Here is a 57,671-nt window from a genome sequence, read left to right as displayed (position 1 = left end):
GCATGTGCATTTTCTGACCGTCCGCGTGGAGATTTCCTGTGGCAGAGCCCACCTTCCTGTGGCACGACTACGAGACCTTCGGCGCCGACCCGCGCCGCGATCGTCCATCGCAGTTTGCCGCCATTCGTACTGATGCGGAGCTCAACGAGATCGGTGAGCCGCTGACGCTCTTCTGCAAGCCCGCTGACGACTTCCTGCCTCATCCGATGGCGTGCCTGATCACGGGGATCACGCCCCAGCAGGCCGAGCGTCGCGGCCTGCCGGAGGCCGAGTTCGCCGGGCGCATCAACGACGAGATGAGCGTGCCGGGCACCTGCTCGGTGGGCTACAACAGCCTGCGTTTCGATGATGAAGTCAGCCGTCACCTGTTCTATCGCAACTTCCTCGACCCCTACGGGCGTGAGTGGCAGAACGGCAATTCGCGCTGGGACCTGATCGATGTGGTGCGCGCCTTCCATGCGCTGCGCCCCGAGGGGATCGAGTGGCCGCGGCGCGAGGACGGAGCCCCCAGCTTCCGTCTGGAAGATTTGACGGCCGCCAATGGCATCGAGCATGCCGGCGCGCACGATGCCCTGGTCGATGTGCGGGCCACCATCGCCCTGGCGCGTCTGCTCAAGTCACGCAATGCCCGGCTTTTCGAGTATCTGCTCAAGCTGCGCAACAAGCGTCATGTCGCCAGCCTGCTGGACATCGGTGCGCGCAAGCCGATGCTGCACATCTCACGTCGCTATCCGGCCTCGCGAGCATGCGGTGCGCTGGTGGTGCCGCTGGCGGAGCACCCCTCCAATGCCAATGGCGTCATCGTCTATGACCTGTCGGTGGACCCGGCACCGCTGATGGATCTCACTCCCGAGGAGATTCGGGCGCGGGTGTTCGCCAGTGCGGATGACCTGGCGGAAGGTGAGGAGCGCATCCCCCTCAAGGTCATTCATCTCAACAAGAGCCCGGTGCTGATGCCGGCGACGGCGCTCAAGGATGTCTCCGGCCCTCACCAGGGGGAATACGGCGAGATCGTCGCGCGCCTCAAGCTCGACCCTGCACGATGTCGTGAGCACTGGAAGTGGCTCAAGGACAATGCGGGGGTCGGCGTGAAGGTCGCCCAGGTGTTTGCCGAGACGCCGCCGGCCGGCCCGGCTGACCCGGACCTGATGCTCTATTCGGGAGGCTTCTTCTCGCCCGCGGACCGCAAGGAGATGGAGCGCGTGCGTGCCTCTCACCCCGAGGCACTGGATGACACGCCCTTCGCCTTCCAGGATGGGCGGCTCGAGGAGATGCTGTTCCGCTACCGCGCACGCAGCTACGGCTACACGCTTGATTCAGCCGAGCGGGAGCGCTGGGAGCAGTGGCGCTGGGAGCGCATGAATGACGAGCAGGTCGCCAGCCTGACCGTGAAGGGCTTCGTCAGCGAGATCCAGCGTCTGGCCCAGAACGAGCAGGATCCGGCGCGCGTGCAGATTCTGGAAGAACTGGCGATGTATGTGGAAGGCATCATGCCGCCACAGGCCTTTGGCTGATTCTCGAAATTCTCGCAGCCACAACGACACGACCCCGGCGAATTCGCCGGGGTCGTGTCGTTCATCTCTCGGAAAAAACTGACGCTCCACTCGTCTCTGATCTGCCCTTCACTTCACGGCTCCGTTCCTCACGGAAGCGTTCTGACTGACCCGCCTGGCCGTCGGGCATGCACGCGTGGCGCGATCAATGCTGGGCATTGCCCGCAGGTTGCGCCGAGGGAGCGGCGGTGGTGGCACCGTGCTCGGCACGTGGCGCCTCCGGCAGCAGGGGGAGCGCGAGCGTCGGCAGGCGCTGATCGAAGTCGCTGGGGATCTCGGGATCAAAGGCCAGTTCCAGCGGCGCCGCCTGAGTCACCTGCTGCCAGGCGTCACGGATATCCTGGACGCTGACCTGCTCCACGGCGTGGATCAGTTGCTGGCGGCGATCAAAGTCGGTCCAGCCGAAGCTCAGTTCGCTCCAGTTGCGTGATGCAAGCTCGGAGAGGCGGCGCGGCTTCTGCTCGAGACCATCGATCACTGCGCTGCGATAGCTGGCGAGCGTGGCCTCATCCAGCGCCGTGATGCGCTCATCGAAGGTCGTGAAGAAGGCATCCATGCGCGAGAACAGGGTCTTGCTGTCCTTGGAAGGCGACTGGACCAGCAGGCTCAGGCCCGGGGCATCCAGCATGGGGGAGTAGCTGGCCGAGACGATGTAGCCCAGTTGCTCATCGGTGCGCAGCCGGCTGTAGAACGGGGCTTCGATCAGCTGGCCCAGCACGGCCAGACTGGCCTGACTCTCGAGCGTGCGATCCTTGCCCTGCAGGTAGCGCAGTGCGCCGGCATCGCCGCGTGAGCTCTCCGGTCGCAACGCGAGGGGCTGGTCCACCCGGTGGATGGCAAGCTCCGGGATGCCGTCGCGCGTGACGCGGGGGGCCAGGCCATTGATCACCAGCTGACCGGTCTCGCGTGCCTGAGTGTCGCTCAGGTTGCCTGCCACCATGGCCTGGACATGCAGGCGTGCCAGGAAGCGCTTGCGGAAGGCGTCCAGACGTTCGCTGGTGACCTGCGCCAGCACGTCCTGCTGCTGCGAGACGGTGGTGGGCTGGCCGACCAGCGCTTCACTGAGACTGCGGCCCAGCTGCGTATACAGGGGCGCCTGGGCGCGATTGCTCAGGCTGCGTGTCATGCGCTGCGTGATGCGTGCCAGTCGTTGAGAGTCGATGTCACCATTGACCAGTTGATCCAGCACCTCGCGCATTTCCGGCTGCTGGCCGTCGCGCCAGCCACTGAACTGCAGCGTGATGCCGCGGCCATGGGCATAGGCCAGAGCATCCTGTCCGGCCAGACGTGCCGGGTACAGGCGGGCATTCAGGCTGTCGTTCAGCCACGCCGCCAATACGCGACTCATGACCTCATCCTCGACCGAGGCGCTCACGGCGGGGTTGAGCAGCCCGAAGCGCCACTCGGCCTTCGGGACCCCGAAACTGTCATCACCCTGATACCAGAGTTCGGCACCGGGCTCGTCGATCAGCTGACGTGGCGGCGCATCGGGCAGATTCAGGACCTGGAAGTCGCTGGCCAGATAAGGATTGGGGGCCGGAAGGGCAAGCCGGGCGGCCAGCGAGGGATCGTCTCCGGCACGGGCGACGGCATCGTCCGTGAGGCGCGTCAGGGTATAGGGCGCCTTGAACCATTTGCCCTGTTGCTCTCCCGTGACATCAGGGCCGGAGTAGACCTCCAGCAGGTTCTCTGGCGTCAGGCGATCAAGGGTCGACTCGATCAGCTCGGCGTCATAGTCCTGCATCAGGTAGGGCGCGGCCAGCACATCCTTGACCGGATAGCGCGTCATCATCATGGCCAGGCTGCTGGCCAGGTCCACGGGAGAGCTGCGCTGCTGGAAGCGGAATTCCTGCTCGCCCAGCGCCGCCTGCTCCTTGTAGCGCCACTCCTCCAGGCCCTGCTGGCGAATCAATGCCAGATAGTCGAACAGCGCGGCGCGGATTTCCGGCTGATGCCGGGCGCCTTCGGGCGTCAGGGTGACACTGATGCTGAGCAGGGCATTCTCGCCATCGCTGGGGCCGCCGCCGGCCGAGAGCCCATCCGCCCAGCCCTTGTCCTTGAGCACCGCCAGCAGGCTGCCTTCCCCTTCATGTCCGATGAGATTGGCAAGGTAGCTGACCGGTTTGACGCGATACTGCGCGACGGGGTCCTCGATGGGGAACATGAAGTCGAGCTCGCGCTCCTGCTTGAGTGCCTTGACCTCCACGCGTGCGGGCAGCTCATCGGCAGTGACCAGCGGCGCATCGATCTGTGGCCGTGAGAGCTCGCGATTCGGGACATCGGAGAAGTTGTGGCGCGTCAGTGACTCCAGTGTGTCCAGCGATTGGGGGCCGACCAGGGTGAGGCGCATCACGCCGGCGCCGTAATGCGCCTGATAGAAGTCCACCAGGCGTTGGCGCAGGCTGCCTGCCTCGCTGTCCTTGAGTGTCTCGAGGCTGCCGACGCTGAAGCGGTTGAAGGGGTGATCTGGATTGAGCGCCTGCTCGACAGCCTCATTCACGCGCCGCCCGTCATCCTGCAGGCGTGCCTGATATTCGGAATGTACGGCATGACGCTCGCGGTCGACGTAGTCGGCATTGAACTGTGGTGCGACGAAGAAGCGGGCAAAGCGCGGCAGGGCCTCGGCGAAGGCATCCGGTGCGATATCGAAGAAGTAGTTGGTGTCCTGGCTGGCGGTGAAGGCGTTGTGCTGTCCGCCGTGACGGGTGATGAATTCCTGATAGGCATCAGGCTCTGGATAACGATCGGTGCCGAGGAATAGCATATGCTCGAGGAAGTGAGCAAGTCCGGGAACGTCATCGGGGTCCTGGGCGCTGCCCACTTCCACGTCCATGGCAGCGGCAGCCTTGTCAGCCGCCGGGTCGCTCACCAGCAGCACCTTGAGGCCATTGTCGAGCGTCAGGCTGCGATAGTCGCGCTGGTCATTGGCGCTCTTGATCACCGGGCCTGCCTGGGTGATGGCAGAGGCCGAGGTGGCTGACGTCATGGAGGACGGTGCGGGGGGCGTGGAGGAATCGGCCAGGCTGACGCCGGGCGACAGGCCGGTGATGACGATGGCGGCGATGGCAGCGCTCAAAGCGAGCGGACGGAATCCTGATGGCAAGGACATCTTCTCTCCTGGTTCACGGCACCGATGACACTGGCATGGTGGTTCGATAAGGGCGATTCATGCGTCGCAAGCGCGCAGGTAGATCAGCAACGGCTCACGAGCAGCGCAGGTCCGAGGATGTGCTCCCCTCCTGGCGATACGCGTGTCTGACCGGCCTGGATTCAGCGTTCCCGATCTGAGCATGCTGTCCGGGCGCCGAGTGGCGTCTCTCAGCTCAGCATCGGGCCGGTGGGGTGCGCGACGCTCCATTCCTGGTGCGCGGGATCATTGACCCGGCGAGCGACGGGGAAGGCCGCGAGGCTGGCGTCCGGTGTCAGCATGGCACGTACCCTGTCCAGCGGGGTATCGGCGCTCAGCCATTCCCGCACCTGATGCGGGGCGATCACCGCCGGCATGCGGTCGGTCAGACGTGCGGTGACACCCGCGCACGCCACGCTGATCAAGGCGAAGCTGTCGCGCCCCTCGGGGGGCAGTCCTTCCATCAGCGGGGGGCTGAAGTGGCGGGTCCACAGCGCGGCGAGCAACAGCGGAGCGCGGGTGGCGTGCGTGACCAGAAAGGGCTGCTTCATGCGCGGCTGTTCCTTCCAGACATAGACCCCACCGACGGGAATCAGTGCCCGTTGACTGGTAAAGGATTCGCGGAACATGCGTCGCGTTTCCAGCGACTCGGCGCGCGCCACGTGGGGAGCGTGGTCCATGACCTCCAGCCAGCTGGGCGTCAGCCCCCAGAGCGCTGGCACCTGGCGAAGCCTCGGGCCTTCCAGGCGCAGCATCGAGACCGGCAGGCGTGGAGCGCGATTGGCGCTCACCAGGCGCTCCTCCCGCAGCTGACGCGTGAGGGCAGGCGTCGCGAGTGATCCGAACAGTTCACTGGGCGGCAGGTCTTCGGGAAACGGGGGAAGGTACAGGCGTCCGGCCACGGAAATCCTTTGAGATGAAGGGCAGGGGGGAACATGCAGGGCGACGCATTGCCCAATCATGAGCGCGAGAGCCCCGCTGCACGCGGCAGTCGCCAGCATGCCACACCTTGGTGGCGCTTGCGTTTGTGCTCAGTCTCGATATGCTGGACGGAAACACTGTTCGATTCAATGGCTGACACGGGGCGCTTCAGGAGCAGGATGCTCAGGTATCGTGACTCTCTCTGCCAACCCGCGCAGTCCGGACACACACCGCGCCAGATTCGCTGCGCGGTAACGCATCTCAGCACCAGAGGAATTCGATGGCCCGTCCACGTCAGCATGCACCGGAAGCGCTGCATGCGCGGGTAATGGAGACATGCGATGAATGGCTCAAGCAGCAGCCCGTTCACGCCTTGTCCTTGCGCAACCTGGCTCGCGAAGTCGGTTGCGCCCCCAGTACCCTGCTCAAGCTCTACGGCAGTTTTGGCAACCTGCTCCAGCACGTCAATCTGACGACCCTGGACCGTCTGCGCGATGCGATTGCCGGGCAGGAGACCCCGAGCCCCTCCCAGCGTCTCAAGGCATTGGCGCGAGCCTATTGGGGCTTTGCCCAGCGCGACCCCTATCGCTGGCAGCTGCTGTTCGATTTCCCGCTGGCCCAGGAAGGGGAGCTGGATCAGCGTCAGAACGCCATGATCGAAGGCTTGTTCGAGCGAGTGGAGCTGGCTCTGGTCGAGTACGCTCCCAAGGTGGAGTCAGTGGAAGCCAAGCGCATGGCGCGAACCCTGTGGGGCAGCGTGCATGGCCTGGTCCAGCTGGGCATGAATGAACGCCTGGGTCTGTGGCAAGGACAGCCGCTGGAAGTCACGGAACTGCTCGACCAGCTGCTGGATACCATGCTGGCGGGGCTCAAGGTGCGCAGCGAGGCTGCAGGCTCGGGGGATGCCACGGAAGCAGGGCGATGAGTCGAGACCTTCTGCGGCGGCCACGCTTTGCCCCCTTCTTCTGGACCCAGGCCCTCGGGGCCTTCAATGACAATCTCTTCAAGAACGCGCTGCTGCTGCTGCTGACCTTCGTGGTCATCGAGCAGCGCGGTTGGGACACCGGCGTCGTCAACAATCTGGCCGCCGGGTTGTTCATCCTGCCTTTTCTGCTGTTTTCCGCCTGGGGCGGCCTGCTGGCGGACCACCTCGACAAGCAGCGGCTGATCGTCAGGCTCAAGTGGCTGGAGCTTGCCACCATGAGCGTGGCGGCGGGTGCCTTGATCTTCGAGGCCTGGGAGCTCTTGCTGGCGCTGCTGTTCATGATGGGCACCCAGTCCGCGCTGTTCGGCCCGGTCAAGTACGCCATCCTGCCTCAGCATCTCAAGGCCGATGAGCTGGTCAGTGGCAACGCCTGGGTTGAACTGGGTACCTTCCTCGCCATTCTGGTCGGTACCTTGGCGGCTGCGGCCTTGATGGCGCTGGGCGGTGAGCTGGCGCGCTGGGCGCTGTCGGCATCGCTGGTGTCGCTGGCGGTGCTGGGCGTACTGGCTGCCATGCGCATTCCGCCGGCGCCTTCCGCTTCTCCGGGGCCGGTGCCCTGGCGGCCGCTGTCCGGCAGCGTGGCGGTGATGCGCGAGGGGCTGAGCAATCGTCGGCTACGCTGGGCGCTGCTCGGCATCAGTGCGTTCTGGTTCCTCGGTGCGAGCTATCTGACGCAATTGCCGGCGTATGCGCGGGATATCGTCCATGGGGCCGAAGGGGCGACATCGGCCCTGCTGGCGGCCTTTGCCATCGGCATTGGCCTGGGGTCGCTGGCCTGTGAGCGTGTCTCGCGTGGACGACTCGAGACAGGGCTTGTGCCCTTCGGGGCGCTGATCATCTTTGCCGGCGGGCTGGACCTTGCCTTGCGCCCGGCGCTGGCTGAGGCCCAGATGGCCACGCCGCTGATCGAGCTGCTGGGTATCGCCGGATTCTGGCGCATGTGGCTGGATCTCGGCGTCATCGGCTTCGGCGGCGGCCTGTATATCGTGCCGCTCTACACGCTGTTGCAGCTGCGCAGCCCCGAGGACCATCGCGCGCGCATGATCGCGGCCAACAATGTGCTCAATGCCTTGCTGATGGTGCTCTCGGCCGGTGCCGGCATTCTGGTGCTGGGCGTGATGGGGCGTGATATTCCGGACTTCCTGCTGCTGCTGTCCTTGATCAGTGGATTGATCGCGGTGATCTGCATGCTGCGTGACCCGCGGCCCTTCCTGCGGCTGATCATCTTCATCCTCATTCACCTGATGTATCGGCTGCACCTCAAGGGGCGCTGGCGGATACCGGCGGAAGGCGCGGCACTGGTGGTGTGCAACCACGTCAGCTTCATGGATGCGCTGATACTCGGCGGCGCCAGCCCGCGCCCATTGCGGTTTCTGATGGATGCCGAGATCTATCACTCTCCTTGGCTCAAGTGGTTCTTCCGCATTGCGGGGGCCATTCCGGTGGATTCCTCGCGCAAGGACCCCGCCGGTGTGCGTCGTTCACTGGAAGAGGTCGGCAAGGCGCTGCGCGAGGGCGAGGTGGTCATGATCTTCCCGGAAGGCAAGCTGACGCGAGATGGGGAAGTGGGACGCTTCCGGCGTGGGCTGGAGCTGATCCTCGCGCGTGATCCGGCGCCGGTGATCCCGATGGCTCTGGGGGGCTTGTGGGGGTCGTGGTTCTCCCACGGCGGCGGGCCGGCCTTTGCCAAGTGGCCGCGTCGTCTGCGTGGTCGGGTGGAGTTGTGCGTCGGTCGCACCTTCGCGCCGGAGAACGTCAAGGCTGCGGAGCTGGAAGAGGCCGTGCGCGATCTGCATCGCAAGGCGACACGCCTGGCGGACTGCCAATGACGGGGTGAAGCTGCTCTGGTCGAGGGTGGCTGCCCCCTCACGTGGTGAGCGCAAGAGCGTTCCCTGAAAAAAAGACGCCGTCCGTGGCTTCACGGGCGGCGTCTTTGCGTATGCGGTTCACGTTCTGCGGACAGTGATGGCGCTTACGCGGGGGCGCTGGAGCTGCTGCCGTGGGCGGCAGGCTGATTGGATGGCGCGGTGTGGCGGGTGACCCAGAAGCCGATGCCGCCCACCAGGCATGCGGCAAGCATGACCAGCGGTACCGGCAGCATGTTGGAGCCGTTCAGCCACAGGCTGGCAATCGCACCGTAGAGTCCGCCGCCTAGGAAGAGCGCGGTGCCCGAGATGGCGTTGGCGACCCCGTGGCCGCGGGTGAACAGCGACTGGTAGTCCGCCATCACGTTGGGGGTGATCATGGCGCCTGCGCCAAGTACCACCAGCATGCCGGGAATCAGGGTGGCGGCGCTGATCGTGCCAGTGAGGCCCAGCCCCAGCAGCCAGGTGATGCCGGTCAGCTGGACGCTCAATGCCAGCTTGACCAGCGTGCGCGTGCGCAGGTGCTTGAGGCCGAGGTGATTGAGACGGTTGCCGACGAACATCGCGACCACATTGGCGCCGAAGGCCAGCGCGAACTGCGGCGGTGTCATCCCGAGTAGCCCTTGATACAGGTAGCTGGCATTGGTGATGAAGGTGAACATGATGCCGGGCCCGCACAGGATCAGCATCAGGTGCCCCGGGACTCCCCGGGTGGTGAGGACGTCGCCATAGCTGCGCAGCACGTTGCGTGGTCTGAAGGGCGTGCGCTCGCTGGCGGGGTGGGTCTCCGGCAGCCAGCGATGGATGATCAGACCGACTATCAGCCCGTAGACTCCCAGCGTGAAAAAGATCGTCGTCCAGTGGCTCAGCGAGATCACCAGGGCGCCCAGGGACGGCGCTATCAGTGGCGCCGTCATCAGTACCATGGTCACGTTGGTCATCAGGCGCGCGGCGTCCTTGCCGGTCGCGACGTCTCTCACCACGGTGCGCGAGACACCGCCGGTCATGCCGGTGGCGATGCCCTGAAGCACTCGCCAGACCAGCAGCCAGTGGAAGTCTCGTGTCAGTGCGCAACCGAGTCCGGCGACGAGAAACAGCACGAAACCAGTCAGGGCGACGGGGCGGCGCCCGAGACTGTCGGACAGCGGGCCACCGCCCAGCTGACCCATCGCGTAGCCGAAGAAGAACATGGTGATGGTCAGGCCGATGCGATGCTCGTCCACACCGAAGTCGCCTGCCATGGAAGGCATGGCGGGTAGATAGGCGTCGGTCGCCAGAGGCGCGAGCGCCACCATCAGTGCCAGCATCAGCGTGAAGCGTGCGGGGTGGTGGTGCAGGACAGTCGTCGGGGAAGAGGCTTGGGTCATGAGGGCCATTTGCGGGTAGTGGGCAGTGCAGGAAAAGGTGGTCCGGCGATCCGGGCAGGCACAGGATAGCGTGTGTCTCCGGCATTGGCCGCCCCGTGGCGTGCAACACCGCATTGCAATGGACGTGAACGCGAAGGGCCCGCCAGATGGCGGGCCCTTCGCGCATGACGCTGCAACGTTACCCTGCAGGCGCTGGATCAGGTGCGCGTGGTGCGCGAGGCCTGCCAACAGCGTGCCGAGGTGATCTGGTTGTCCTTGACCTGCTGGATCTCGATGCGGGTCGTGCCGATGGCCAGACTGGCTGGCGCATCCGGGAAGGATTCCAGGTGCTCGAGGATCAGACCATTGAGCGTCTTGGGGCCATCGGTCGGCAGCTGCCAGCCGATGGCCTTGTTGATCTCGCGGATGTTGGCGGTACCCTCGATCACGTAGCTGCCGTTGTCCTGGGGATGGATTTCCTGATGAGTGCCGGCCACGTCGGTGGTGAACTCGCCGACGATCTCCTCGAGGATATCCTCCAAGGTCGCCAGCCCCTGCACATCGCCATACTCGTCGACCACGATGCCGATGCGGCGCTTCTGCTTCTGGAAATTGAGCAGCTGGGTATGCAGCGGGGTGGATTCCGGGATGAAGTAGGGCTCGCGGGCCTCCTGGATGATGGAGGCCTTGGTGACCTCGTCCAGTGACAGGAAACGGGCCGCATTGCGCAGGTGCAGGATGCCGATGATGTTGTTGATGTCACCCTTGTAGATCGGCACTCGTGTGTGCTGACTGGCGCGGATATGACTGAGAATGATGTCGAGATCATCATCGAGGTCGATACCGAAGATTTCCTGACGCGGCACCATGATGTCATCGACGGTAACGTTCTCGAGGTCGAGGATCGACAGCAGCATGCCCTGGTGACGGCGCGGGATCATGCTGCCAGCCTCGTGGACCACGGTGCGCAGCTCGTCACGGGTCAAGCTGTCGGCCCCGCCGCTGACATCGCGAACGCCGAACAGGCGCAGCAGGCCATTGGAAATGCCATTGACCAGCCAGACCAGCGGATAGAGCAGCTTGAGCATGGGTTCGAGAATCACCGACGCCGGGTAGGCGATACGCTCGGGATTCACGGCGGCCATGGTCTTGGGTGTCACTTCGGCGAAGATCAGCACCACGATGGTGAGGACGGCAGTGGAGATGGCAGGGCCGGAGACATCACCGAAGTAATGGATGGCAATGATGGTGGCCAGAGACGCTGCCAGATTGTTGACGAAGTTGTTGCCGATCAGGATGACGCCGATCAGACGGTCCGGGCGAGATAGCAGGCGGGTGACGCGCTTGGCGCCGCGCTCACCGCTCTTCTCGCGGTGGCTCAGGCGATAGCGGTTGATCGACATCATGCCGGTCTCGGAGCTCGAGAAGAAGGCAGACAGGAAGATCAGGATGACCAGCAGGCCGAACAGCAGCCCCAGCGGGGTGTCGTCGCTCAAGAGTGAAGGGTCCTCGGTGGCGGATTTACGCGCATGATACTGCTGCCGTGACGGCAATGCACCAGCTGCTGCGGGTGCTGCCCGTCACGACAGCGACGCTCAGTGGGAAAACACGACCTGCAGGGCGAACTTGGTGCCGAAGAAGGCCAGCGCCAGCACCAGGCAGCCGCCCAGCGTCCAGCGCGCCGCGCGCTGTCCGCGCCAGCCCAGGACATGATGGCCGAACAGCAGCACGGCGAAGATCACCCAGGCGCCGAAGCTCAGGACCGTCTTGTGCGCGAGGTGCTGGGCGAACAGGTTGTCGAGGTAGATCATGCCGCTGAGAATCGACACGCTGAGCAGGATCATTCCGGCCCAGATCAGCTCGAACAGTGCGCGCTCCATGCTGGTCAGCGCGGGCAGTACCTGGACGATGCCGCGGGTGTGACGCTTCTTCAGCGCATGTTGCTGCAATGACAGCAGACCGGCCTGCATGGCCGAGATGCTGAAGAAGGCCAGTGCCGCCACCGAGGTGAGGATGTGGGCGATGAGCCCCGCGGAAAGTGGATTCTCGGTATTGGCGCTGGGAAGATTCATCACGCCAAGGACGCAGATGGCCGCCACGGGGAAGAGGGCGGCACCGCCGGCAATCACCGGCTTGAACATGCTGGCCAGGATCAGCAGCAGGCTGATGGCCCAGCTGACCAGCGAGGCGCTCTCGAACAGTCCGAGGTGCAGCTCGCCGCCATGGCTGATGGTGAGCCAGACGATCACGGCATGGCAGGCGACGGCTACCAGTGCCAGGCCGCGTACCAGACGTGGTCTGGACGGTACCCGGCGGATGAGCGTCAGGCCCTGCCACAGGCCGGCGCCGAGATAGAAGATGATGGCCAGAAAGGCAAAGGGCAGAGCCTGCATGTGCTGTTGTCCAGGTGCCGAGGATGTACGAGGAGGCAGGTCCTGTACGAGACGCTGCCTATATGATGTGACTATACCGAATGCACTCATGTGATTGCATCCACGCCACGCGCTTTGAGGAGGCTGGCGGAGCCGTGTCGGGGAGAGAATTCCCGGCGAGAGAGGATTTGGTCGGCGCTTGAGTGTCCCCATCATGGAGACAGACCCGCCCTGTGCGTATAATGCGCCACAGGATGAACCATTCACGCGCTGGGGCGTCATGCCGTGACCCCCGGAATCGAGGACAGCACTGTCCTCGAGCCGCTGCGAGCGGCCCCCAGACGTCCCTAGCCGGAGAGGCCCATGTTTCAAAGTTTGAGTGATCGCCTGTCGCAGACGCTGAAGTCGATTACCGGCCAGGCCAAGCTGACGGAAGACAACATCAAGGACACGCTGCGTGAAGTGCGCCGTGCGTTGCTTGAGGCGGATGTCGCACTGCCGGTGGTCAAGGCCTTCATCGACCGCGTGCGCGAGCGTGCCGTCGGTCAGGAAGTGTCCAAGAGCCTGTCGCCGGGTCAGCAGTTCGTCAAGATCGTCCAGCAGGAGCTGGAGGCGATCATGGGCGAAGCCAATGAAGGTCTGGTGCTCAAGGGCAGCCCGGCCGTCATTCTGATGGCGGGTCTGCAGGGTGCGGGCAAGACGACCACCGTCGCCAAGCTGGCGCGTTATCTGCGTGAGCGCGAGAAGAAGAAGGTGCTGGTGGTCTCGGCGGACGTCTATCGTCCGGCCGCCATCGACCAGCTGGAAACGCTGGCCAGGGAAGTCGAGGTGGATTTCTTCCCCTCCGACTCCTCCCAGCAGCCTGTCGCCATCGCTGAAGCGGCGATGAAGCACGCGCGTATCCAGTTCCACGACGTGGTGCTGGTGGATACCGCCGGCCGTCTGCATGTCGATGCCGACATGATGGACGAGATCGCGGCGCTGCATCGCAGCGTCAATCCTGATGAGACGCTGTTCGTCGTCGATGCGATGACCGGTCAGGATGCCGCCAATACCGCCAAGGCCTTCCATGAAGCCCTGCCGCTGACCGGTGTCGTGCTGACCAAGGCCGATGGTGATGCGCGTGGTGGTGCGGCGCTGTCCGTTCGCCACATCACCGGCAAGCCGATCAAGTTCATGGGGATGGGGGAGAAGGTCGATGCCCTCGAGCCCTTCCACCCGGACCGCATCGCCTCGCGCATCCTCGGCATGGGCGACATGCTGTCGCTGATCGAGGAAGCCGAGCGCAGCGTCGACAAGACCAAGGCCGAGCAGCTGGCCAAGAAGGTCCAGAAAGGCTCGGGCTTCGATCTCGAGGACTTCCGCGATCAGCTTCAGCAGCTCAAGAACATGGGTGGCATGGGCAGCCTGATGTCCAAGCTGCCGGGCATGGGGCAGCTGGCGGAAGTCGCCCAGAGCCAGGCCAGCGAGAAGGAGCTGGGCAAGCTCGAGGCGATGATCAACTCCATGACACCCAAGGAGCGTCGCAACCCGGATCTCATCAATGGCTCGCGCAAGCGTCGCATCTGCATGGGCTCCGGTACCCAGGTGCCGGACCTCAATCGTCTGCTCAAGCAGCACAAGCAGATGGCCAAGATGATGAAGAAGGCCGGCAAGAAAGGTGGCATGCAGAAGATGATGCGTGGCATGTCCGGCATGATGGGCGGCGGCGGTCCCGGTGGCATGGGTGGCCCCGGCGGCATGGGCGGTCCCGGCGGGATGGGAGGCATGGGTGGCCCGGGCGGCGGACGCTTCCCGCGTCGCTGAGTCTCCGGCAAGGCTCTGAGGTTCTCGTCGACAGGATTTCGTGGCGTCAGAGTCACGAATCGCGCCCCGTGACACGGCTCGTGTCGCGGGGCGCGCGTATGGCCATGGAAAAAGGTTTCCAAGGCTTGGCATTTTCCGTAGAATGTCGCCTCTTCGTGTGGACCCTCCATGCGAAGCCGAGTTCTGTGGCACGATTTTCACTTCAACACGAAGGACAGATTACGCAATGGTTACCATTCGTCTGGCACGTGGTGGCGCCAAGAAGCGTCCCTTCTACCACCTGGCTGTAGCTGATTCCCGCACAGCCCGTGATGGCCGCTTCATCGAGCGCGTCGGCTTCTTCAACCCGGTCGCTCGCGGCCAGGAAGAGCGTCTGCGCATCGATCTCGAGCGTATCGCTCACTGGCAGCAGCAGGGCGCACAGGTCTCTGACCGTGTCGCTCAGCTGATCAAGGAAGCTGGCAAGCAGCAGGCTTGATTTCCAGGATGCCTACTCACTCGAACAACCCGCAGCCGACCGCACACACCTCGCATGGCGATGATGTGGTGGTCATGGGGAAGCTTACCAGCCCCTATGGCGTGAAAGGCTGGCTCAAGGTGTACTCCTACACCAGCCCGATCGATGGCATCTTCGACTACGCCGGCTGGATCCTGAAGCTTGACGGGAAGCAGATTCCCGCGCGACTTGCCCAGGCACGTCGTCATGGCAAGGGTCTGGTGGCGCAGCTGGAAGGTGTCGACGATCGCGAAGCGGCGCAGGCGCTGGCCGGGGCGGAGATTCTCCTGCCCAAGCAGCAACTGCCGCAGCTCGAGGTGGGTGAGTACTACTGGCATCAACTGGAAGGTCTCGAGGTGGTGACGCTGGATGGCCAGCGCCTCGGACAAGTGAACACCCTGATGGAAACCGGTGCCAACGACGTTCTGGTGATCAAGCCGAACGACGACAGCATCGATGAGAAGGAACGGCTCGTGCCGTACCTGCCCGATCAGGTGGTTCGCGATGTGGATCTCGTCAATGGACGCATGAGCGTCGATTGGGATCCCGAATTCTGATGAAAAGCACAGAGAGCTGACGCCTGTGTGGATTGGTGTAGTAAGTCTGTTTCCGGAAATGTTCACGGCGATCACCGCCAGTGGCGTGACCGGCCGAGCGGTCGACAAGGGTCTGCTCGAGGTCGATTTCTGGAACCCGCGTGACTACGCCACCGACAGGCACCGTACGGTCGATGATCGTCCCTACGGCGGTGGTCCCGGCATGTTGATGAAGGTCGAGACCCTGCGAGGCGCCATTCGTGACGCCCGTGCCGCTGGCGGTGACGACGCCCGCGTGATCTATCTCTCCCCGCAAGGCCGCAAGCTGGATCAGGCCGGTGCCCGCGAACTGGCGACGAATGAGCGCCTGATCGTGGTGGCCGGACGCTATGAAGGCATTGACGAACGCGTGGTGGAAGAGGAGATCGACGAGGAATGGTCGATCGGCGATTACGTCCTGTCTGGCGGTGAGCTGCCAGCCATGGTCCTGATCGATACGGTAGCGCGCCTGGTGCCGGGCGTACTCGGGCATGAAGCCAGTGCGGAGGAGGATTCCTTCACCGATGGCCTGCTCGATTGTCCGCACTACACTCGCCCCGAAGTCATCGACGGCAAGCGAGTGCCGGAAGTGCTGCTCAGTGGCAATCATGCCCTGATCAAGCGCTGGCGGTTGCAACAGTCTCTGGGACGTACCTGGCTCAGGCGTCCGGATCTGCTGGAGAGCCGCACGTTGACTCGTGAGGAGCGCAAGCTGCTCGACGAGTTCATCGCGCAGCACGCCCGGAAAGGCAAGGCCTGACCTTCGCGGACCTCGCGTTCGCTGTCAGGAGAAGGCCGCCACCGTGGCGGAGGTGCGGCACGGCCCGGAGTCATCTTGCGGGAGCCCCGTGGCGCGTCACACACAAGGTCGATCCCCGTGTTCAAGGCCGTTTGCGGTGCCGGGGTCATGACGAACATCAGCCTCAGGGTTGATGCTAACGAATTTGGAGCTAGCGATGAGCAGCAAGAACAAACTGATCCAGGCGATCGAAAACGAGCAGATGGCCAAGGAAATCCCGGCCTTTGCACCGGGCGACACCATCGTCGTCCAGGTCAAGGTCGTCGAAGGTACCCGCGAGCGTCTGCAGGCCTTCGAAGGCGTGGTGATCGGCAAGCGTAACCGCGGTCTGAACTCCGCCTTCACCGTCCGCAAGATCTCCCACGGTGTGGGCGTCGAGCGTACTTTCCAGACTTACAGCCCGCAGGTTGCTGCCATCGACGTCAAGCGTCGTGGTGACGTCCGTCAGGCCAAGCTGTACTACCTCCGTGAGCGTAGCGGCAAGTCTGCACGCATCAAGGAAAAGCTGGGCTAAGCGCTCCGCATTCCCTGACTGCAGAACTCGGCAGTACGGCGGAGGAGCGAATTGCCACTTGCTCCTCCGCCACACAAAGACCCCGCCATGCCTCGCATGGCGGGGTCTTTGTGTCTGTGGATGAGGGAAAGTTGCCGCAGTGACCGTCGGATTCATTTCAACGTCAGGGCGTCACGGTAGAATTCGGCAGTCGTCGCGCCGGAAGGTGTCGGTTGCGCGCATCGGGAAGGAGGAAGCAGGCATGAAGGATGACGAGACGCTGGTCGCGGCATTTCTCGATACGTTGTGGCTGGAGCGCGGCGCCAGTGACAACACGCTTGGTGCCTATCGAAGTGACCTCGAGAGCTGGCAGCGGTGGTTGCTGGAGCAGCAGGAGTCCGGAGGCGAAGCCACGCCATTGCTGGAGGCGACCCCTATGCAGGTGCAGGCATTCTGTGACTCACGACGTGAATCGCATGCGCTGCGCTCCACCGCGCGACTGTTGTCTGCGTTGCGGCGGTTCTATCGCTGGGCACTGGCCGAGGGCATGATCGAGGCGGATCCCGTGCATGAGGTGCGCCTTCCCCGCGTGATCCCCAGCCTGCCCGGCACGCTCGACGAGGAGGAAGTCGAGCGCCTGCTGGAGGCGCCGGATCTCGAGACGGCCATCGGCCTGCGCGACCGGACCATGCTGGAGGTGCTCTATGGCGCGGGATTGCGCATCAGTGAACTGGTCGGTCTGCGGGTCGATGCGCTCAATCTGCGCCAGGGTGTGGTCAGAGTGATCGGCAAGGGCGATCGCGAGCGTCTGGTGCCGTTGGGCGAGGAGGCCTGTGACTGGCTGTCACGCTGGCTGTCGGCTGGCCGACCTGCGATGATGGCCGACCAGACGCGCCCGGCGCTGTTTCCCGGTCGGCATGACAAGGCCATGACGCGGCAGACCTTCTGGCACCGCATCCGGCGCCACGCCGTCACGGCCGGTATCGACAAGCCCCTGTCACCGCATACCCTGCGCCACGCCTTTGCGACGCACCTGCTCAATCATGGTGCCAACCTGCGTGTCGTGCAGCTGTTGCTGGGTCATCGTGATCTATCCACGACCCAGATCTATACCCATGTGGCTCAGGCGCGTCTGGAACGCCTGCACGCCGAACATCATCCGCGTGGTTGATACCAGGCACTTCGCCCCGCGGACGCCAAGGAGAGTCTGATGAGCAAGTTCACCCGCCGCCCGCAGCGCCTGCCACAGGCGTTGCGTCTGTTGAGCGCTGCTACCCTGCTGAGCGTGATGGCACCGCTCGCCCAGGCTGACGCGCTGGATGACCTGCGTGACAAGCTGGTGGTCAATGGCCAGCCGTTGCCGGTGGAGTCGCTGGCTTCCAGTCCGATCGAGGGTCTCTTCGAGGTGAAGCTCACCAGCGGCGAGACCTTCTTCACCGATGCGACGGGCAAGCACCTGATCGTCGGGGAAATGTACCGCAACGACGGTGACAAGGGGCTGGTGAATCTCAGCGAGCAGAAGGCCAATGGCGAGCGCCAGAAGCTGCTGGCCGAGGTCAGTGAGGACGACATGGTCATCTTCCGTCCGGCGGGTGAGGTCAAGGCGGTGATCAGCGTCTTCACTGACACCACCTGCCCCTATTGCCGCAAGCTGCATGAGGAAGTCCCGGAGCTCAATGCGCGTGGTGTCGAAGTGCGTTATCTGGCCTTCCCGCGTGGCGGTCTGCGCTCGCAGGGCGCACGCGAGCTGGCTCAGGTATGGTGTGCCGAGAATCGCACCGAGGCGATGAACCAGATCAAGAATCAGAGGCAGGCACCCAAGCAGGAAGCCAGCTGTGATGCCCCGGTGGAAAGCCAGTATCAGCTCGGTACGCGCATGGGCGTGCAGGGCACACCGGCCATCGTGATGCCGGATGGCAAGATGGTGCCGGGTTATCTGCCGGTGGATCGCCTGACCACCATGTTGGGACTGGATGGCTGATGGTGTGACGCCTCAGAGTGGCTGCGCGTTGACAGGGCGTCCTGCCTTGCTACCGTGGTCACGAAAGACACAGACGCGAGCCGTCTGGATAATAGACCGACGACAGGTCGGCAAGGCCATGGCGCTCCGGCGCGGCCTCCAAGGCTGGATACCGTAACAAGAGAGGAAAGCGACGTTGAAACCGGTGAAAGTAGGAATCTGTGGTCTGGGTACCGTAGGCGGCGGCACGTTCAACGTGCTGGTACGCAATGCCGATGAGATTGCGCGTCGTGCTGGACGCCCGATTATCGTCGAACAGGTTGGCGCTCGTCGTGACAACCCTGACTGCGATATCACCGGCGTCAGCCGCACGCATGACATCTTCGAGGTCGCGCGCAACCCCGAGATCGATGTGCTGGTCGAACTGATCGGTGGCTATGACGTGGCCTATGAGTTGGTGATGGAAGCGATCGCCAACGGCAAGCATGTCGTGACCGCCAACAAGGCGCTGATCGCCGTGCACGGCAACGAGATCTTCCGCGCCGCGGCCGAGAAAGGGGTGATGGTGGCCTTCGAGGCAGCGGTCGCCGGTGGCATCCCGGTCATCAAGTCCCTGCGGGAAGGCCTGGGCGCCAACCGTATCCAGTGGCTGGCCGGCATCATCAACGGCACCGGCAACTTCATTCTCAGCGCGATGCGCGATGAAGGCCGCAGTTTCGATGACGTGCTGGCCGAGGCGCAGGCGCTGGGCTATGCCGAAGCGGACCCGACCTTCGACGTTGAAGGCATCGATGCTGCCCACAAGCTGACCATCCTGGCCTCCATTGCCTTCGGCGTGCCGCTGCAGTTCGACAAGGCCTACACCGAAGGCATCTCGCGCATCACGGCTGATGACATCGAGCAGGCCGACAACCTGGGCTATATCATCAAGCACCTGGGGATCACCCGCGCCACGGCCAAGGGCCTTGAGCTGCGCGTGCATCCGACGCTGATTCCCAAGGAGCGCCTGCTGGCCAACGTGCATGGTGTCAAGAATGCCATCGAGGTGATGGGCGATGCAGTGGGCCCCACCCTCTATTATGGTGCCGGCGCCGGTGCCGAGCCGACGGCCTCTGCCGTCGTGGCGGATCTGCTCGACGTGGCGCGCGATATCGCCACCGACCACCGCTACCGCGTGCCGTATCTGGCCTTCGCCGAGATCAATCAGCACGGCGACACCCTGCCGATCCTGCCGATGGAAGAGATCGAGACGGCCTGCTACCTGCGTCTGCATGCGGTGGATCGCCCGGGCGTGCTGGCGCGTGTCGCGTCGATTCTCTCCGAACAGGGCATCTCCATCGAGGCGATCATCCAGAAGGAGGCCACCGAAGGCGAGCTGGTGCCGATCATTCTGCTCACGCACCGCGCGCGCGAACTGCACATGAACGAAGCGATTCGCCAGCTGGAAGCGCTGGTGGATGTCGCCGGTTCCGTGGTGCGCATTCGCGTCGAGGATCTCGACGACAACGCCTGATCGCGGGCAAACGGTACCGGGTCATCGAGGTTGATGGCTCGGTACTGCTGGGCAGCCGGCGCAGGCCGGAAGAGCAAGAATCATAACGGTGGCGAACGCCACGGGAAGACACGACATGCGTTATATCTCCACGCGCGGCCAGGCGCCGGCGCTCGGTTTTGAAGATGTGGTCCTCACGGGGCTTGCCAGCGATGGTGGCCTGTATGTGCCGGAAACCCTGCCGCAGTTCAGTGCCGAGGAACTGACGGCGATGGCCGGTGAGTCCTACGCGGAAATCGCCTTCCGTGTCATGAAGCCCTTCGTCGATGGTGCCATCGATGACGAGACCTTCCGTGAACTCGTGCGCGAGACCTACGCGACCTTCAGTCACGATGCGGTCGTGCCGCTCAATCAGCTCGACAGCAACCATTACCTGCTGGAGCTGTTCCACGGCCCGACGCTGGCCTTCAAGGATGTCGCGCTGCAGCTGCTGGGTCGCCTGCTCGATCACTTCCTCGCCAAGCGTGGCGAGCGTGCGGTGATCATGGGCGCGACCTCCGGTGATACCGGTTCTGCCGCCATCGAGGGCTGCCGTGCCTGCGATCATGTGGATATCTTCATCCTGCATCCGCACAACCGCGTCTCCGAAGTGCAGCGCCGCCAGATGACTTCCGTGCTGGCGCCCAATGTCTTCAATGTCGCCATCGAAGGCAACTTCGACGATGCCCAGGCGATGGTGAAGGCCAGCTTCGCCGACCAGGATTTCCTGGATGGCACGCGTCTGGTCGCGGTCAACTCGATCAACTGGGCGCGCATCATGGCCCAAACCGTCTACTACGTGGCCGCCGGTGTGGCGCTGGGCGCTCCGGCGCGTCAGGTCAGCTTCACGGTGCCGTCGGCCAACTTCGGCAACATCTTTGCCGGCTATCTGGCCTCGCGCATGGGGCTGCCGGTCCGTCAGCTGGTGATCGCCACCAACGCCAACGACATCCTGCACCGCACCATCTCCTCCAACGACTTCTCGCGTCAGGAGCTGAAGGCGACGCTGGCACCGTCAATGGATATCGTGGTGTCCTCCAATTTCGAGCGTCTGCTGTTCGAAGCCTATGGCCGTGATGGTCAGGCGATCCGTGAACTGCTCGAGCACTTCTCGCGCGAACCGGCGGCGCTGGCAGATGCCCCGCTGGCCAGGCTGCGTGAGCTGTTCTCCAGCCACAGTGTCGACGACGAGACGATTCTCGAGGTCATCCGTGAAGCGCATCAGCGCACCGGCGAGATCCTCGATCCGCATACGGCGACAGGCTATCGCGCGGCAGAAGTCTGCCGGACGGATACCGCGACGCCGATGATCACGCTGGCGACGGCGCATCCGGCCAAGTTCGCCGAAGCGGTGGCGCGTGCTGGTTTCGCGGGTGTCGATCTGCCGCCACATCTGCATGACCTGCTGGAGCGCGAAGAGCGCTACAGCGTGCTGCCGGCCGAGCTGGCTGCCGTGCAGGACTTCGTGCGCGAGAATCGCCGCGGGTGATCGCATCAACGACGGCTCAGGCCTCCGGGGCTGAGCCGTCGTCCTTCTTTCATGGCCGTCATTTTCGCAGTCCGCTGTCGAAATGACGGCCATGTCGTTTGTCAGGAGTTCTTCATGTCTGTCACTCCCTCCTTGTCACCCTCCTTGGCACAAGGCACCGCATCGCGCCCTGATGAGCGTACGCTGGCGGCCAGCATCGCGAGGGTCATCCAGCCTCGCGTCAGAGATGAGCGCCTCTACCAGCAGGGGATCGCGACGGGGCTCAGCGAACTGCAGGCACGAGTACTGGCAGGGCGGTTGACGCTGGAGAGCTGCAAGGCGCCGCTGGAGGCGCTGGTCACGCCGGCGCTCCGGCATATCGAGCATCCCGAGCGGCTGGCGGATGGCCGGCGGGCGGCAGAGCGCATCGCGCGTGCTGTCGCCGTGGGTGAGCACATCGGCATCCTCACGGACTATGACGTGGACGGCATCACCTCGCATGTGGTGATGCTGCGCACGCTGACGGAGCTGTTCGATGTGCCCTACGACCGGGTGCACAGTCTGATCGGTCATCGCATCCACGATGGTTACGGCATCAGTCTGCCGCTGGTCGAGCGCATCATGACACTGTCGCCGCGCCCGAGCCTGATCGTCACCGCGGATTGTGGTTCCAGTGATGAGGCGCGCCTGGCGCTGCTCAAGGAAGCGGGGATAGAGGTCGTGGTGACGGATCACCATGCGCTGCCTCAGGAAGGGCCGCCGGCTTCCGCCTACGCGACCGTCAATCCGACACGTGACGATTGTGCATATCCGGATGCGACCATCGCCGGTTGCATGGTGGCCTGGTTGACCATGTCATTGACGCGCAATGTGCTGATCGAGCAAGGCAGATTGCCGGGGGATGCACCCAAGTTGTCGCCATGGCTGTCATATGTGGCGCTGGGGACGGTGGCGGACTGTGTGTCACTGGGGGGCAGTGCGATCAATCGTGCGGTGGTCAATCTGGGTCTGACGTTGATCAATCGCATGCAGGAGCCCTGCTGGCGAGCCATGGCAGAGCGGCTCGGTGCCGATAGCGTGCCCTTCGATGCCGAGACGCTGGCCTTCCAGATGGGGCCGCGCATCAATGCCCGCTCACGACTGGATGATCCTTACGCCGCACTGCATTTCATGCTGGCGCGTGAAGATGAGGCTGCTCAGCGCGCGCTGGAGGTGCTCGATCAGGACAATCAGTCGCGCAAGGCGATCGAAGCCGAGATGGTGGAGTCGGCGCGCGCCTTGGCGCTCGCCTCGTTGCGGGAAGGGCATCAGGTGATCGTGGTGCATCTGGAAGATGGTCACCCGGGAGTGCAGGGCATTGTCGCTTCACGTCTCGTGCAGCAGTTCGGGCGTCCGACCGTCGTGCTGACACCAGCCGCGGTGCCCGGCATGTTGACCGGGTCCGGGCGCTCCATCGAAGGATTGCATCTGCGGGATGCGTTGCAGCGAGCGCATGACCTGGCACCGCAGTGTCTGCCGCGTTTCGGTGGGCACAGAGGTGCGGCAGGGGTGGGCTTGCCCCTGGCGGAGAAGGATACCTTCACTCGTGCTCTGCAACAGGCGGCCGCGGAGCAGTTGGGGGAGAGGGCGCTCAATCCCTTGATTCTCAGCGATGGTGAACTGGTGGAAGGGCAGTTGAGTCTGGAGACGTTGGATGAGCTCGAGCGTCTGGCGCCCTTCGGGCGTGAGTTCGAGGCGCCTCTCTTCGAGGGCGGCTTCCTGGTCGAGAGCCTCAGGCCGGTCGGCGCCGATGGCACGCACCTCTCATTGGAACTCTCGCTCGGGCGTACACGCCTCAAGGCGATCTGGTTCCGTGCGTTGTCACCGGGGGAATCACCGGCATTCGGCGTGGGGGCCTCGCTGAAGTGTGCTTACAAGTTGTCGCGCAATCGCTGGCGGGGGAGGGAGTCACTGCAGTTGATGCTGGAACACGCAGTGCCTTTATGAGCTTGTTTGAATTGATAGCGATATCTGGCCAAAAAGCCCTTGCCATCAAGCCGATTCCTGCGTAAAGTACGCATCCGCTGCCGGGGACGCATGGCGTTACCAGCGGTGAAAGAGGTTTGCAGGTGATTGTTTTGTTTGATGTTTTTGAAGTCCGCTTCCAAATCATCGATTGACAATCCCGGGCGATTCGCTAGAATACGCCGCACTCCTTACGGGACAGGTGATCGAGCAACGCTCCTCACCGCTGGATGATGCTTAGAGGCAGTCGATTGACTCATCATCAAGTGCTTGACTTCTCAAGCGTTCCGGATAGAATATGCCTCCTCGCTTAACAGCGACGCTCTTTAAAAATTTGATCAGGTAATTCGTGTGAGCGCTTGCCGATGAGTGGTGACAAGGTCACCAAATATCGGAGCAAGCCTCTCACGAGAAGTTTGACTCTGAACCAAGTTTGGTCTGCTTAACAGACTATCAAGCTTTCAACTGAAGAGTTTGATCATGGCTCAGATTGAACGCTGGCGGCAGGCTTAACACATGCAAGTCGAGCGGAAACGATTCTAGCTTGCTAGAAGGCGTCGAGCGGCGGACGGGTGAGTAATGCATGGGAATCTGCCCGATAGTGGGGGACAACCTGGGGAAACTCAGGCTAATACCGCATACGTCCTACGGGAGAAAGCAGGGGATCTTCGGACCTTGCGCTATCGGATGAGCCCATGTCGGATTAGCTTGTTGGTGAGGTAACGGCTCACCAAGGCGACGATCCGTAGCTGGTCTGAGAGGATGATCAGCCACACTGGGACTGAGACACGGCCCAGACTCCTACGGGAGGCAGCAGTGGGGAATATTGGACAATGGGCGAAAGCCTGATCCAGCCATGCCGCGTGTGTGAAGAAGGCCTTCGGGTTGTAAAGCACTTTCAGCGAGGAAGAACGCTTCGGGATTAATACTCCCGAGGAAAGACATCACTCGCAGAAGAAGCACCGGCTAACTCCGTGCCAGCAGCCGCGGTAATACGGAGGGTGCAAGCGTTAATCGGAATTACTGGGCGTAAAGCGCGCGTAGGTGGCTAAGTCAGCCAGGTGTGAAAGCCCCGGGCTCAACCTGGGAACGGCATCTGGAACTGCTTGGCTAGAGTGCAGGAGAGGAAGGTAGAATTCCCGGTGTAGCGGTGAAATGCGTAGAGATCGGGAGGAATACCAGTGGCGAAGGCGGCCTTCTGGACTGACACTGACACTGAGGTGCGAAAGCGTGGGTAGCAAACAGGATTAGATACCCTGGTAGTCCACGCCGTAAACGATGTCAACTAGCCGTTGGGTCCCTTGAGGACTTAGTGGCGCAGCTAACGCAATAAGTTGACCGCCTGGGGAGTACGGCCGCAAGGTTAAAACTCAAATGAATTGACGGGGGCCCGCACAAGCGGTGGAGCATGTGGTTTAATTCGATGCAACGCGAAGAACCTTACCTACCCTTGACATCCAGAGGACTTTCCAGAGATGGATTGGTGCCTTCGGGAACTCTGAGACAGGTGCTGCATGGCTGTCGTCAGCTCGTGTTGTGAAATGTTGGGTTAAGTCCCGTAACGAGCGCAACCCCTATCCTTATTTGCCAGCGAGTAATGTCGGGAACTCTAAGGAGACTGCCGGTGACAAACCGGAGGAAGGTGGGGACGACGTCAAGTCATCATGGCCCTTACGGGTAGGGCTACACACGTGCTACAATGGCAAGTACAAAGGGTTGCAATACGGCGACGTGGAGCCAATCCCATAAAGCTTGCCTCAGTCCGGATTGGAGTCTGCAACTCGACTCCATGAAGTCGGAATCGCTAGTAATCGTGGATCAGAATGCCACGGTGAATACGTTCCCGGGCCTTGTACACACCGCCCGTCACACCATGGGAGTGGACTGCACCAGAAGTGGTTAGCCTAACCTTCGGGAGGGCGATCACCACGGTGTGGTTCATGACTGGGGTGAAGTCGTAACAAGGTAGCCCTAGGGGAACCTGGGGCTGGATCACCTCCTTATCGACACTGTCTACTGCTCGCGGCAAGTGCTCACAACGAATTACCTGATCTTATTGCTGGCTTAGCCGGCAGTGGCAAGCGTGCTCGACAGAGCGCGCTTCTCACTGTTCTCTGAACAGCCGCTCTTTAACAATGTGAATCATGCTGACGATGGAATGTGCGCCAAGCACATCTCCATCAAACGATATGTCGGAGAGGTCCGACAGATTCGTAATCCTTGACAGACCCCTTGGGGTTATATGGTCAAGCGATTAAGCGCATACGGTGGATGCCTTGGCAGCCAGAGGCGATGAAGGACGTGATAGCCTGCGATAAGCGTTGGCGAGGTGGCAAATACCCTGCGACCCAACGATTTCCGAATGGGGAAACCCACTCACCATCAGGTGAGTATCTATAGGCCAATACATAACCTATAGAGGCAAACCCGGGGAACTGAAACATCTAAGTACCCGGAGGAAAAGAAATCAACCGAGATTCCCCAAGTAGCGGCGAGCGAACGGGGACCAGCCCTTAAGCGATACAACTGACAGACGAACAAGCTGGGAAGCTTGACGATACAGGGTGATAGTCCCGTAGTCGAAGTCTGAGTATCGTGAAATCGAGTAGGTCGGGGCACGAGAAACCTTGACTGAACATGGGGGGACCATCCTCCAAGGCTAAATACTCCTGGCTGACCGATAGTGAACCAGTACCGTGAGGGAAAGGCGAAAAGAACCCCGGCGAGGGGAGTGAAATAGATCCTGAAACCGTATGCGTACAAGCAGTGGGAGCACCTTCGTGGTGTGACCGCGTACCTTTTGTATAATGGGTCAGCGACTTATATTCTGTGGCGAGCTTAACCGTATAGGGGAGGCGTAGCGAAAGCGAGTCTTAACTGGGCGACCAGTCGCAGGGTATAGACCCGAAACCGGGCGATCTATCCATGGCCAGGGTGAAGATTGAGTAACATCAATTGGAGGCCCGAACCCAAGTATGTTGAAAAATGCTGGGATGAGCTGTGGATCGGAGTGAAAGGCTAATCAAGCCCGGAGATAGCTGGTTCTCCTCGAAAGCTATTTAGGTAGCGCCTCACGTATCACCGCTGGGGGTAGAGCACTGTTTCGGCTAGGGGGTCATCCCGACTTACCAACCCGAGGCAAACTCCGAATACCAGTGAGTGCAGCGTGGGAGACACACAGCGGGTGCTAACGTCCGTTGTGAAAAGGGAAACAACCCAGACCGTCAGCTAAGGTCCCAAAATCCTGATTAAGTGGGAAACGATGTGGGAAGGCTCAGACAGCTAGGAGGTTGGCTTAGAAGCAGCCATCCTTTAAAGAAAGCGTAATAGCTCACTAGTCGAGTCGGCCTGCGCGGAAGATATAACGGGGCTAAATCAGGTACCGAAGCTACGGGTTCATCCTTATGGATGAGCGGTAGAGGAGCGTCGTGTAAGCCAATGAAGGTGGATTGAGAAGTCTGCTGGAGGTATCACGAGTGCGAATGCTGACATGAGTAACGATAAGGGGAGTGAAAAACTCCCCCGCCGGAAGACCAAGGTTTTCTGTTCTACGTTAATCGGAGCAGAGTGAGTCGGCCCCTAAGGCGAGGCGGAAACGCGTAGTCGATGGGAAACGGGTTAATATTCCCGTACCGGATGTGGTTGCGATGGGGGGACGAAGAAGGCTAGGTGAGCCAGGCGTTGGTTGTCCTGGTGAAAGCATGTAGGCCGAGGAATCAGGCAAATCCGGTTCCTCTGAGGTCGAGATGCGAGACGAACTGACTACGGTCAGGAAGTCATCGATGCCACGCTTCCAGGAAAAGCCTCTAAGCTTCAGATCACATGCGACCGTACCCCAAACCGACACAGGTGGTCAGGTAGAGAATACCAAGGCGCTTGAGAGAACTCGGGTGAAGGAACTAGGCAAAATGGCACCGTAACTTCGGGAGAAGGTGCACCGGTTCGAGTGAAGGACTTGCTCCGTAAGCTCTTACCGGTCGAAGATACCAGGTGGCTGCAACTGTTTATTAAAAACACAGCACTCTGCAAACGCGCAAGCGGACGTATAGGGTGTGACGCCTGCCCGGTGCCGGAAGGTTAATTGATGGGGTTAGGATTCGTCCGAAGCTCTTGATCGAAGCCCCGGTAAACGGCGGCCGTAACTATAACGGTCCTAAGGTAGCGAAATTCCTTGTCGGGTAAGTTCCGACCTGCACGAATGGCGTAATGATGGCCACGCTGTCTCCACCCGAGACTCAGTGAAATTGAAATCGCAGTGAAGATGCTGTGTACCCGCGGCTAGACGGAAAGACCCCGTGAACCTTTACTATAGCTTTACACTGGATGCTGATGTTGTCTGTGTAGGATAGCTGGGAGGCTTTGAAACCACGTCGCCAGATGCGGTGGAGCCAACCTTGAAATACCAGCCTGACATCATTGGCGTTCTAACTCAGGTCCGTCATCCGGATCGAGGACAGTGTATGGTGGGTAGTTTGACTGGGGCGGTCTCCTCCTAAAGAGTAACGGAGGAGCACGAAGGTACCCTCAGCACGGTTGGAAATCGTGCATTGAGTGCAAGAGCATAAGGGTGCTTGACTGCGAGACAGACACGTCGAGCAGGTACGAAAGTAGGTTCTAGTGATCCGGTGGTTCTGTATGGAAGGGCCATCGCTCAACGGATAAAAGGTACTCCGGGGATAACAGGCTGATACCGCCCAAGAGTTCACATCGACGGCGGTGTTTGGCACCTCGATGTCGGCTCATCACATCCTGGGGCTGAAGTCGGTCCCAAGGGTATGGCTGTTCGCCATTTAAAGTGGTACGCGAGCTGGGTTTAGAACGTCGTGAGACAGTTCGGTCCCTATCTGCCGTGGGCGTCGGAAGTTTGAGAAGAGCTGCTCCTAGTACGAGAGGACCGGAGTGGACGAACCTCTGGTGTTCGGGTTGTCATGCCAATGGCATTGCCCGGTAGCTACGTTCGGACGGGATAACCGCTGAAAGCATCTAAGCGGGAAGCCCCCTTCAAGATGAGACTTCCCTGAGGCCTTGCGCCTCCTGAAGGGCCCTTGAAGACTACAAGGTTGATAGGCTGGGTGTGGAAGCACAGCAATGTGTTGAGCTAACCAGTACTAATTGCCCGTGAGGCTTGACCATATAACACCCAAGGGGTTTGCTTTGGCAAACGCCGGGATTGCGACAGGATCGACAACATATCGGTCAGCATGATTCATATTGCGAGTCGCGAGGCCACAAGCCTCGAGACTCAGGTACCGCAAGGTGCCACCGTTTCGCCTGACGACCATAGCGAGCGTGAACCACCCGATCCCATGCCGAACTCGGAAGTGAAACCGCTTAGCGCCGATGGTAGTGTGGAGTTTCTCCATGTGAGAGTAGGTCATCGTCAGGCACTTATACTGAACCGCCCCTGCAGCCCAGCTGCAGGGGCGGTTCTCTTTGTGCGCGGAAAAAGTGATGCTCGGCAAGAGTCATGTGCGAGACAAAAGCTGCGCTGAGTAAAGAGTGCTGAGCCGGGCGTGCTGGGAACACGCGATGAGAAAAGGTCACGCGTCCCTAGGGTAGCGTTTCTCCCGGACGGCCGCCCCACGACCGTCATGAAAAGCTCGTCAGGCACTTATACTGAACCGCCCCTGCAGCCTTGCTGCAGGGGCGGTTCTCTTTGTGCGTAGGAAAAATCGTGCTCGGAGAGGTACACGCGCTGCGTGAGAAGGGCGAGATAGGAGATAGCTCTGCCTGGACGGTGTTTCTCCCTGTAAGAATCGCGGGTGGCCGCCCCACGACCGTCATGCAAGGCTCGTCAGGCACTTGTACCAAACCGCCCCTGCAGCCCAGCTGCAGGGGCGGTCTGCGTTGGGGTATCGAGGTGGGCAGAGTACGGTAAAGCGGGAGGCGCTTCGTCGAGGTAGTGACGCAACGTTATGCAGAACCGCGGGGAGAGCGGTTGTGGACAGGTGGGCGCCAACCAGGAAGACAAGTTGTCCACACCCTCTGGCGGCGCGAGAGCGTCCCGACTTACCGGGCAACTGTCGCTGTTACATGGCGCTGTCCCGGAAGAGCGGCAGGGTCTTGGCGGACATCGGACCCGCTAGAGGCTGACGCGAAGACGCCCTGCCACACAGTGCGTGGCAGGGCGTCTTGAGTTGCCTTCACTGATCAAATGAAGATGCTACGGATCGGTGGCAGAGCCGTGGTTCATGACCTGGCCAGCCAGAACCACCAGACGATGGCAGCGATCAGGCCAAGCCCTATCAGATTGACGAGTATGCAGATCATGCTGACTCTCCTTGTGGCATGGTGGAAGAATTTCCTGTGCTGTCCGTACGTGACCGAGCTGCCCCCGGGGGAGTGAACCCCCGCAGGCGGTTGGCGTTCGTCACGACCGTCACGGAAGACAGTGACATGGCCAGCCCGGCGATCACCGGCGACAACAGCATGCCGGTGAAGGGATAGAGAATGCCTGCCGCAATCGGAATGCCGATCAGGTTGTAGCCGAAGGCACCCACCAGGTTCTGCTTGATGTTGCGCAGCGTGGCCTGGCTGATCGCGATCGCGTCCGCGACCCCTGCCAGGGAGGGCTGCATTAGCGTGATGCCGGCCGTCTCGATGGCGACATCAGTACCTTCACCCATCGCGAAGCCGACATCGGCCAGCGCCAGCGCCGGCGCATCATTGATGCCGTCGCCGACCATTCCCACCACATGGCCTTCCTGTTGGAGGCGGGCGATCTCATCGTGCTTGTCATCCGGTGAGACGCCGGCACGATAGTCATCGATCCCGGTCTCACGGGCCACGGCAGCGGCCGTGTGCTGATTGTCACCGGTCAGCATGATCACCTTGAGGCCAACGGCATGCAGGCGAGCGATGGCGTCGCGGCTATCGTCACGCAGCGGGTCGGCCAGCCCGAAGACGGCGATCAATGCATTGTCACGTGCCATCAGGATCACGGTGCGGGCATTGTCTTCCAGCGACGTGATCTGCTCACTCAGCGGTGCAAGGCTGATACCTGCATCCTCCAGCATGGCAGCGTTGCCCATGCGCCAGGTGCGGCCTGCATCGTCCTGAGCCTGAATGCCGCGCCCGCTGATGGTCTGGTAGTCATTGAAGGCCTTGCTGCGCGAGGCCTCGGGACGCTGTGCTTCGATATGTGCCAGCAGCGCGGTGGCCAGGGGGTGCTCGGAGCCCCGCTCCAGCGCATGGGCAGCATCCAGGATGTCCTGCTCGCTTTCCCCCGCGGCCAGATGCGTTTCAGTGACTTCCGGCTTGCCGCGCGTCAGGGTACCGGTCTTGTCGACCACGAGTGCGGTCAAGCGACTGGCGGTCTGCAGGGCCTCACCGCTGCGCACCAGCACACCATGCTCTGCCGCCTTGCCGATCCCGATCATGGTCGAGATCGGCGTCGCCAGACCCAGTGCACAGGGGCAGGCGATGACGAGAACCGCCGTCGCGACCACCAGCATATGCACGCCAGTCGGGGCGGGCCCGACGTTGAACCAGAGAAGCGCCGCGACGATGGCGATGATCATCACGCTGGGCACGAATACGCCGGAGATGGTATCGGCCAGCCGTCCGATCGGGGGACGCGAGTTCTGCGCCTGACGCACCTGACTGATGATGCGGCCCAGGCGTGTCTCGCTGCCGATGCGCTCGACCTCGAAGACCAGACTGCCACGCGTGTTGAGCGTGCCGGCAGCCACGTCATCGCCGACACCACGTGAGACAGCCAGTGGCTCACCGCTCAACATCGATTCATCGATGTGGCTCTGTCCTTCGATCACCTTGCCATCCACCGGGATGCGCTCACCGGGGCGAATGCGCACGTGGTCACCGCTGCGTACGTCGTTGACATCGATCTCGCGCTCTTCGCCCTCGCGAATGACCCGAGCGGTACGGGTCTGCAGATCCAGCAGCGCGCGCAGTGCTTTCTGTGTACGCCCGCGGGCTCTGACCTCCAGTGCCTGACCAAGACTGATCAGGCCGATGATCATGGTCGAGGCTTCGAAGTAGAGGCCACGAGCCGCCTGAGGCACCGTCTCGGGGAAGATCAGCACGCCCATGGAATAGAGCCATGCCGCCCCGGTACCGAGTGCCACCAGCGTGTCCATGTTGGCCTGATGATGGGTGAAGGCCTTCCAGGCGCTGGTGAAGAAGCTGCGTCCTGCGGTGGCGAGCACACCCAGCACCGCGATCCCGATGGCCAGCCACACTCCACGTTCGAGACCTTCGAAGCCGGGATGATGGAAGAACATGCTGATCATCAGCGGGATACCGATGCCCAGTGACAGCACGCTGTCACGGATGCGGGAGCGATATTCCTGGTCAGCCTCTTCCTGCTGTTGCGCGTCATTGGCGCCCGGGTCTTTCACCACGCTGGCCCCATATCCCACCCCTTCGATGGCCGCGATGATCTCGGTGGTCGCAAGCTGGCTTTTGACCTGTGCCGTGCGCGAAGCGAAGTTGACCTCGGCATGTTCCACGCCATCCAGCCCATCCAGTGTCTTCTGGATAGTGGCGACACAGCTGGCGCAGGTAATGCCGGACAGCGAGAGCTCAAGACTTCCGCTATCCGTCGGGCTGGCCGGAGAGGGTTCTGCTGCCGATGGAGCCGCCGTTGCGTGATCCTCCGTGGTGTCGTCGGACTCAGTGAGATCCCCTGATGTGTCGCCCTCGGCAGGAGGTTCCAATGCATAGCCCGCCTCGACGACAAGACGTTCAAGCAAGGCTTCCGGCAGCCAGCTGGAGACCTGCAGGACGTTGTCTGCCGGCTTACCGCTGACGGTCGCGGACGAATCCCAGTGCTGAATGGCATTGCGCAGCTTGGCGACGCATTTCTGGCAGTGCATGCCGTAGACGTTGATCTCGAGGTTCGCAGGGGTGGCCGGTGCTGCCGGGGTGAGCGGATAGCCGCTGTCCTGCGCCACCTTCGCCACTCCTTCCTCACCCAGCCTCGTGTGTACCAGCAGCAGCTGGGCCTGGGGAGCGCCGACCAGTTCGGCCTGATCATCCTGTGCCAGCAAGGCCTTGCGAATCCTGGTGACACACCCTTGGCAGCTGATGCCGTCAGTGTTCATCACGCTGATCGTGGCAATGGGGTCGTGGCTCATGAGGTCCTCCCGGTGTCAGGGGTGTACGTTCCGTTCTCTTCTGAGGGGGGCGGGAACGATTGCCCCTCGATCAGGCAGCACACGCTGTTGCCATCCGGCACGCCGTCCGGCATGTCCTGCCAGCTCTCCATGGCATGCTCCATGCGCTCTGCCAGGGCTTCCAGCTCGCGGATGCGCTCACGCACTCGGGGCAGATGTTCCTTGAGCAGGTCTCTCACCATGGGGCAGGGGGAGTCATGCTGGTCAGCCTGCTGCAGAATCTGCTTGATATCGGCAAGGCTGAAGCCCAACTGGCGTGCCTGACTGATGAACTTGAGACGTACCAGCGCCTGCTCATCGAAGCGCTGGTAGTTGTTGACGGGATCGCGCCGGGCCGTGATCAGGCCCTGGCGGGTGTAATGGCGAACGGTTTCGGCGGTGACGTTTCCTTCGCGGGCCAGTTCAGCGACTTTCATTGCATCATCTCCTCGTGATCAAGAGTGGCGGAGAGAGCATTCGGCTGCCCTGAAGGTCTGTCGGCAGCCAATGTTCCGTGAATGATCCTCAGTGTAAGACCTATGTGCAGGACATAGGTCAAGCGACCCACTACATACGAAAAACCTGATGTTCGACCAATAGGCTAGAGAGGAAGGCGAGAGCCCCGCCATGTTTTAAACGCTGGCGAACAGACGCTAAATGATCGCCAGGACATGGGGTTAGCAACACGATGACAGTGCAGACATGAATGAAAGTTCCCCAAATACTAGAAATCTCCCTATTCAAACAAACGTTCGCCCTTGACTTGAACGGGCGACTCGCCCAAAACGTAGGTGTCAGGGCTATGCATCAACGAACGATAACAACAACATGCAGCTCTCCAAGCCACCTGCAATGGGACGCCATCCATAATGAAAAACAAGATGAACAAACTCACCCTCGGGGTCGCGCTGGCAGCGGCTGCCACGGCTTATGCCGGTGGCGTTCACGCGGGGGCCTTCCAGCTCAACGAGCAGAGCGTCAGCACTCAGGGGACGTCCTTCGCCGGGCGCGCCTCGAATGCCAACGATGCTTCCACCGTCTTCGGCAACCCGGCTGGCATGTCCTTCCTGGATCGCGCCCAGATCACCGGTGGGGTGACCTATCTGGACGTCAATACCGATATCGATGTCGCCAGCGCGAATGATGCGCTCGGTCGGCCAGTCTCTGGCGGAGATGACGGCGACATGGTGCCGGGGGCGGCAGTGCCTTCCTTCTATTATGTGCAACCGATGAACGATCAGGTCGCGCTGGGCTTCGGGGTCTATGCGCCCTTTGGTGTGATCACCGATTATGGCTCTGATTTCCGTGGCCGTTATTTCGCCAATTACAGTGAAGTCGAGGTGGTCACCGCCCAGCCGACCATCTCCTACCGCATCAATGACAAGTGGGCCATCGGTGCCGGTGTGACCTACAACAGCATCAAGGGTGAGCTGACGTCGAATACTGTCGATGTCGGCGCAGGGGATGGCAAGGTCAAGATCAAGGGCGACGATGCCGCCTGGGGCTACAACGTCGGGGTCATCTTCCAGCCGGTGGAAAGTACCCGTCTCGGTCTGTCCTATCGCTCCAAGGTCGACTACAGCCTGGAAGGCGAGGCCAAGTACAACAATGTCTTCACTGGCACGGGCTTCGCGAATACCGAGCAGGATGCGTCGCTGGACGTGACCTTGCCGGAAAGCATCGACTTCTCCGTGACGCACAAGCTGGATGATCGCTGGACGCTGATGGCGGGCGTGACCTGGGTGCACTGGAGCCGCTTCGACGAGATCGCGGTGGAAGTCGACAACATGAACGACATCGTCGAGGAGCAGGGCTACGAGGACAGCTGGCAGTATGCGGTCGGTCTGAGCTATCAGCTCAATCCGCAGTGGGTGCTGCGTACCGGCATGGCCTTCGATGACAGCCCGACCGTGGACGAGCATCGCAGCGCGCGTATCCCGTCCGGGGACCGCACCATCTTCTCGCTGGGGGCCGGCTGGACGCCGATGCCGGAGCTGACCATCGACATGGCCTACACCTACCTGTGGGAAGAGACGGCCACCGTCAGCCTGAGCGAGCCCAACCGTGGGACCTATGAAGCCGATTACGAGAATGAAGCGCATGGCTTCGGTCTCGGCGCGACCTATCGCTTCTGAGTACGTAAGCAGCTGAAACGCTGAGCGGATCTCAGGACAACCAATACAGAAACGCCCGGTCACATGACCGGGCGTTTTTTGTTGCCCCTGCCGGAGGCCATCCGGCAGGGGCGGGACCATCGCCTCAGCGCGAGCATCGGCGGTCCGTCACCAGCGTCTGACATGACGATCAGAAGTCGTAGCGTGCCAGGAACATCAGCTGGTCCCGGTCAGCACTGTACTCGCTGCCGTCTGACTGGCGGCTGTTGTCGAAGCGATACTCGGTGGCCAGCGTCAGGTCCTTGACCCGCCAGGCCGCGCCCAGGATCTGATAGGCGTAGCGGGCTTCGCTGTCGGTGTCTTCCAGGTGGTTCAGGCCGCCATAGAGCTCGACGCTGTCATCGCCCCAGATGACCTCCTTGAACTTGTAATTGACCACGAATTCCGCGCCGCGCGCCTTGTCGACGAAGGCTTCCGAGGAGTCCAGGGTGCTGCCGGCGATGTGGTTGCGATATTCCCCGCCGACGAGCGCGATGTACCAGTTGCCCGGCGACCAGTGACCGCCGAGCAACCAGGCATCGACATCGCCGTTCTCGCTGTTGCCGCTCTCGTAGTCGCTCAGCTCCGTATGGTGGAAGACCCCGCCCACCGTGACGTCCTCGTTCGGATGCCAGTTGAGCGCGGCTTCATAGCTGTAGTCGCGCTCATAGCCTGAGTACTCGGTCTCGGTGGTGAAGACGCCGTCCTCGAAGAGCGAGGTCTCGTTGCTGTGCTGGCCATCATGACTGAGCTGGTAGAGCAGGCCGACGGTGAACTCTCCGAAACCCTTCTTCCAGTACAGCGAGTTGTCCGGGCGTCCCGTGCCATGCAGACCACCATCTCCGCTGCGGCCTTCGAAGGTACCGGACGCCTCGCCACCATTGATCCAGAACCAGTCGGTGTTGACGGCCACCATGTCGTACCAGGGACCATACTGCTTGCCGACCGTGAAGCTGCCCCATTTCTCGTGTGCCGCCCCAGCGTAGAGCATGCGCTTGTAGTGAGCATCGGTACCATCCTTGAACCAGGGGTCGAAGCCCCATTCGGCCCGGATGATGGAGCTCCAGCCTTGCTGGAACTGATGCTCGTGGATCAGGCGAATCCGCGAGCCACCGTTGTAGATCTCATCGTGTGCGCCATCCTGGATCACGGCAAACGCCGCCAGGCGGCCACTGAACTCGACGCGGTCGGTATCCGTCTTGTAGACCTCGATGGCCTGAGCCATGGGGCTCATGCTCAGCAGTCCCGTGCCGAGCAGGGCTGCGCCAATCGCGTGACGCAGACGAGGGTGAGTGAGAAGGGGGATGCTGGCTGTTGTTGTAGGTTGCATCGTCATCCTGTGCATGTCTTTCCATCGGTGTGGGGAATGCCGGAGCATCCTGCTCCGGCCTCGTTCGGGTGCACGCACCCGGTTGGCAGCCAATGTCGATTCGCGTGACCGACTCGGCTGTCCTTGCCTGAGCCTTTTCTCAGGCAAAGCGGGGTCTTGATGGGCGCCGAAGCGCCCATCAGGCATGTCGTCGTGTTCAGGGTGTCAGTGGTGCGCCTGGCCCAGGTCCGGGGCGAAGGCAGCCTGCATCAATTCACGGGTGTAACGCTCACGGGGCGCCTCGAAGATGGCGTGGGTACTGCCGCTTTCCACCACCTCGCCTTCCTTCATCACGATGAGGTGGTCTGACAGTGCACGCACGACCGCCAGGTCATGGCTGATGAACAGGTACGTCAGGCCATGACGCGCCTGCAGGTCGCGCAGCAGGTCGATCACCGTGACCTGTACCGAGCGATCCAGCGCCGAGGTCGGCTCATCCAGCAACAGGAATTCCGGCTTGAGCACCAGGGCGCGAGCGATGGCGATACGCTGGCGCTGGCCGCCGGAGAATTCATGCGGATAGCGATTGCGCATGCCGGGGTCGAGGCTGACCTCACAGAGTGCCTCACAGACCTGTGCGTCGCGTTGGGCGCGATTGAGCTCCGGATGATGCACGCGCAGGCCTTCGCTGATGATCTCGCCCACGGTCAGGCGCGGCGACAGGGAGCCGAAGGGGTCCTGGAAGACGACCTGCATGCGTGAGCGCAGCGGTCGCATGCCGGACTTGTCCAGCGCGGCGATGTCCACGCCATCGAAGTCGATGTTGCCCTGGCTCTTGAGCAGGCGCAGCAGGGCACGACCCAGCGTGGACTTGCCGGAACCGGACTCGCCGACGATGCCGATGGTCTGGCCGCGTCGGACCTCGAGATCGATGCCGCGCACCGCCTCGAAGGCGACCTTGGGGCCGAACAGCGGCCGCTTGATGGTGAAGCTGACGCGCACATCGCGTGCCGAGAGCAGCACCGGCGCATCCGCCGCCACCGCGGCCTTCTCGCCGGCCGGTTCGGCATCGATCAGCATGCGGGTGTAGGCGTGCTGCGGGTTGTCGAAGACCTCGTGGGTGGTGCCGGTCTCCAGCAGCTCGCCGTGGCGCATCACGCAGACGCGGTCCGCGAAGTGGCGCACGATGCTCAGGTCGTGGGTGATGAACAGGATCGCCATGCCGTAGCGTTGCTGCAGCGACTTGAGCAGCCGCAGGATCTGCGCCTGCACCGTGACATCCAGCGCGGTGGTCGGCTCATCGGCGATCAGCAGGTCCGGCTCGCAGGCCAGCGCGATGGCGATCATCACGCGCTGACGCTGACCACCGGACAGCTCATGGGGATAGCTGTCGATACGCCGCGCCGGCTCCGGGATGCCGACCTGCTCCAGCAGTTCCAGCGCCTTGTGACGAGCCGCGCGGCCCTTGAGATCACGATGCAGTGCCAGTACCTCGATGATCTGTCGTCCGATGCGATGCAGCGGGTTGAGCGAGGTCATCGGCTCCTGGAAGACGGTGGCGATACGGTTGCCGCGCAGCTCGCGCATGCGCCGCGTCGAGGCGCTCAGCAGGTCTTCGCCGCGCAGGCGGATGGCACCCTTGATCTCGGCGAGTTCCGGCAGCAGGCGCAGGATGGCGGTCGAGGTCACCGACTTGCCGGAGCCGGACTCGCCGACCAGCGCCAGCGTCTCGCCCTTGTTGAGGGTGAAGCTGACGCCCTTGACGGCGGGTACCGCGCCGTCCGGGAGCTGGAAGTCGACCTTGAGGTCATCGACTTCCATCAGCGGCGGCGTGCCCGGCGCCTCGGCGGCCAGTCCCAGGCGAGTCAGGGTGTCGGCGCGGGCCTGGTCGGCGGCGTTGCGCGCTGGCGGCAGGCTGGAGGCGGTGCCGGAGGGTGAAGGTGAAGAGGTCATGATCAGCGCTCCGGTTCAGCGAGTCTTGGGGTCGAGGGCGTCACGCAGGCCATCGCCGAGGAAGTTGAGGCAGAATAGGGTCGCGGCGAGTAAGGCCGAGGGCACCAGCAGCATCCAGGGCGCGGTCTCCATCATGTCCTTGCCTTCGGAGATCAACACGCCCCAGGAGGTCAGCGGTTCCTGCACGCCAAGCCCGAGGAATGACAGGAAGCTCTCCAGCAGGATGACCTTGGGCACCGTCAGCGTGACGTAGACGATCACCGGGCCCAGCGCGTTCGGAATCAGGTGACGCGTCACGACCTGCAGATCACGCACGCCGAGTGCATGCGCCGCCTCGACGAATTCGCGCTTCTTGAGTGCCAGCACCTGGCCGCGCACGATGCGCGACATGTCCAGCCACTCCACCGCACCGATGGCGGCGTAGATCAGGAAGATGTTGCGACCGAACACCACCATCAGCAGGATCACCAGGAACATGAACGGCAGCGAATACATGATGTCGACGAAGCGCATCATCAGGTTGTCGGTGCGCCCGCCGAAATAGCCGGAGACGGCGCCGTAGAGCACGCCGATCACCAGACTGACGAAGGTGGCGACCAGCGCCACCGACAGCGAGATCTGACCGCCATGCAGGGTACGGGTCAGCAGGTCACGGCCGTTGACGTCGGTGCCGAAGATGTGGCCGGAGGCCAGGTCCGGGCCGGTGCCGATGGCGTTCCAGTCGACCTCGTCGAGTTCGAAGGGCGTCAGCCATGGGCCGATCAGGCAGGCCAGCACGACGAGGGTCATCACCACCAGGCTGCACATGGCGGCGCGGTTCTGCTTGAGACGACGCCAGGCATCGCGGGTCAGGCTGTCGCCTGCCGGTGCCGCAGGGGGCTGGCCGTCGAAGGCACTGGCAGCGCCGGTGCCGTGGGGGGCGGGAGTTGTCTGTGACATGTCAGGGCCTCGGGTCAGTCGTCGTAGCGGATCTGCGGGTCGAGCATGCTGTAGAGCAGATCGACGATCAGGTTGAGCAGCAGGATCAAGGCGCCATAGAAGACCACCGTGCCCATCACCAGGGTGTAGTCACGATTGAGCGCACCCTGCACGAAATAGCGGCCGATGCCGGGGATACCGAAGATCTGCTCGATCACCACCGAGCCGGTGATGATCCCGGCGATGGCCGGGCCGAGGTAGGAGACCACCGGCAGCATCGCCGGTCGCAAGGCATGGCGCAGAATCACCTTCCACTCGCTCAGCCCCTTGGCGCGGGCGGTGCGGATGTAGTGACTGCCCAGTACCTCGATCATGCTGGCGCGCATCATGCGGGCGATGTAGGCGATCTGCTGGATGGAGAGTGCCACCACCGGCAGCAGCAGGTTCTGCCAGGCGCCTCCGTTCCAGCCGCCGGCCGGCAGCCAGCCGAGCAGCACGCCGAACACCAGCGCCAGCAGCGGAGCGATCACGAAGTTGGGCACCGCGATCCCCGCCAACGCAGTACTCATCACCACGTAATCCGCCGTCGAGTTGCGCCGGATGGCCGCGATCACCCCCAGCGGCACCCCGATCAGCAGCGCGGCCAGAATCGCCCACATGCCCAGCTCCAGGCTGGCCGGGAAGCCCTGGCTGATCAGCTCGCTGACGTCGAAGTCCTTGTACTTGAAGGACGGGCCGAGATCGCCCTGTACCAGATCACCCAGATAGCGGATGTACTGCATCGGCAGCGGTTCATCCAGGTGATAGGCCGCGCGCAGGTTCTGCTCGATTTCCGGCGGCAGGCGGCGTTCGCCATCGAAGGGGCCGCCCGGGGCGACCCGCATCAGGAAGAACGACAGGGTGATCACGATCAGCAGGGTGGGAATCGCCTGCAGCAACCGTTTGAGGGTGTAGCTCAGCATCCAGTGCTCCGTTCGGGCCGCTGCCCGGGTGTGTCGTTGTTATGGGTGGCTGTCATCGGTCAGTGCGAGGTGTCGATATGCAGATAGCGACTCGGGTGAACGTCCAGCGCGTTGGGGGCCCAGCCGCTGATGGCGGGGGTCACGAGGCTGGAGGTGACGTAGTCGTAGAGCGGCAGCACCACATCGTGGTCGAGCAGATACTGCTCGGCATCGTGCAGTTGTTGCCGGCGAGCATCGTCATCGCCCTCGCGCGCCGCCGCCTCGATCAGCGCATCGTAGGCCGGTGAGCTGAGCCCGGGTGCGTTGGAGGTGTTGTCGCTGCTGAAGGCGTTCAGGAAGTCGTAGGCATCGGCGATGGTCGCGATCATGCCGTAACGGCCGACCTCGAAATCACCCAGCGCCAGATCCCGGTAATGCACCGCGGCCTCGGTATTGGTCAGCGTCACGTGCACGCCCAGCGGCTTCCACATCGCTCCGAGCGCCACGGCGATCTTCTTGTGGTCTTCCAGGGTGTTGTAGCGCAGGGTCAGCTCAAGCGGGTGGTCTGGCCCGTAGCCCGCGTCTGCCATCAGCTCGCGGGCCTTCGCCATGCGCCGGTCCATCGACCAGTCAGCGAAGTCGAAGCGCGCGCCCTGATGTTCACTCAACGCCTCGGGCACGAAATGCCAGGAGGGGATCTGGCCCATGCCGAGAATGCGCTCGGTGATCACCTCACGACGCGTGGCCAGATTCAGCGCACGACGAATGCGCCGGTCCGCCACGGGCGAGCCCTCGCGCAGATTGAAGACATAGAAGTACTCGCCGAGGATCGGGTAGGTGTGCAGGGCCTCGGCCAGATTGTCCTGAATCCAGGCGTAGTGGCTGGCGGGTACGCCGTAGGCGATCTCGACTTCACCCGCACGGAAGCGATTGAGCGCGGCATGGCTCTCCTCGATGGGCAGGTAGACCACCTCGTCGAGAGTGACGTTCTGTGCGCCGTGATAGCGCGCGTTGGGTGTCAGCGTGATATGCGACTGCGGTGCCCATTCCTTGAGCACGAAGGCGCCCGAGGTGACCATGTTGGCCGGCCGCGTCCAGTCAGCGCCATTGGCCACGATGACATGGCGTGGCAGCGGGGCGGCTTCGCTCATCGCCAGCGTCTGCGCCAGTGTTGCCGACGGATGACTGAGCGTGATGGTGAGCGTCTGCGCATCGGGCGCGGCCACGCCGAGCTGATCCGGGGGCAGCGCGCCGGTATTCACCGCGCGGGCATTGACGATCGGGTAGTAGAGGGTGGCGTTGTGGGCCGCGGTAGCCGGTGTCAGCAGGCGGCGCAGCGCAAAGACTGCATCCTCGGCGGTCAGCGGCGTGCCGTCTGACCACTCAAGCCCCGCGCGCAGATGGAAGGTCCAGATCCGTCCATCGGCGGACGACTCCCAGCGCTCTGCCAGCCCGGGAATCAGCTCGCCGTCGGCGGAGTAGGCGATCAGCGGCTCGAACAGATCACGCACGATGCGTGTCTCCCAGGTGCCGCTGGTCTGTTGCGGGTCCAGCGAGCCGGGTTCGGCGCCATTGGCGATGCGCAGGATCTGTTCGTCCTGGCTTGCGGGGCTTATGGAGCTTGTGGAGCTGGTGGAGCTGGTGGCTTGTGCGGCCATGGCGCTGCTGGAAGCGCTCATGGACACGGAGAGTACGGACAGCAGCAGGCCTGCGCCGAGGCTTGCCGCGCATTGCATCGGGGAAGTGGGGGACATGCGTCGACTCCTTGTCACGCCCGTGGGGCGCGACGGCATCTTCTGGTGCCATCCTTGGCAGATGCCACGCGGCCGCCCTGGTGGACAGCCGCGTGAACCCATGACATTCGAGAGAGCGGCGAGCCTGGTCAGAGGCTCAGCTGGCTCGCCTCACTCGGAGAACGAGACCCAGCGCGAGCGGTGGATATCCTCGATGTTGCCCTGCCAGCCGCTGAGCTTGGGATTCACCAGGTTGCGTGACACGTAGTAGTAGATCGGCAACACGGCGTAGTCATCCAGCGCCTTGCGCTCGGCGTCCTGCATCAGGGCCTCTCGGTCATCCATGTCGAGGGTATCGGCGGCCTTTTGCATGTCGTCATCCAGCGCCTTGTTGGAATAGGCGCCGTAATTGTTGGGCACGCCGGTTTCCAGCAGGTTGAGGAAGTTCTGGGCGTCGTTGTAATCGCCGATCCAGCCGGCGCGACCGACATCGAACTTGCCCTGGCGCATGTCCTCGTAGTGCACCGCGACCTCGGCATTCAGCAGATTGACCTTCACGCCCAGCGGCTTCCACATCGCGGCGGCGGCAATGGCCACCTTCTTGTGGTCCTCGCTGGTGTTGTAGCGCAGGGTCAGCTCCAGCGGGTTGTCCGGGCCGTAGCCGGCGTCCTCCATCAGAGACCTGGCCTTCTGCATGCGTTCATCCATCGACATGTCCTTGAAGGGCATCTCCTGGATGTCGTAGTGGTTCACGCCGGTGGGCACGAAGCTGTAGGCCGGCACTTCGCCGGTGCCGAGAATCTTGTCGGTGATGATGTTGCGGCGGATGGAGAGGTTGAGCGCCTCGCGCACCCGCGGGTCTGCCGTGGCATGGCCGTCGCGTGAATTGAGCACGTAGTAGTAGATACCCAGGTAGGGCGCGACGTGGGTGGCGTCCGGCAGATTGTCCTTCAGCCAGCCGTATTGCTGGGTGGGGAATTCGCGTGCGATGTCGATCTCGCCGGCACGGAAGCGCTTCAGGGCGCTGTTGCGCTCCTCGATGGGGTAGTAGATCACCTCATCCAGCGCGACCTCCTTGGCATCGTGGAATTCAGGATTCTTGACCGCGACGATGCGGGTCTGCGGCTGCCACTCGCTCAGCTCGAAGGCGCCGTTGGAGACCATCTTGCCGGGGTCGGTCCAGTCCTTGCCGTACTTCTCCACCACATGTTTCGGCAGCGGGTAGGCGGTGTAATGCGAGAGCTGGTCCAGGAAGTAGGGCGTAGGGCGCTCGAGGGTGATCTCGAGAGTGTGGGCATCCACGGCTCGCACGCCGAGGGTATCCGGCTCGGCCTCGCCGCTGTTGATGGCCTTGGCATTCTTGATCGGATACAGGATGTAGGCGTAATCCGAGGCATTCTCGGGTGTCATGATGCGCTTGAGCGCGTACACGAAGTCCTCGGCGGTCACCGGCTCACCGTCGGACCACTTGCCGTCCTGGCGCAGCGTGAAGGTATAGGTCTTGCCGTCATCGGAAATCTGCCATGACTCGGCCGCGCCGGGAATGCGCTCGCCATCGGCGGCTTCGGTGACCAGCCCCTCGAAGAGATCGCCCACCACGTCATTTTCCCAGGTGCCGGAGATCTGCTGCGGGTCCAGCGAGGCCGGCTCCCCCATGATCGCCAGCTTGAGCGTATCGGCCATGAGGCCCGGGGAAGCGGCGATGCTCCCGGCCAGCAGCAGGGAGCTTGCCAGTCGCTTGAGCGCGAAGCGCTTGGGGAGGGCCGGCGCATGAGACGAGGAGTGCAGTAGTGCCATGGTAGGGAGGCTCGCTATTGTTGTTAGGGGGAATACGAGTGATGCCTTCTACCATCGAGTCTTTTCCTGCCTGCTGTCCATGTTAAAAAATGGATAGCTCATGCATGCATTCGATGATCACCATGCAAGGCACGGAAAATCGGGCGTTCCGGGGCTGACAGTCGTTTGAATGACTTTGGTCGCAGTCGCATGGAAGGCAGGCAGCTGCCGGCTGGCGGGCAGCGTGACGGATACCCGAGAGCGTCCTTCGGCCACCTGGCCACGGATGATGGGGCGGGCATGGTCGCCACGCCGGGAAATGGCTACAATATCGGGCTTCGCGCGCTGTCGATCTGCGCAGGTGTCCAGTGGACAACGTCTCGCAGGCTGTCCCCTTCGACAGGGCTGTCGCGCCCCATTCACGCATCATCGCCTCAAGACAGGACGACCATGCAAGAGATCAATCCGATCACCAACCTCATCAAGGACCTGTCCGAAAGGGCAGAAGTCCTGAGGGGGTATCTTTGACTATGCCGAAAAGCAGGATCGGCTAGAGGAAGTCACTCGCGAACTCGAGAATCCGGATGTCTGGAATGACCCGGAATACGCGCAGAAACTCGGCAAGGAGCGTGCGTCGCTGGAGCTGGTCGTCAAGACCCTCGACGACATGAGCAACGGCCTGTCCGACTGCGCTGACCTGCTGGAGATGGCGGTCGAGGAAGAGGATGAAGGCACCGTGGACGAAGTCGTCCGCGAGCTGGATCAGCTCAAGACCAGCCTCGAGAAGCTCGAGTTCCGCCGGATGTTCTCCGGTGACATGGATGCCAACAACGCCTACCTCGACATCCAGGCCGGCTCCGGTGGTACCGAAGCTCAGGACTGGGGCAACATGCTGCTGCGCATGTACCTGCGCTGGGCCGAGCATCACGGCTTCAAGACCGAGATCGTCGAGGCGAGTGCCGGTGAAGTCGCGGGCATCAAGTCCGCCACCATTCACATCGAGGGCGACTATGCCTTCGGTTGGCTGCGCACCGAGCTGGGTGTGCACCGTCTGGTGCGCAAGAGTCCCTTCGACTCCGGCGGCCGTCGTCACACCTCGTTCGCGTCCGTGTTCGTGTCGCCGGAAATCGATGACAACATCGAGATCGACATCAATCCGGCCGATCTGCGCACCGATACCTATCGCTCCTCCGGTGCCGGTGGTCAGCACGTCAACACCACCGACTCCGCGGTACGTATCACCCACATCCCGACAGGGATCGTGGCGGCCTGCCAGACCGAGCGCAGCCAGCACTCCAACCGTGACCGCGCCATGAAGATGCTGAAGGCGCGTATCTACGAAGCCGAGATGCAGAAGCGCAACGCCGCCAAGCAGGAACTCGAGGACTCCAAGTCCGATATCGGTTGGGGCAGCCAGATCCGCTCCTACGTCCTCGATGACCAGCGCATCAAGGACCTGCGGACCGGTGTCCAGTCGAGCAACTGTGACAAGGTGCTCGACGGCGATCTCGATGACTTCATCGTCGCCAGCCTCAAGATGGGGCTCTGATCGCGAGGAGACTCGCGAACCAGCGCCCATTCGCCTCCGCCGGTATCGCCGGCGGAGGCCACGAATTCCCGAATCGCGATCAGTCCTGATGCGCTATCCCCAGGCTGATCTTGATCTGTCGTGGCTTTGGCCATGACCCTTTGATACGAGACAGGCCCCTCCATGTCGACAGAGCAGACCCCCGCCATTGATGAGCAGCAGGCCGCCGAACAGGCTCAGGAAGAGAATCGCCTGATCGCCGAACGTCGCGCCAAGCTGAGTGCCCGCCGTGAGCAGGCCGCCGCCGAAGGCAAGAGCGCCTTCCCGAATGACTTCCGTCGTGACAGCCTCGCCGCTGACCTGCAGGCGGAGCTGGGCGAGAAGGACAAGGCCGAGCTGGAGACGCTGGACCGCAAGGCCGCCGTCGCCGGGCGCATCATGCGCAAGCGTGGCCCCTTCATCGTGTTGCAGGAAGTCTCCGGCCAGATTCAGCTCTATGTCGACAAGAAGGGCCTGCCGGAAGCGCTGCTCGAGGACATCAAGGGCTGGGACATCGGCGACATCGTCGGTGCCAGTGGCCCGGTGCACAAGTCCGGCAAGGGCGATCTGTACGTCATGATCGAAAGCGCCCAGCTGATGACCAAGAACCTGCGTCCGCTGCCAGACAAGTTCCACGGTCTGTCCGACCAGGAAATGCGCTATCGCCAGCGTTACGTCGATCTGATCATGAACGAGCAGTCACGCCGCACATTTGCGCTGCGTGCCGGCATCGTCGCCTCCATCCGCCGCTTCCTCAGTGACCGCGGCTTCATGGAAGTCGAGACCCCGATGCTGCAGCAGATTCCGGGTGGCGCGACCGCGCGTCCGTTCATCACCCATCACAACGCGCTGGACATGGAAATGTACCTGCGCATCGCTCCGGAGCTGTACCTGAAGCGTCTGGTGGTGGGTGGCTTCGAGCGCGTGTTCGAGATCAACCGCAACTTCCGCAACGAAGGGCTGTCGACGCGTCACAATCCCGAGTTCACCATGCTCGAGTTCTACTGGGCCTATGCGGACTACCGTGACCTGATCGCGCTGACCGAAGACATGATCCGCACCGCAGCCCAGGAAGTGCTCGGCACTACGCAGATCACCTGTCAGGGCAGCGAGTACGACCTGAGCCAGCCGTTCATCCAGATGACCATGCGCGAGTCGATCATCAAGTATGGCGATGGCATCACCGCAGCCGACCTGGCCGATTACGACGCCGCACGCGCCACGGCGGAGCGTCTCGGTATCCAGGTCAAGCCGATCTGGGGGCTGGGCAAGCTCGAGACCGAGATCTTCGAAGCCGTCGCCGAGCACCGTCTCGACCAGCCGACCTTCATCACCGAGTACCCGGCCGAAGTCAGCCCGCTGGCGCGTCGCAACGATGCCAACCCGCACGTGACCGATCGCTTCGAGTTCTTCGTCGGTGGCCGCGAGATCGCCAATGGCTTCTCGGAGCTCAACGACGCCGAAGATCAGGCCGAGCGCTTCCAGGCTCAGGTGGCCGAGAAGGATGCCGGGGATGACGAAGCCATGTTCTACGACGCCGACTACGTGCGCGCGCTGGAATACGGCATGCCGCCGACGGCGGGTGAAGGCATCGGCATCGACCGTCTGGTGATGCTGCTGACCGACAGCGCCTCCATCCGCGATGTGCTGCTGTTCCCGGCGATGCGTCCGCAGCAGGGCTGATCGCGCTGCTCGCCTCCCGTGGTGAGTCATCGTGACGAACCGCGCTGATGGCACTTGCGACGCCTCCGATCCTCGATCGGGGGCGTCGTGGTCTCTGCAGGGCGACATTGGCTGACGACGAGCGGTGGCCGAGGCGCAATCGTCACGGATGAGGCGAGGCGGTGCTTGGCTTTGTTGCCTGCGAGCGGCCATAATGGTCGGCGTCCTGTCAGTCAGCCGTTTCATGGTGCTGAAGCTGACGACAGTATCGTCGAGGTCTACCGTGCGAGAGCGTGTGCCGGCTGTGTCGAGCCACCCACGATGGCGGTGTCCTGCCTTGGGAATTGTCCCCCTGAATGTCCTGGAGAGTGCAGAATGAAGCTGCTTAACCGTTCCGCCCTGAGCGTCAAGCCGACCCAGGCGTTTGTCGACTGGATCAACTCGCTGGAATCCGAAGGTGAGGGAGGTGAGGATCTGGCGCTGGAGGATGTCAATCAGGAGAGTACCGTCTACCTGATTCCCGAGATGGACACTCGCGAAGCGCTGGATGGCTTCGTGTCCGAGCGCTGGCTGGACGTACTGGAAAGCGAGCTGCGCGCCTGGGAGGAAGACACCCGCCATTGGCCGGAGCCGATGGACAAGGCGCTGTTCGAGCGCTTCCTGACCGTCGAGCACAGCTACCTGGCCGTTGACCTGGATGACGAGGCGCCGCTGGAAGTCTGCGAAGTGGACGACGAGCTGCTGGCGGATCTCGATTGAGTCCGTCGCGCGCCGTCTGTTGACGTGACGGCGCTGTCAGTCAGCGCGACAGGCGTTACAATGGCCTCGGGCAATGTGCTCGGGGCCATTTGCGTTCTGTGGCGGCTTTCCCCGTGGTATCTGTCACCCGGTATCTGCCACGCGGTACCTGTCACGTGGAGCGCCCTTTTCCCGACATGTCGTTTCATTTCACCTGCCGTCCATCCGCTCGGCGGCTGCCCCATTCAAGGAGATCGCGCATGAGCGTCCAGGCCCGGATAGAAAGCAAGCTAGCGACGCTCGACCCGCTGATGGTCGAGGTCGTCAACGAGAGCCACATGCATAGCGTGCCGGCCAATTCCGAGACGCACTTCAAGGTCACGCTGGTCAGCGAGCGCTTTGACGGCCTGATGCCGGTCAAGCGTCACCAGCTGTTGTACGCCCTGCTGGATGAAGAGCTCGCCGGCCCCGTCCACGCGCTGGCGTTGCATCTGTATACCCCGCAGCAATGGACGGCGCGCGGCGGTGAGATTCCCGAATCCCCCAACTGCCTGGGCGGTGGCAAGCACTGACCATGACCTCTGAACCGCAACGCCTGCAATACCTGGACGCCATGGGCCTGACCGCCTGGGTCGGTCGCTATCAGCTGCCCAATGCGCTGCCCACCGAGGCCTGTGAATGGCCAGAGCCGGTGGTGGCTGAGCCGGTGGCGCCTCAGGCACGTCTGCATGCGCTGATTGAAGAGGCGCCGCAACCGACGGTGAGCTCGCCGCAGGCGGAGCCGGCTCCTGCGCGAGCACCGGGACCATCGCCTGCCGCCAGTGCGCGCGCCCTTCTGGGCATGGCGCCGGCCGAGGCCTCCGTGGCCACGGCCGTGCAGACCCGCGAGGCGACGGGGGACGAGTCAAGCAGCACGGCCTCCTGGGGGACGCCACCTGCTCAGGCGACGACGGAGACAGTGGTCGAGGCGCAGGTCACGCCTCCGGCCGACCAGCCGCCGCTGCGATTCAGCGTACAGCTGGCAGCACTCGACGGACGCTGGTTGGTCATGTTGCCCGGTGATGAGGCGCCGCATCTGGAAGGCGAGGCGTTGCTGAAGGCATTGTGGCGGGCGGCAGGCATCACGCCGACGACAGATCTGACGTTCAGTCACTTCCGCTGGCCATTGCTCGCGAACCTCAAGGCCAGTGCACCGCTGGATGAGGCTCGGGAGGGATTGCGGGCCTTCCTGAATGGCCCCGCACGCCGTGATTGGCAGCCCGAGCGGGTCCTGATCTTCGGCAATCGCGAAGACTGCGCGACCCTGCGTGAGGTACTTGGCATCACGTCCTCCTCGGGAGACGCCGAAACCTCAAGCCTGCTGGACATTCCCGTCTGGCAGGGGCCCGAGCTTGCCACGCTGGCGCGCTCCAGTGATGCCAAGCGCCAGCTGTGGCCGCTGCTGATTCGCTGGGGAAAGGCGTGGTCCCGCGGGATGACGGAAGGCACGTCGTCATGAGCGGGGCTGACGGCGAGACGGGCGCGGTGCGCAAGCTGGTGCTGGACGATGCGACGCTGGCGGCATTGCAGGCCATCGAGAGCACCCAGGCGCATGGGCTCTCCAGATGCCAGCTGGCGGATGTGCTCAGCGATGCCTCACGCTGCATTCTTGGCTGGCATGCGTCAGCCACGCCTGAGCGGTTGGCGGGATTCGTGGTACTGGCGCGCGGCCCTTTCGAGGCCGAGATCGAGGCGATCACCGTGCATGCTGACCTGCGCGGTCAGGGTATCGGGCGGGCCCTGTTGCAGGCGGCGATCGAGTGCGCCAGACAATGGCATCATGCCACTGGGCTGGAGCGCCTGTTGCTGGAGGTGCGCGCAGGCAATGACGCGGCGCGTGCGCTCTATGCGCATGCCGGGTTCCATGTGGATGGCGTGCGGCGCGGCTACTACCCGGCCTTGCCTCCTGCGCCCTCGGGAACTCGCGAAGATGCGCTGCTGATGTCGCTGTCACTGGAGTGAGGTGCCGGCAGGACATCTCTTCAGAGGCTGGCCTTCTGGGGCACATCGCAAGCGACTGCTGACAGAGACGACAACGCCACCGACAGGAGACTGTCGGCGGCGTTGTCGTGCAAGGCCAGAGTGATCAGGCGCTCTGGGTCTCGCTCTCGTTCTCGCTGAAGCGGGCGATCAGGCCTTCCAGACGGCTCGCCCACTGGTCGCGCTCTTCCTGCAGGCGCGCATTGGCCTGACGCAGCTGCTCCAGTTCCTCGCCCTGGCCTTGCTTGGCGTCGCTCAGTCGCTGGTTTTCTTCCTTCAGCTCATCGACTTCCATCTTCAGCATCTCGATGGAGTCGATCGCCTGGCCGACTTTCTGCTCAAGCTGGGTAAAGAGTTCAGTGCTCATGCTATCTCCTTGTCGGGCCCCAAGGGCTCGAGGGTGTTCGTTGAGGGCGGTAAAAGTATGCGGTGAATGCTGGTGCGATGAAGATCGGCCACCCCGGCAGTCCCTGCCGGAACGGCGCAGCGATACCCGCCTGCAGGCAGACTACGATGCTGCCTTTATCGACACAAGCGCGAAAGGTGCTCAGGCCGGTTGCTGGCGTCGATAGAGGCGTCCGTGACTGTCGCCGGCGCGACTCTCGCGATGCAGCTGCCAGTTGGCGGGGACCTGAGGCGTCAGCTCCGCCTCGACTTCCAGATAGATCATGGCGCCATCCTTCAACCAGCCCCGCGACTCGAGCAGCTCGCAGCTCTCGGCGGCGAGTTCGAGCCGGAAGGGCGGGTCGAGCAGGACCAGATCCACGCCCTCCTCGGGCGGGGTGCCGCTCTGTAGCCAATGGATCACGTCGGCGGTGATGACCGTCGCCGGCAGCGGGCCTTCATTGCTCAGGGTCGTGATGTTGTCGGCCAGCGCCCGAGCGACACGGCTCTCGCGTTCCACGAAGGTGACCTGGGCTGCCTCCCGTGACAGCGCCTCGAGTCCCAGTGCGCCGCTGCCGGCGAACAGATCCAGTACTCTGGCGCCACCGACATGAAAGCCGAGCCAGTTGTAGAGTGTCTCGCGAACGCGGTCTGGCGTCGGCCGCAGGCCGGGCGCCTCGATCACGGTCAGCAGGCGGCGCTTGAAACGTCCGCCGATGATTCGCAGACGCCCCGCTGGCCCTGCCTTGCCAGAGCGCGAGGGGGCTGAGGATTTGCCCCGTGCGGGGCCTTTGTGAGGTGCGCGTTTTTTCATGCCGCGAGTCTAGCATGTGCGACGCCGGATGCCGCGTGGTGCGTACCTTAAGGCTTGAAGGGATGGTAGGATGACGCCACTTTCACGAGTTCAGGACTGTCTCGCCATGTTCGGTTTTTTCAAGCGCAAGAAACACAAGGCTCAGGAGCAGCAAGCCTCCGAGCAGCAGGCCCTCGAGCAACAGGCTCTTGAACAGACACAAGATGCCACGCCCCACGAGCAGGGCTCCGGCAAGCAGGACACTGCCGAGCAGGCAGCCCGGCTAGAGGCCGAAAAGGCGGAAGCCGAGCGCCTGGCCGCCGAGGAAGCCGCCCGTGTCGAGGCTGAAAAGGTTGCAGCTGAAAAGGCGGCAGCCGAAAAGGCCGAAGCCGAGCGCCTGGCCGCCGAGGAAGCTGCCCGTGTCGAGGCTGAAAAGGCGGCAGCTGAGAAAGCCGAAGCCGAGCGCCTCGCCGCCGAGGAAGCCGCCCGTGTCGAGGCTGAAAAGGCGGCAGCTGAGAAGGCCGAAGCCGAGCGCCTCGCCGCCGAGGAAGCCGCCCGAGTTGAAGCTGAGAAGGCTGAAGCTGAGCGCCTCGCCGCCCGCGAAGAAGAAGAGCGCCTGGCTGCCGCGCAGCTGGCCGCCATCGAGGCCGAAGAACAGGCCGCGCTGGAGCAGGCTCGCCTGGAAGAAGAGGCCCGTGCTGCCGAAGTCGCCGTGGTGGAGGCTGATGCCACGGTGGACGATGAGGATGCCCGCGATACGGCGCGCGATGGACGTGAGAAGCCGCGTCGTGGCTTCTTCGCGCGCATCAAGGCAGGTCTAGGCAAGACGCGCGCCAACCTGACCGAGGGTGTCGCCAGTCTGTTCCTCGGCAAGAAGCAGATCGACGATGAGCTGATGGAAGACCTCGAGACCCAGCTGCTGATGGCAGATGTGGGCATCGAGGCCACCACCGAGATCATCGACAACCTGACCGCGCGCATCTCGCGCAAGGAATTGAAGGAACCGCAGGCGCTCTACGAAGCGCTGCAGGAAGAGCTGCGCGTGATGCTGGCGCCGGTCGCGAAGGATCTCGAGCTGCCGGCCAAGGGCGATGGCCCCTTCGTGATCCTGATGATCGGGGTCAACGGGGTCGGCAAGACCACCACCATCGGCAAGCTGGCCAAGCGCTACCAGAGCCAGGGCCGCAGCGTGATGCTGGCGGCGGGCGATACCTTCCGTGCCGCAGCGGTGGAACAGCTCAAGGTCTGGGGCGAGCGCAACAAGGTGCCGGTCATCGCGCAGCACACCGGTGCTGACAGCGCCTCGGTCATCTATGACGCTCTGGAAGCCGCCAAGGCGCGTAACGTCGATATCCTGATCGCCGATACCGCGGGCCGTCTGCACAACAAGAGCCACCTGATGGAAGAGCTCAAGAAAGTACAGCGCGTGATGGCCAAGCTGGACGTCGCCGCGCCCCACGAAGTGATGCTGGTGCTGGATGCCGGTACCGGCCAGAACGCGCTGTCACAGGCCTCCACCTTCCATGAAGCGGTCAACATCACCGGCCTGACACTGACCAAGCTGGATGGTACCGCCAAGGGTGGCATCATCTTCGCGCTGGCCAAGCAGCTCAATCTGCCGATTCGCTACATCGGCGTCGGGGAGGGAGTGGATGATCTGCGGCCCTTCGCGGCGGACGATTTCGTCAACGCCCTGTTCGCGCGTGCCGGAGAGGAAGAGGATGCACGTCCGGCGGATGGCGCGGAGACACGCGAGGCATGATTGCCTTCGAGCATGTGGGCAAGCGCTATGGAGGGCGCTTCGATGCACTCGCCGGGCTCGATTTTCGCATCGAGCGTGGCGAGATGGCGTTCCTGACCGGGCATTCCGGGGCAGGGAAGAGCTCATTGCTCAAGCTGATCATGCTCCTCGAGCGTCCCTCGCGTGGCCGTATCCTGGTGGCCGGGCACGATATCGGACGCCTGCATGCCTCGCAGGTGCCTTACTACCGCCGCCAGATCGGTGTGGTCTTTCAGGACCATCAGCTGCTGAGCGATCGCAACATCTTCCACAACGTGGCGCTGCCCCTGATGATCCAAGGGGTCACGCCGCGCGAGCAGGCGCGTCGCGTGCGTGCCGCTCTTGACAAGGTGGGCCTGCTGCATCGCGAGAAGGCGCTGCCCATCGAACTCTCCGGGGGGGAGCAGCAGCGCGTGGGCATCGCGCGTGCGGTGGTCAACAAGCCAGCCTTGCTGCTGGCGGATGAGCCGACCGGCAACCTGGACCCGAAACTCTCGACCGATATCATGCGTCTGTTCGAGGACTTCAATCGCATCGGTACCACGGTGATGATCGCCAGTCATGATCTGGCGCTGATCGCGCGTCTGCACCATCGCACGCTGGAGCTTTCCGACGGTCGCCTGATTGCCGACAAGGAGGCCCGATGAGCCCTCCCCGCACTCACCACGAGTCCTCGTCCGACAAGCGCCAGGCGGGAAGAGGTCGTGCCGCCAAGGCCGCCTCGGACGCTGTCGAATCCACGGAGTCTGTCGAGCGTCAGGCGCGCAAGGGCGCGCGCTCCAGCCGGATTTCCGTCGAGAGTCGCTATCGCAGCTGGCTGCGTCATCATGGCGCCATGGCGCGTGACAGCGCACGCCGTCTGCTGGTCACTCCGGTCGCCAGCCTGCTGACCATGCTGGCGATCGCCATCGCGCTGACACTGCCTGCCGCGCTGTGGCTGGCGCTGGACAGTGCGCGCCTGCTGGACAATGAGCTCAATGACAGCGCTCAGCTCACCCTCTATCTCGAGACGTCGGTCGACGAGAGCCAGGCACTGACGCTGTCGGACTCGCTGCGCGGCGCCCCGGGCGTCGGAGGCGTACGTCTGATCACTGCCGCCGAGGGCATGCAGGAATTCGCCCAGGCACTCGATCTCAAGCGCTCACTGAGCCTGCTGGACGACAACCCCTTGCCGGCCAGCATCGTCATCACGCCGCTGGATACCTCGCCGGAATCCGTCCGCGATCTCGCCGCACGCCTCGAGGGCGAGCCGGGCGTCGAGAGTGCACGACTGGATCTGGCATGGCTGGAGCGTCTGCGTCAATTGGGTGAGCTGGGTCAGAAAGTGACGCTGGGACTTGCGCTACTCTTCGGACTGGGGGTGCTGCTGGTGGTAGGCAATACCATCCGGCTGTCGGTGGAGAGCCGCCGGCAGGAGATCGAGGTCGTGACCCTGATCGGTGCGACCCACGCCTTCGTGCGGCGTCCCTTCCTGTATAGCGGTGCCTGGTATGGCCTGGGCGGCGGGTTGCTGGCGTGTGGCATTCTGGCGCTTGGCGGTAACTGGTTGGCGGCACCCGTGACGGCTCTTGTACAAAGTTATGGCGGCAACTATGTGTTGCCCGCACTGGGCATCACAGGGGGTACCACGCTGCTGTTTTCGAGTACAATACTGGGTTGGTTGGGGGCCTGGATCGCGGTCGGACGTCATCTGGCGAGTATTTCTCCGCGCTGATGCCGATCTTTTTTCGCGGTTTTCCGCCAGTGTTCCTCTCCAGATAGGTCATCAGTTACGCTCCGGAAACAATTGCGCCGGGCGTCAGTGAAGGGGCTGGTGGGTGGTTAAACGTACTGCACACCCGCTGGTGTTACGAAGCGCTACTCGTCATGACAATTGTACACGTCATGTACAGCTATTGACGGGAACCTGTCGCAACCTTCACAGTCTCACTACTTGCATGCGTGTTAGGCAACCATGGAGACATCTGCATTATGAGCACCAGTCTTCAGCCACTTGGCCACCTGTCACCGGGTCAAGATCTAAACGGCTATATCCAGTCGGTGAACCGTATCGCTGTGCTTACTGCTGAAGAAGAGCATGAGCTTGCCCTGCGGTTGCATGAAGAGAATCATCTGGAGTCGGCCCGTCGACTCGTCATGTCGCACCTGCGTTTCGTGGTACATATCGCGCGCAGCTACAGCGGCTATGGCTTGCAGCAGGCGGACCTGATCCAGGAAGGCAATGTCGGCCTGATGAAAGCGGTCAAGCGTTTTGACCCCCATCAGGGCGTTCGCCTCGTGTCCTTTGCCGTGCATTGGATCAAGGCCGAGATTCACGAGTTCGTGCTGCGCAACTGGCGCATCGTGAAAGTCGCGACCACCAAGGCCCAGCGCAAGCTGTTCTTCAATCTTCGCGGTGCCAAGAAGCGTCTGGCATGGCTGAACAATGAAGAAGTGGACGCCATCGCAGGCGACCTGGACGTCAAGCCATCGGTGGTACGCGAGATGGAAAGTCGTCTCTCGGCACACGATGCCGGCTTCGATGCGGGTCCCAGTGATGACGAGAGCTCCGCTTACCAGGCGCCGGTCAATTATCTCGAGGACCACAGTCTCGATCCGGCGGCTCAGGTCGAGCAGCAGGATCTGGAAGATGACTCCCACGGGCGTCTGCTCAAGGCACTGGCAGCACTGGATGAGCGTTCGCGCGATATCCTCCAGCAGCGCTGGTTGAGCGACAACAAGGCGACGTTGCACGAGCTGGCAGACATCTACAGTGTCTCGGCAGAACGTATCCGTCAGCTGGAAAAGAACGCCATGAAGAAGCTGCGTGAATCGATGGGTGACATGAGCGAAGGGTTCGCTGCCTGACACTCCCTCGCTGACTTCCCGCAGTAGATGAAGCCCCGCCGGTGTTCCGGCGGGGCTTCTGTCGTTGAGGGACAGTGAAACGACCGGCTATGGCAGTAGACAGTTGTATCGTGCAACAGAATGTTTCATTCTGTTGCACTACGCTAAGCGGTCATTTCCCTTCCTCATTGGTGGCTATGTGGACCCGATTACCTCGCGTCAACCAGGCACACATTCACTGTGGCGCATCCTTGGCATCAATGTCGCTTTGCTGGTGGTGTTGGGCGGGCTGTTTCTGGCGGGACAATGGTTTGATGTCCGCGAACAGGAGATGCAACGCCTCGAAGCGCTCGATACGCAACTGCACATCTCGACTGAACAGCTCGTGGCGGATGTCGCCCGCGAGATGATGGTGCTCGAGCGTGTGTTGCACGAGGAGACACCAAGGCAGTGGAGAGGCTCGCTCGAGAGTGCGCTGGGGCGTCATCCGGCGCTGGTCTCCCTGATGATGGTGCCGTTCGCCGATTATCGTGGCAGCAGCCTCAATCAGATCGGTGTCGGGCGCAGCTGCAAGTGGCAGCTCTCGCAGGCCGAGGCGCAATCCCTGCCCGGCAGAAGCAATCTGTTGTTCGGTTCGGCACTGCCTCTCGGGTCCGGCCAGCCCGGCTTGCCTTTCTATCGCCATATGCAGCTCGAGGACAAGGCGTGGCTGCTGATCGGGTGCCTGGATTTCTCGGAGTCCAGAAGTCTGCTGGCCAATCCGGGGGCGGATGACGGGCAGCGCCTGCGCCTGTTCTCGACCAACGGTCTGCTGCTGTTTTCCAGCCCTCAGGAGCACGCGCTGGGGGTGACGGGAAAGTTGCCGTTGCCGACGCTGGCCAACATGGGCAAGTACATCTCCGAGCGTGGCGTGCGGCGCTATCACGTGGACGGCTTTGATGGCCGTCCGCGCATGGCGGCGGGCAGTTTTATCGCACCACTCAAGCTGTTCAGCGTCGTCAGTCAGCCCGTCTCGAGCCTGTGGTGGGTCTGGTGGCAGCGTATCTGGTTTGGTCTGCTGCTGGGAGGCATCTTCCTGGTGGTGCTTGGCGTGATGATCGCGCGTGCCGAGCGGCAACGCAGTGAGCGCCACGATGAGCTGGAGGGCGAGCTCGAATCGATGGCGGCGCGCTCGCGTACTCTGGTGACCTTGATGGATAACCTGCCCGGCGTGGTGTATCGCATCGAGGTCAACACCGGCACGCTGACCTTCATCAGCAGTGGTGCCGCGGAATTGTTCGGACGTTCGGCCGAGTCTCTGGTCGGGGCCGGCATCACCCTCAATGAGCTGATCCATCCCGAGGATCGCCCGTCCGTCGCGTCGGCGCGTCACTGGGCGATGTGCGCTCAGATGCGTCATGAACAGGTGTTCAGAATCGTCGCGGATCACGAGCGCTGGGTGCTGGACCGCAGCGTGATGATCGAGGGAGAGGAGGGCGTACGTTACTGGGAAGGCCTGCTGCTGGACATCAGCGCCCACAAGGAGTCGGAGCGTCAGCTCGACTACCTGGCGCGCCACGATGCCTTGACGGGGCTCTACAACCGCAAGGCCTTCATGGCGGCGGCGGATGAGCGGGTCGCGATCGGAGGCGTGATGATCTATGCCGACATCGATCGCTTCTCGACGGTGAATGATGGTCTGGGGCATGAGGCGGGGGATCAGCTGCTGGTCTCGATCGGTGAGCGCCTGCGGCGCATCCTGCCGTCCGGTGGCCTGGTCGCGCGTCTCGGGGCGGATGAGTTCGGCCTCTATTTCCCTCAGGTCGGCGAGCAAGCCGAGCAGATCGTGGCCGATGTCCAGCAGAAGCTGGAGCGCCCCTTCACGATTCTCGGGCGTCCCTTGATCATCAGCCTGACGGCCGGCTACTCCCTGGCCGAGGCAGATGGTGACGCCCAGGCGTTGATGCTCAATGCGGACGTGGCGCTCTATCATGCCAAGTCGCGTGGCGATCATGCCCTGCGCTGGGAGTCCTCGCTGGACAAGCATGTCGCCTCGCGCATGACGCTGGAGCAGGACCTGCGTCAGGCCATCGAGCGCCAGCAGCTCTTCCTGCACTACCAGCCGCAGCTGAACGCGGCGGGAGAGCTGCTGGGGGTCGAGGCGCTGCTGCGCTGGCAGCATCCTGAGCTGGGCATGATCTCTCCGGCCCAGTTCATTCCGCTCGCGGAAGAGACGGGGCTCATCTTCCGGCTGGGGCGTTTCGTGCTGGAAGAGGCCTGCGCCCAGATGGTGCGCTGGCAGGAAAGCGGCCTTTACATGCCGCGCATGGCCGTCAACCTCTCGGCGCGCCAGCTGACCTCGGGCTATGAGCATGAAGTGATCAGCGTGCTCGAGAGTCAGAATCTCGCGCCGACGCGCCTGGAGGTCGAGGTCACGGAGACCCTGTTGATCCAGGACATGGAGGGTGGGCTCAGCGTGCTGAGAGCGCTGCGGGAGCTCGGTGTGCGTGTGGCGCTGGATGACTTCGGGCAGGGATACTCGTCACTGTCCTATCTGTCTTCCCTGCCGCTGGATGTGCTCAAGGTCGACCGCAGCTTCGTGATGAATATGGACGCTCTGGCGGAAGATGCGTCCGAGCAAGGGCGCGGCGGTCAGGTGGCCAGCGAGCAGGGAGCCAATGAGCAGGCCATCCAGCTGGTAGGTGCCATCATCAGTCTGGGGC

Annotated in this window: 40 protein-coding genes and 3 rRNA genes (1 of these 43 only partly in view); 28 read left to right on the top strand and 15 right to left on the bottom strand. The window is 62.7% G+C overall.

Annotated elements, in window-relative coordinates:
- Positions 1 to 38: 38 nt before the first annotated feature.
- Positions 39 to 1,514: an exodeoxyribonuclease I gene (sbcB, locus tag AC26AR_RS15450; protein ID WP_077373596.1), complete on the top strand. Its 1,476-nt coding sequence runs from the start codon at positions 39 to 41 to the stop codon at positions 1,512 to 1,514.
- Positions 1,515 to 1,698: 184 nt separating this feature from the next.
- Here sbcB and AC26AR_RS15445 read toward each other — a convergent pair whose 3' ends face one another.
- Both AC26AR_RS15445 and AC26AR_RS15440 read right to left on the bottom strand, forming a co-directional pair.
- Complete coding sequence (locus AC26AR_RS15445) at positions 1,699 to 4,662, bottom strand: insulinase family protein (protein ID WP_488107294.1); 2,964 nt, start codon at positions 4,660 to 4,662, stop codon at positions 1,699 to 1,701.
- A 209-nt stretch (positions 4,663 to 4,871) separates the two neighbouring features.
- Positions 4,872 to 5,582, bottom strand: a complete 711-nt coding sequence (locus AC26AR_RS15440) for an SOS response-associated peptidase (protein WP_077373602.1) — start codon at positions 5,580 to 5,582, stop codon at positions 4,872 to 4,874.
- 299 nt (positions 5,583 to 5,881) lie between these two features.
- Between AC26AR_RS15440 and AC26AR_RS15435 the strand changes: the two genes are divergently transcribed.
- On the top strand, positions 5,882 to 6,526 hold the full coding sequence (locus tag AC26AR_RS15435; protein ID WP_077373605.1) for a TetR/AcrR family transcriptional regulator: 645 nt from the start codon (positions 5,882 to 5,884) through the stop codon (positions 6,524 to 6,526).
- Positions 6,523 to 8,415, top strand: coding sequence for an MFS transporter (locus AC26AR_RS15430; protein ID WP_488107293.1), 1,893 nt, complete (start codon positions 6,523 to 6,525; stop codon positions 8,413 to 8,415). The genes AC26AR_RS15435 and AC26AR_RS15430 overlap by 4 nt, the downstream gene beginning before the upstream one ends.
- A 143-nt stretch (positions 8,416 to 8,558) precedes the next feature.
- Here AC26AR_RS15430 and AC26AR_RS15425 read toward each other — a convergent pair whose 3' ends face one another.
- From AC26AR_RS15425 to AC26AR_RS15415, 3 genes are all read right to left on the bottom strand, one after another.
- Positions 8,559 to 9,818, bottom strand: coding sequence for a multidrug effflux MFS transporter (locus tag AC26AR_RS15425; RefSeq protein WP_176504126.1), 1,260 nt, complete (start codon positions 9,816 to 9,818; stop codon positions 8,559 to 8,561).
- A gap of 197 nt (positions 9,819 to 10,015) precedes the next feature.
- A complete protein-coding gene (locus AC26AR_RS15420) occupies positions 10,016 to 11,293 on the bottom strand; it encodes an HlyC/CorC family transporter (protein WP_077373614.1) in 1,278 nt (425 codons plus the stop codon).
- A gap of 99 nt (positions 11,294 to 11,392) precedes the next feature.
- A complete protein-coding gene (locus tag AC26AR_RS15415; protein ID WP_077373617.1) occupies positions 11,393 to 12,190 on the bottom strand; it encodes a cytochrome C assembly family protein in 798 nt (265 codons plus the stop codon).
- Positions 12,191 to 12,532: 342 nt separating this feature from the next.
- On the opposite strand from AC26AR_RS15415, the gene ffh reads away from it, so the two are divergent.
- The 13 genes from ffh (at position 12,533) to rrf (ending at position 28,687) form a co-directional block, all read left to right on the top strand.
- The gene (gene ffh / locus AC26AR_RS15410) at positions 12,533 to 13,975 is read left to right on the top strand and encodes a signal recognition particle protein (RefSeq protein WP_077373620.1); all 1,443 of its coding nucleotides are present in this window, start codon (positions 12,533 to 12,535) and stop codon (positions 13,973 to 13,975) included.
- Positions 13,976 to 14,201: 226 nt separating this feature from the next.
- The gene (rpsP, locus tag AC26AR_RS15405) at positions 14,202 to 14,453 is read left to right on the top strand and encodes a 30S ribosomal protein S16 (protein ID WP_065392604.1); all 252 of its coding nucleotides are present in this window, start codon (positions 14,202 to 14,204) and stop codon (positions 14,451 to 14,453) included.
- 8 nt (positions 14,454 to 14,461) lie between these two features.
- Positions 14,462 to 15,028: a ribosome maturation factor RimM gene (rimM, locus tag AC26AR_RS15400; RefSeq protein ID WP_065392605.1), complete on the top strand. Its 567-nt coding sequence runs from the start codon at positions 14,462 to 14,464 to the stop codon at positions 15,026 to 15,028.
- Positions 15,029 to 15,053: 25 nt separating this feature from the next.
- On the top strand, positions 15,054 to 15,806 hold the full coding sequence (trmD, locus tag AC26AR_RS15395) for a tRNA (guanosine(37)-N1)-methyltransferase TrmD (protein ID WP_065392606.1): 753 nt from the start codon (positions 15,054 to 15,056) through the stop codon (positions 15,804 to 15,806).
- 196 nt (positions 15,807 to 16,002) lie between these two features.
- Positions 16,003 to 16,359, top strand: a complete 357-nt coding sequence (rplS, locus tag AC26AR_RS15390) for a 50S ribosomal protein L19 (RefSeq protein WP_043336437.1) — start codon at positions 16,003 to 16,005, stop codon at positions 16,357 to 16,359.
- Between the two features lie 241 nt (positions 16,360 to 16,600).
- A complete protein-coding gene (gene xerD, locus AC26AR_RS15385; RefSeq protein WP_488107292.1) occupies positions 16,601 to 17,509 on the top strand; it encodes a site-specific tyrosine recombinase XerD in 909 nt (302 codons plus the stop codon).
- A gap of 39 nt (positions 17,510 to 17,548) precedes the next feature.
- On the top strand, positions 17,549 to 18,319 hold the full coding sequence (locus tag AC26AR_RS15380; RefSeq protein WP_077373626.1) for a DsbC family protein: 771 nt from the start codon (positions 17,549 to 17,551) through the stop codon (positions 18,317 to 18,319).
- Between the two features lie 175 nt (positions 18,320 to 18,494).
- Positions 18,495 to 19,811, top strand: coding sequence for a homoserine dehydrogenase (locus AC26AR_RS15375; protein WP_077373629.1), 1,317 nt, complete (start codon positions 18,495 to 18,497; stop codon positions 19,809 to 19,811).
- Between the two features lie 115 nt (positions 19,812 to 19,926).
- On the top strand, positions 19,927 to 21,318 hold the full coding sequence (gene thrC / locus AC26AR_RS15370; RefSeq protein WP_084207791.1) for a threonine synthase: 1,392 nt from the start codon (positions 19,927 to 19,929) through the stop codon (positions 21,316 to 21,318).
- Positions 21,319 to 21,432: 114 nt separating this feature from the next.
- A complete protein-coding gene (locus AC26AR_RS15365) occupies positions 21,433 to 23,283 on the top strand; it encodes a single-stranded-DNA-specific exonuclease RecJ (protein ID WP_488107291.1) in 1,851 nt (616 codons plus the stop codon).
- Positions 23,284 to 23,763: 480 nt separating this feature from the next.
- Positions 23,764 to 25,304 (top strand): 16S ribosomal RNA (locus AC26AR_RS15360).
- A gap of 241 nt (positions 25,305 to 25,545) precedes the next feature.
- A 23S ribosomal RNA gene (locus AC26AR_RS15355) occupies positions 25,546 to 28,434 on the top strand.
- Between the two features lie 137 nt (positions 28,435 to 28,571).
- Positions 28,572 to 28,687: ribosomal RNA gene (gene rrf / locus AC26AR_RS15350) — 5S ribosomal RNA — on the top strand.
- Together the 16S, 23S and 5S rRNA genes form the textbook arrangement of a ribosomal RNA operon.
- An 880-nt stretch (positions 28,688 to 29,567) precedes the next feature.
- On the opposite strand, the gene AC26AR_RS15345 is transcribed toward rrf, so the two are convergent.
- The gene (locus AC26AR_RS15345; RefSeq protein ID WP_488107290.1) at positions 29,568 to 32,399 is read right to left on the bottom strand and encodes a heavy metal translocating P-type ATPase; all 2,832 of its coding nucleotides are present in this window, start codon (positions 32,397 to 32,399) and stop codon (positions 29,568 to 29,570) included.
- Positions 32,396 to 32,854 (bottom strand): MerR family DNA-binding protein, encoded by a 459-nt coding sequence (locus AC26AR_RS15340; RefSeq protein WP_077377703.1) that lies wholly within the window; start codon positions 32,852 to 32,854, stop codon positions 32,396 to 32,398. The genes AC26AR_RS15345 and AC26AR_RS15340 overlap by 4 nt, the downstream gene beginning before the upstream one ends.
- Positions 32,855 to 33,298: 444 nt before the next feature.
- Between AC26AR_RS15340 and AC26AR_RS15335 the strand changes: the two genes are divergently transcribed.
- Positions 33,299 to 34,552, top strand: coding sequence for an OmpP1/FadL family transporter (locus AC26AR_RS15335; protein ID WP_240499638.1), 1,254 nt, complete (start codon positions 33,299 to 33,301; stop codon positions 34,550 to 34,552).
- A 169-nt stretch (positions 34,553 to 34,721) separates the two neighbouring features.
- Here AC26AR_RS15335 and AC26AR_RS15330 read toward each other — a convergent pair whose 3' ends face one another.
- From AC26AR_RS15330 to AC26AR_RS15305, 6 genes are all read right to left on the bottom strand, one after another.
- Entirely contained in the window at positions 34,722 to 35,804 is a 1,083-nt protein-coding gene (locus tag AC26AR_RS15330; RefSeq protein ID WP_169477284.1) for a porin, read from the bottom strand.
- Between the two features lie 300 nt (positions 35,805 to 36,104).
- Positions 36,105 to 37,700 (bottom strand): ABC transporter ATP-binding protein, encoded by a 1,596-nt coding sequence (locus AC26AR_RS15325; protein ID WP_218015172.1) that lies wholly within the window; start codon positions 37,698 to 37,700, stop codon positions 36,105 to 36,107.
- A 147-nt stretch (positions 37,701 to 37,847) separates the two neighbouring features.
- A complete protein-coding gene (locus tag AC26AR_RS15320; protein WP_488107289.1) occupies positions 37,848 to 38,771 on the bottom strand; it encodes an ABC transporter permease in 924 nt (307 codons plus the stop codon).
- A gap of 14 nt (positions 38,772 to 38,785) precedes the next feature.
- On the bottom strand, positions 38,786 to 39,712 hold the full coding sequence (gene oppB / locus AC26AR_RS15315) for an oligopeptide ABC transporter permease OppB (protein WP_077377715.1): 927 nt from the start codon (positions 39,710 to 39,712) through the stop codon (positions 38,786 to 38,788).
- A gap of 59 nt (positions 39,713 to 39,771) precedes the next feature.
- Entirely contained in the window at positions 39,772 to 41,445 is a 1,674-nt protein-coding gene (locus tag AC26AR_RS15310; RefSeq protein ID WP_488107288.1) for a peptide ABC transporter substrate-binding protein, read from the bottom strand.
- 150 nt (positions 41,446 to 41,595) lie between these two features.
- Positions 41,596 to 43,221 (bottom strand): peptide ABC transporter substrate-binding protein, encoded by a 1,626-nt coding sequence (locus tag AC26AR_RS15305; RefSeq protein WP_488107287.1) that lies wholly within the window; start codon positions 43,219 to 43,221, stop codon positions 41,596 to 41,598.
- Positions 43,222 to 43,650: 429 nt separating this feature from the next.
- Between AC26AR_RS15305 and prfB the strand changes: the two genes are divergently transcribed.
- The 6 genes from prfB to AC26AR_RS15275 all read left to right on the top strand — a co-directional run bounded on the left by prfB (position 43,651) and on the right by AC26AR_RS15275 (position 49,168).
- Positions 43,651 to 44,749, top strand: a protein-coding gene (gene prfB / locus AC26AR_RS15300; RefSeq protein ID WP_136939628.1) for a peptide chain release factor 2 whose coding sequence is annotated in 2 segments (ribosomal slippage) — positions 43,651 to 43,725 and positions 43,727 to 44,749 — 1,098 coding nt in all. Because the reading frame shifts where the segments join, the coding sequence is not laid out codon by codon here.
- A 162-nt stretch (positions 44,750 to 44,911) separates the two neighbouring features.
- Complete coding sequence (gene lysS, locus AC26AR_RS15295; RefSeq protein WP_077377722.1) at positions 44,912 to 46,450, top strand: lysine--tRNA ligase; 1,539 nt, start codon at positions 44,912 to 44,914, stop codon at positions 46,448 to 46,450.
- A 354-nt stretch (positions 46,451 to 46,804) separates the two neighbouring features.
- Complete coding sequence (locus AC26AR_RS15290; protein WP_084207797.1) at positions 46,805 to 47,188, top strand: hypothetical protein; 384 nt, start codon at positions 46,805 to 46,807, stop codon at positions 47,186 to 47,188.
- A gap of 239 nt (positions 47,189 to 47,427) precedes the next feature.
- Positions 47,428 to 47,739, top strand: a complete 312-nt coding sequence (locus AC26AR_RS15285; RefSeq protein WP_077377728.1) for a BolA family protein — start codon at positions 47,428 to 47,430, stop codon at positions 47,737 to 47,739.
- Positions 47,740 to 47,741: 2 nt separating this feature from the next.
- Positions 47,742 to 48,665 carry a hypothetical protein gene (locus AC26AR_RS15280; RefSeq protein WP_488107286.1) on the top strand — a complete coding sequence of 308 codons (924 nt, stop codon included), beginning with the start codon at positions 47,742 to 47,744 and terminating at the stop codon, positions 48,663 to 48,665.
- Positions 48,662 to 49,168, top strand: a complete 507-nt coding sequence (locus tag AC26AR_RS15275) for a GNAT family N-acetyltransferase (RefSeq protein ID WP_488107285.1) — start codon at positions 48,662 to 48,664, stop codon at positions 49,166 to 49,168. Before AC26AR_RS15280 ends, AC26AR_RS15275 begins: the two co-directional genes overlap by 4 nt.
- A gap of 124 nt (positions 49,169 to 49,292) precedes the next feature.
- On the opposite strand, the gene zapB is transcribed toward AC26AR_RS15275, so the two are convergent.
- Both zapB and rsmD read right to left on the bottom strand, forming a co-directional pair.
- Positions 49,293 to 49,553, bottom strand: coding sequence for a cell division protein ZapB (gene zapB, locus AC26AR_RS15270; RefSeq protein WP_077377738.1), 261 nt, complete (start codon positions 49,551 to 49,553; stop codon positions 49,293 to 49,295).
- A 180-nt stretch (positions 49,554 to 49,733) separates the two neighbouring features.
- Entirely contained in the window at positions 49,734 to 50,384 is a 651-nt protein-coding gene (gene rsmD, locus AC26AR_RS15265; RefSeq protein ID WP_488107284.1) for a 16S rRNA (guanine(966)-N(2))-methyltransferase RsmD, read from the bottom strand.
- Between the two features lie 106 nt (positions 50,385 to 50,490).
- Between rsmD and ftsY the strand changes: the two genes are divergently transcribed.
- The 5 genes from ftsY to AC26AR_RS15240 form a co-directional block, all read left to right on the top strand.
- Positions 50,491 to 52,125: a signal recognition particle-docking protein FtsY gene (gene ftsY, locus AC26AR_RS15260; protein ID WP_488107283.1), complete on the top strand. Its 1,635-nt coding sequence runs from the start codon at positions 50,491 to 50,493 to the stop codon at positions 52,123 to 52,125.
- Positions 52,122 to 52,790, top strand: coding sequence for a cell division ATP-binding protein FtsE (gene ftsE / locus AC26AR_RS15255; RefSeq protein WP_077377747.1), 669 nt, complete (start codon positions 52,122 to 52,124; stop codon positions 52,788 to 52,790). Before ftsY ends, ftsE begins: the two co-directional genes overlap by 4 nt.
- Positions 52,787 to 53,857 (top strand): permease-like cell division protein FtsX, encoded by a 1,071-nt coding sequence (gene ftsX, locus AC26AR_RS15250; protein ID WP_404626268.1) that lies wholly within the window; start codon positions 52,787 to 52,789, stop codon positions 53,855 to 53,857. The genes ftsE and ftsX overlap by 4 nt, the downstream gene beginning before the upstream one ends.
- 257 nt (positions 53,858 to 54,114) lie before the next feature.
- Positions 54,115 to 54,990 (top strand): RNA polymerase sigma factor RpoH, encoded by an 876-nt coding sequence (rpoH, locus tag AC26AR_RS15245; RefSeq protein ID WP_084207803.1) that lies wholly within the window; start codon positions 54,115 to 54,117, stop codon positions 54,988 to 54,990.
- Between the two features lie 133 nt (positions 54,991 to 55,123).
- Positions 55,124 to 57,671, top strand: partial view of a putative bifunctional diguanylate cyclase/phosphodiesterase gene (locus AC26AR_RS15240; protein WP_488107282.1) — the 5' portion only. The gene runs 155 nt beyond the window's last position; the window shows 2,548 of its 2,703 coding nt (coding positions 1-2,548); the start codon lies at positions 55,124 to 55,126; its stop codon lies beyond the right edge, outside the window.

This window comes from Cobetia sp. PS-4MA (assembly GCF_057670765.1).
The sequence above is the reverse complement of the archived record's forward strand: the minus strand, read 5'-3'. Positions and strand labels throughout refer to the sequence as shown.

Bases quoted from the DNA above. Each gene is read 5' to 3' on its own strand.
- thrC (WP_084207791.1), top strand. From the start codon at position 19,927: ATGCGTTATATCTCCACGCGCGGCCAGGCGCCGGCGCTCGGTTTTGAA.
- AC26AR_RS15435 (WP_077373605.1), top strand. From the start codon at position 5,882: ATGGCCCGTCCACGTCAGCATGCACCGGAAGCGCTGCATGCGCGGGTA.
- AC26AR_RS15280 (WP_488107286.1), top strand. From the start codon at position 47,742: ATGACCTCTGAACCGCAACGCCTGCAATACCTGGACGCCATGGGCCTG.
- AC26AR_RS15310 (WP_488107288.1), bottom strand. From the start codon at position 41,445: ATGTCCCCCACTTCCCCGATGCAATGCGCGGCAAGCCTCGGCGCAGGC.
- AC26AR_RS15330 (WP_169477284.1), bottom strand. From the start codon at position 35,804: ATGAGCCCCATGGCTCAGGCCATCGAGGTCTACAAGACGGATACCGAC.
- oppB (WP_077377715.1), bottom strand. From the start codon at position 39,712: ATGCTGAGCTACACCCTCAAACGGTTGCTGCAGGCGATTCCCACCCTG.
- ffh (WP_077373620.1), top strand. From the start codon at position 12,533: ATGTTTCAAAGTTTGAGTGATCGCCTGTCGCAGACGCTGAAGTCGATT.
- AC26AR_RS15290 (WP_084207797.1), top strand. From the start codon at position 46,805: ATGAAGCTGCTTAACCGTTCCGCCCTGAGCGTCAAGCCGACCCAGGCG.
- AC26AR_RS15275 (WP_488107285.1), top strand. From the start codon at position 48,662: ATGAGCGGGGCTGACGGCGAGACGGGCGCGGTGCGCAAGCTGGTGCTG.
- zapB (WP_077377738.1), bottom strand. From the start codon at position 49,553: ATGAGCACTGAACTCTTTACCCAGCTTGAGCAGAAAGTCGGCCAGGCG.
- AC26AR_RS15445 (WP_488107294.1), bottom strand. From the start codon at position 4,662: ATGTCCTTGCCATCAGGATTCCGTCCGCTCGCTTTGAGCGCTGCCATC.
- AC26AR_RS15305 (WP_488107287.1), bottom strand. From the start codon at position 43,221: ATGGCACTACTGCACTCCTCGTCTCATGCGCCGGCCCTCCCCAAGCGC.
- AC26AR_RS15345 (WP_488107290.1), bottom strand. From the start codon at position 32,399: ATGAGCCACGACCCCATTGCCACGATCAGCGTGATGAACACTGACGGC.
- ftsY (WP_488107283.1), top strand. From the start codon at position 50,491: ATGTTCGGTTTTTTCAAGCGCAAGAAACACAAGGCTCAGGAGCAGCAA.
- AC26AR_RS15380 (WP_077373626.1), top strand. From the start codon at position 17,549: ATGAGCAAGTTCACCCGCCGCCCGCAGCGCCTGCCACAGGCGTTGCGT.
- lysS (WP_077377722.1), top strand. From the start codon at position 44,912: ATGTCGACAGAGCAGACCCCCGCCATTGATGAGCAGCAGGCCGCCGAA.
- rimM (WP_065392605.1), top strand. From the start codon at position 14,462: ATGCCTACTCACTCGAACAACCCGCAGCCGACCGCACACACCTCGCAT.
- rpsP (WP_065392604.1), top strand. From the start codon at position 14,202: ATGGTTACCATTCGTCTGGCACGTGGTGGCGCCAAGAAGCGTCCCTTC.
- AC26AR_RS15340 (WP_077377703.1), bottom strand. From the start codon at position 32,854: ATGAAAGTCGCTGAACTGGCCCGCGAAGGAAACGTCACCGCCGAAACC.
- rplS (WP_043336437.1), top strand. From the start codon at position 16,003: ATGAGCAGCAAGAACAAACTGATCCAGGCGATCGAAAACGAGCAGATG.
- AC26AR_RS15325 (WP_218015172.1), bottom strand. From the start codon at position 37,700: ATGGAAGTCGATGACCTCAAGGTCGACTTCCAGCTCCCGGACGGCGCG.
- xerD (WP_488107292.1), top strand. From the start codon at position 16,601: ATGAAGGATGACGAGACGCTGGTCGCGGCATTTCTCGATACGTTGTGG.
- AC26AR_RS15365 (WP_488107291.1), top strand. From the start codon at position 21,433: ATGTCTGTCACTCCCTCCTTGTCACCCTCCTTGGCACAAGGCACCGCA.
- AC26AR_RS15425 (WP_176504126.1), bottom strand. From the start codon at position 9,818: ATGACCCAAGCCTCTTCCCCGACGACTGTCCTGCACCACCACCCCGCA.
- AC26AR_RS15285 (WP_077377728.1), top strand. From the start codon at position 47,428: ATGAGCGTCCAGGCCCGGATAGAAAGCAAGCTAGCGACGCTCGACCCG.
- ftsX (WP_404626268.1), top strand. From the start codon at position 52,787: ATGAGCCCTCCCCGCACTCACCACGAGTCCTCGTCCGACAAGCGCCAG.
- AC26AR_RS15430 (WP_488107293.1), top strand. From the start codon at position 6,523: ATGAGTCGAGACCTTCTGCGGCGGCCACGCTTTGCCCCCTTCTTCTGG.
- AC26AR_RS15320 (WP_488107289.1), bottom strand. From the start codon at position 38,771: ATGTCACAGACAACTCCCGCCCCCCACGGCACCGGCGCTGCCAGTGCC.
- AC26AR_RS15335 (WP_240499638.1), top strand. From the start codon at position 33,299: ATGAACAAACTCACCCTCGGGGTCGCGCTGGCAGCGGCTGCCACGGCT.
- rpoH (WP_084207803.1), top strand. From the start codon at position 54,115: ATGAGCACCAGTCTTCAGCCACTTGGCCACCTGTCACCGGGTCAAGAT.
- rsmD (WP_488107284.1), bottom strand. From the start codon at position 50,384: ATGAAAAAACGCGCACCTCACAAAGGCCCCGCACGGGGCAAATCCTCA.
- AC26AR_RS15415 (WP_077373617.1), bottom strand. From the start codon at position 12,190: ATGCAGGCTCTGCCCTTTGCCTTTCTGGCCATCATCTTCTATCTCGGC.
- ftsE (WP_077377747.1), top strand. From the start codon at position 52,122: ATGATTGCCTTCGAGCATGTGGGCAAGCGCTATGGAGGGCGCTTCGAT.